This is a genomic window from Rhodoflexus sp., assembly GCF_053489755.1.
Genome location: NZ_JBRCHD010000019.1, coordinates 1 through 50787, shown reverse-complemented (window position 1 = coordinate 50787; position 50787 = coordinate 1). Strand labels below are relative to the sequence as shown.

40 protein-coding genes and 1 pseudogene are annotated in these 50787 nt (G+C 48.5%); 28 read left to right on the top strand and 13 right to left on the bottom strand.

The genetic code is table 11. From position 1 onward, the window contains the following. From ACWIP2_RS05055 to ACWIP2_RS05040, 4 genes are all read right to left on the bottom strand, one after another. Nucleotides 1–860 (bottom strand): hemin-degrading factor (locus tag ACWIP2_RS05055; RefSeq protein WP_448518818.1); only part of this gene is annotated, 860 nt, incomplete at its 3' end. Nucleotides 861–945: 85 nt separating this feature from the next. After that, nucleotides 946–1776: a heme ABC transporter ATP-binding protein gene (locus ACWIP2_RS05050; RefSeq protein WP_448518817.1), complete on the bottom strand. Its 831-nt coding sequence runs from the start codon at nucleotides 1774–1776 to the stop codon at nucleotides 946–948. Further along, the gene (locus ACWIP2_RS05045) at nucleotides 1773–2810 is read right to left on the bottom strand and encodes a FecCD family ABC transporter permease (protein WP_448518816.1); all 1038 of its coding nucleotides are present in this window, start codon (nucleotides 2808–2810) and stop codon (nucleotides 1773–1775) included. Before ACWIP2_RS05045 ends, ACWIP2_RS05050 begins: the two co-directional genes overlap by 4 nt. Nucleotides 2811–2812: 2 nt before the next feature. Continuing rightward, the gene (locus ACWIP2_RS05040) at nucleotides 2813–3649 is read right to left on the bottom strand and encodes a heme/hemin ABC transporter substrate-binding protein (protein ID WP_448518815.1); all 837 of its coding nucleotides are present in this window, start codon (nucleotides 3647–3649) and stop codon (nucleotides 2813–2815) included. Between the two features lie 133 nt (nucleotides 3650–3782). Between ACWIP2_RS05040 and ACWIP2_RS05035 the strand changes: the two genes are divergently transcribed. From ACWIP2_RS05035 to ACWIP2_RS05020, 4 genes are all read left to right on the top strand, one after another. After that, a complete protein-coding gene (locus ACWIP2_RS05035; RefSeq protein ID WP_448518814.1) occupies nucleotides 3783–5867 on the top strand; it encodes a TonB-dependent receptor plug domain-containing protein in 2085 nt (694 codons plus the stop codon). A gap of 17 nt (nucleotides 5868–5884) precedes the next feature. Beyond that, nucleotides 5885–6217 carry a DUF6686 family protein gene (locus ACWIP2_RS05030; RefSeq protein WP_448518813.1) on the top strand — a complete coding sequence of 111 codons (333 nt, stop codon included), beginning with the start codon at nucleotides 5885–5887 and terminating at the stop codon, nucleotides 6215–6217. A 67-nt stretch (nucleotides 6218–6284) separates the two neighbouring features. Continuing rightward, the gene (locus ACWIP2_RS05025) at nucleotides 6285–6911 is read left to right on the top strand and encodes an HmuY family protein (protein WP_448518812.1); all 627 of its coding nucleotides are present in this window, start codon (nucleotides 6285–6287) and stop codon (nucleotides 6909–6911) included. 204 nt (nucleotides 6912–7115) lie between these two features. After that, entirely contained in the window at nucleotides 7116–7382 is a 267-nt protein-coding gene (locus ACWIP2_RS05020) for a hypothetical protein (RefSeq protein ID WP_448518811.1), read from the top strand. Nucleotides 7383–7445: 63 nt separating this feature from the next. Here the strand turns inward: ACWIP2_RS05020 and ACWIP2_RS05015 are convergent, their stop codons facing one another. Then, a complete protein-coding gene (locus ACWIP2_RS05015) occupies nucleotides 7446–8198 on the bottom strand; it encodes a hypothetical protein (protein WP_448518810.1) in 753 nt (250 codons plus the stop codon). Between the two features lie 43 nt (nucleotides 8199–8241). Further along, on the bottom strand, nucleotides 8242–8628 hold the full coding sequence (gene apaG / locus ACWIP2_RS05010) for a Co2+/Mg2+ efflux protein ApaG (protein WP_448518809.1): 387 nt from the start codon (nucleotides 8626–8628) through the stop codon (nucleotides 8242–8244). Between the two features lie 185 nt (nucleotides 8629–8813). On the opposite strand from apaG, the gene menD reads away from it, so the two are divergent. The 22 genes and pseudogenes from menD (at nucleotide 8814) to ACWIP2_RS04900 (ending at nucleotide 41785) form a co-directional block, all read left to right on the top strand. Then, nucleotides 8814–10616 carry a 2-succinyl-5-enolpyruvyl-6-hydroxy-3-cyclohexene-1-carboxylic-acid synthase gene (menD, locus tag ACWIP2_RS05005; protein ID WP_448518808.1) on the top strand — a complete coding sequence of 601 codons (1803 nt, stop codon included), beginning with the start codon at nucleotides 8814–8816 and terminating at the stop codon, nucleotides 10614–10616. 96 nt (nucleotides 10617–10712) lie between these two features. Continuing rightward, a complete protein-coding gene (locus ACWIP2_RS05000; RefSeq protein ID WP_448518807.1) occupies nucleotides 10713–15353 on the top strand; it encodes a translocation/assembly module TamB domain-containing protein in 4641 nt (1546 codons plus the stop codon). A gap of 5 nt (nucleotides 15354–15358) precedes the next feature. Further along, nucleotides 15359–15888, top strand: a pseudogene (locus tag ACWIP2_RS04995) (lipocalin family protein). Between the two features lie 84 nt (nucleotides 15889–15972). Continuing rightward, the gene (locus ACWIP2_RS04990; RefSeq protein ID WP_448518806.1) at nucleotides 15973–16347 is read left to right on the top strand and encodes a J domain-containing protein; all 375 of its coding nucleotides are present in this window, start codon (nucleotides 15973–15975) and stop codon (nucleotides 16345–16347) included. Further along, on the top strand, nucleotides 16344–17156 hold the full coding sequence (locus ACWIP2_RS04985; protein WP_448518805.1) for a PspA/IM30 family protein: 813 nt from the start codon (nucleotides 16344–16346) through the stop codon (nucleotides 17154–17156). Before ACWIP2_RS04990 ends, ACWIP2_RS04985 begins: the two co-directional genes overlap by 4 nt. Continuing rightward, nucleotides 17153–18382 (top strand): HD domain-containing protein, encoded by a 1230-nt coding sequence (locus tag ACWIP2_RS04980; RefSeq protein WP_448518804.1) that lies wholly within the window; start codon nucleotides 17153–17155, stop codon nucleotides 18380–18382. Before ACWIP2_RS04985 ends, ACWIP2_RS04980 begins: the two co-directional genes overlap by 4 nt. A 55-nt stretch (nucleotides 18383–18437) precedes the next feature. Next, nucleotides 18438–19484, top strand: a complete 1047-nt coding sequence (gene lpxD / locus ACWIP2_RS04975; protein WP_448518803.1) for a UDP-3-O-(3-hydroxymyristoyl)glucosamine N-acyltransferase — start codon at nucleotides 18438–18440, stop codon at nucleotides 19482–19484. Nucleotides 19485–19489: 5 nt separating this feature from the next. Beyond that, nucleotides 19490–20893, top strand: coding sequence for a bifunctional UDP-3-O-[3-hydroxymyristoyl] N-acetylglucosamine deacetylase/3-hydroxyacyl-ACP dehydratase (locus tag ACWIP2_RS04970; protein WP_448518802.1), 1404 nt, complete (start codon nucleotides 19490–19492; stop codon nucleotides 20891–20893). Nucleotides 20894–20925: 32 nt separating this feature from the next. Then, nucleotides 20926–21729 (top strand): acyl-ACP--UDP-N-acetylglucosamine O-acyltransferase, encoded by an 804-nt coding sequence (lpxA, locus tag ACWIP2_RS04965; RefSeq protein WP_448518801.1) that lies wholly within the window; start codon nucleotides 20926–20928, stop codon nucleotides 21727–21729. A 3-nt stretch (nucleotides 21730–21732) separates the two neighbouring features. After that, nucleotides 21733–22329 carry an ABC transporter ATP-binding protein gene (locus ACWIP2_RS04960; RefSeq protein WP_448518800.1) on the top strand — a complete coding sequence of 199 codons (597 nt, stop codon included), beginning with the start codon at nucleotides 21733–21735 and terminating at the stop codon, nucleotides 22327–22329. Between the two features lie 36 nt (nucleotides 22330–22365). Next, complete coding sequence (locus ACWIP2_RS04955) at nucleotides 22366–22827, top strand: lipocalin family protein (RefSeq protein WP_448518799.1); 462 nt, start codon at nucleotides 22366–22368, stop codon at nucleotides 22825–22827. Between the two features lie 168 nt (nucleotides 22828–22995). After that, nucleotides 22996–25434: a TonB-dependent receptor plug domain-containing protein gene (locus ACWIP2_RS04950; protein WP_448518798.1), complete on the top strand. Its 2439-nt coding sequence runs from the start codon at nucleotides 22996–22998 to the stop codon at nucleotides 25432–25434. 108 nt (nucleotides 25435–25542) lie between these two features. Beyond that, on the top strand, nucleotides 25543–26676 hold the full coding sequence (locus ACWIP2_RS04945; RefSeq protein WP_448518797.1) for an MFS transporter: 1134 nt from the start codon (nucleotides 25543–25545) through the stop codon (nucleotides 26674–26676). Nucleotides 26677–26881: 205 nt separating this feature from the next. Beyond that, the gene (locus ACWIP2_RS04940) at nucleotides 26882–28813 is read left to right on the top strand and encodes a RecQ family ATP-dependent DNA helicase (RefSeq protein WP_448518796.1); all 1932 of its coding nucleotides are present in this window, start codon (nucleotides 26882–26884) and stop codon (nucleotides 28811–28813) included. Nucleotides 28814–28894: 81 nt separating this feature from the next. Further along, nucleotides 28895–30139: a beta-ketoacyl-ACP synthase II gene (gene fabF / locus ACWIP2_RS04935; protein ID WP_448518795.1), complete on the top strand. Its 1245-nt coding sequence runs from the start codon at nucleotides 28895–28897 to the stop codon at nucleotides 30137–30139. A 71-nt stretch (nucleotides 30140–30210) separates the two neighbouring features. Next, nucleotides 30211–30600 (top strand): BlaI/MecI/CopY family transcriptional regulator, encoded by a 390-nt coding sequence (locus ACWIP2_RS04930; protein WP_448518794.1) that lies wholly within the window; start codon nucleotides 30211–30213, stop codon nucleotides 30598–30600. Nucleotides 30601–30606: 6 nt separating this feature from the next. Next, the gene (locus ACWIP2_RS04925; protein WP_448518793.1) at nucleotides 30607–32580 is read left to right on the top strand and encodes a TonB family protein; all 1974 of its coding nucleotides are present in this window, start codon (nucleotides 30607–30609) and stop codon (nucleotides 32578–32580) included. 155 nt (nucleotides 32581–32735) lie between these two features. Beyond that, the gene (locus ACWIP2_RS04920) at nucleotides 32736–33725 is read left to right on the top strand and encodes a 2-hydroxyacid dehydrogenase (protein WP_448518792.1); all 990 of its coding nucleotides are present in this window, start codon (nucleotides 32736–32738) and stop codon (nucleotides 33723–33725) included. A gap of 12 nt (nucleotides 33726–33737) precedes the next feature. Continuing rightward, nucleotides 33738–34853, top strand: a complete 1116-nt coding sequence (locus ACWIP2_RS04915) for a site-2 protease family protein (protein ID WP_448518791.1) — start codon at nucleotides 33738–33740, stop codon at nucleotides 34851–34853. A gap of 132 nt (nucleotides 34854–34985) precedes the next feature. Further along, nucleotides 34986–38552, top strand: coding sequence for a T9SS type B sorting domain-containing protein (locus ACWIP2_RS04910; protein ID WP_448518790.1), 3567 nt, complete (start codon nucleotides 34986–34988; stop codon nucleotides 38550–38552). A gap of 6 nt (nucleotides 38553–38558) precedes the next feature. Beyond that, nucleotides 38559–39626, top strand: coding sequence for a PorP/SprF family type IX secretion system membrane protein (locus ACWIP2_RS04905; protein ID WP_448518789.1), 1068 nt, complete (start codon nucleotides 38559–38561; stop codon nucleotides 39624–39626). 8 nt (nucleotides 39627–39634) lie between these two features. Further along, complete coding sequence (locus ACWIP2_RS04900; protein WP_448518788.1) at nucleotides 39635–41785, top strand: carboxypeptidase regulatory-like domain-containing protein; 2151 nt, start codon at nucleotides 39635–39637, stop codon at nucleotides 41783–41785. Here ACWIP2_RS04900 and ACWIP2_RS04895 read toward each other — a convergent pair. From ACWIP2_RS04895 to rho, 7 genes are all read right to left on the bottom strand, one after another. Then, the gene (locus tag ACWIP2_RS04895) at nucleotides 41769–42986 is read right to left on the bottom strand and encodes a chorismate-binding protein (RefSeq protein WP_448518787.1); all 1218 of its coding nucleotides are present in this window, start codon (nucleotides 42984–42986) and stop codon (nucleotides 41769–41771) included. The genes ACWIP2_RS04900 and ACWIP2_RS04895 overlap by 17 nt on opposite strands. A gap of 66 nt (nucleotides 42987–43052) precedes the next feature. Continuing rightward, nucleotides 43053–44129, bottom strand: a complete 1077-nt coding sequence (locus ACWIP2_RS04890; RefSeq protein ID WP_448518819.1) for an Ldh family oxidoreductase — start codon at nucleotides 44127–44129, stop codon at nucleotides 43053–43055. A 70-nt stretch (nucleotides 44130–44199) separates the two neighbouring features. After that, nucleotides 44200–44643 (bottom strand): 50S ribosomal protein L9, encoded by a 444-nt coding sequence (gene rplI, locus ACWIP2_RS04885; protein WP_448518786.1) that lies wholly within the window; start codon nucleotides 44641–44643, stop codon nucleotides 44200–44202. 36 nt (nucleotides 44644–44679) lie between these two features. Next, the gene (rpsR, locus tag ACWIP2_RS04880) at nucleotides 44680–44934 is read right to left on the bottom strand and encodes a 30S ribosomal protein S18 (protein ID WP_250630637.1); all 255 of its coding nucleotides are present in this window, start codon (nucleotides 44932–44934) and stop codon (nucleotides 44680–44682) included. Between the two features lie 5 nt (nucleotides 44935–44939). After that, nucleotides 44940–45314 carry a 30S ribosomal protein S6 gene (gene rpsF / locus ACWIP2_RS04875; protein ID WP_448518785.1) on the bottom strand — a complete coding sequence of 125 codons (375 nt, stop codon included), beginning with the start codon at nucleotides 45312–45314 and terminating at the stop codon, nucleotides 44940–44942. A gap of 86 nt (nucleotides 45315–45400) precedes the next feature. After that, on the bottom strand, nucleotides 45401–46348 hold the full coding sequence (locus tag ACWIP2_RS04870; RefSeq protein WP_448518784.1) for an acetyl-CoA carboxylase carboxyltransferase subunit alpha: 948 nt from the start codon (nucleotides 46346–46348) through the stop codon (nucleotides 45401–45403). Between the two features lie 34 nt (nucleotides 46349–46382). Then, nucleotides 46383–48134 (bottom strand): transcription termination factor Rho, encoded by a 1752-nt coding sequence (gene rho, locus ACWIP2_RS04865; protein WP_448518783.1) that lies wholly within the window; start codon nucleotides 48132–48134, stop codon nucleotides 46383–46385. 221 nt (nucleotides 48135–48355) lie between these two features. Here rho and ACWIP2_RS04860 point away from each other — a divergent pair, with 221 nt between their 5' ends. Continuing rightward, on the top strand, nucleotides 48356–50179 hold the full coding sequence (locus tag ACWIP2_RS04860; RefSeq protein ID WP_448518782.1) for an ABC transporter ATP-binding protein: 1824 nt from the start codon (nucleotides 48356–48358) through the stop codon (nucleotides 50177–50179). A 273-nt stretch (nucleotides 50180–50452) separates the two neighbouring features. Continuing rightward, complete coding sequence (locus ACWIP2_RS04855; RefSeq protein WP_448518781.1) at nucleotides 50453–50698, top strand: hypothetical protein; 246 nt, start codon at nucleotides 50453–50455, stop codon at nucleotides 50696–50698. The last annotated feature ends 89 nt before the right edge of the window (nucleotides 50699–50787 follow it).

The following is a 50787-nucleotide window of genomic DNA, read 5'->3' as shown; positions in this document are numbered from 1 at the left end:
ATGGCTTCGTCTTTCAGGTGCATATTGAACTCAGGGTCAAGCACGTTGAACCATCCGCCGGTTTGTACAATATTGCGCGCAAACCCGGTGTGAATTTGGATGCAGCCCCTGTTGCCGGCAAAAATCATAATCGGACACTGCCGCTTGGATACGCTGTGAAATACTCGCTTCACCTGTTCTACTGAAATTTCCCATGCGTATCCTTCGGGGGCTAATCGCAGCCCTTGTGTGCGGCTTACCTTGTATTTTCTCAACATGCCGAAAAATTCGTGCGTGTCTTTCATATTGAGCCATGCCTGTTGGAAACCGGCAATGTCAATGTTTTCATCGGGTTGCGGCGCTTCGGGCGCGGCATAGGCGCTTGTTTTCATCGGCGCGTAGGGGTCGGCGGCGCGGTATTTTTCTACCAACGCCTCAAAAGCCTCACGGTTGCTTTTTTCGTTCAGGTAAATTTTATGGACTGCCTCACCGCTTTTGTCAAAAAATTGCAGGCTGAGGCGTTCGTTTTCATTCACGGCAAAGCCAAAAGCCCAGTGCATCATGAACAGGCGCAAGTCAATATCTTCGCCCAGTACCAGCCCGACGTGGTTATCAAAAGATACGTTTTCATAAATGCCTTTGCGCTCATGCACCACATGGTCGTTGCGGGTAAGCGCCATTACGTAGCCCAATGAGGGTACGTCTTTCAGCATTTCGCGAAAATCGCCTTCTAGGCGGATGGCAGTTTCGCCCATGCCGCAGGCGACTAATTCTGCTTCGCTGACTCCTAATTGCTTTGCCGCTTCGCGAATGCGGGCTTTCGGATTTTCCGCCTTGAAGGCTTCGTAACGTTCTTTGAGGGTTTTGAGAAAGGTTTGCATAAAATTTGGTGTTATGAATGTAAAATTTTAAAAATCAGATGCTTAAACCTGACGGGTTTCTAAAACCCGTCAGGTTTATTTTGTACTAAAGTTGACAGACCGCTTTTCGGTTGCGCACATTCACGATGAACGGGCAGCCCAGTTCAGGGTGCTGCATCAAATTGACCTCTACGCCAAATACGCGGCGGATATTTTCACAAGTCATGACCTCCTGCGGACTGCCCGCTGCGACAACGCTACCTTTTTTGAGCATAATCAAGTGGTCGGCGTATTGAGCTGCCAAATTTAAATCGTGCAAGACCGCTACTACGCAATAGCCTTTCTGCGCCAGTTGCCGCGCAAGGTCTAAGGTGTGGTATTGGTGCGGCAGGTCTAAACCTGTAATCGGTTCATCCAGAAATAAGTATTTGGGCGTAGCAATGGGCATTTGCGGGGCTTGCATTTCGCTGCGGTCGGTGATTTGTGCCAACACACGCGCCAGTTGTACGCGCTGTTGCTCTCCGCCAGAAAGCGTCTGGTAAATCCTGCCTTTCAGGTGCGCCACGCTTGCCTGTTGCATGGCAAAAGCGACAATTTCATGGTCTGTTCTGGTCGGATACCCGTTGAAATGTGGGTAGCGCCCCATCAAGACTAATTCTTCACACATAAAAGGCAGGGAAAGTTGCTGTTGCTGCGAAAGTACCGCCCTGATTTGTGCCATTTCTGCGCTGGAAAAGGCTTGCAGCGGTTTGCCGTGAAAATACACGCGCCCTTCCTGCAAGGGGTAATCGCGGCAGAGAATTTTGAGCAGCGTGGACTTCCCCGCGCCATTTGCGCCTATAATAGCGGTAAATGCGCCTGCCTTTGCTTCCAATGAAATATCGGACAGCAATTCTTTCTGCCCGATGCGATAGCTGAGATGTGAAACCTGAATCATACGGTCATGCGGCGTTTTTCTTTCATCAGAATCCAAAGGAAAAAGGGCGTACCCAGCATGGCGGTGATGATGCCGATGGGCAATTCCGAAGGCGCAACCGCCGTTCGCGAAATGAGGTCGGACGTGGTAAGGACGGCGGCGCCCAGCAGCGCCGAAGCGGGCAGAATCAGTTTATGGTCGGCTCCGGCAAACAGGCGCAGCAGGTGCGGAATCACCAACCCGATGAAGCCGATGGTTCCTGCAACGGCAACCGATGAACCCACCGCCATCGTTGTCCAAAAGATGACCTGCCGTTTCAGCGATTTGACGTTTACGCCCAAGTAGCCAGCTTCGCTTTCGCCCAGCGCCAGCGCATTGAGCGCTTTGGAAAGACGCGGCAGCGCTATCAGTGGCAATAATGCAAAGGGGGCAAGCGCAGCGACGCTTTCCCAACTTGCGCCGCCCAGGCTGCCCAATCCCCAGAAAACGATGCTGCGCAGTTGAGCGTCGGTGGCCGTGTAGGTCAGCAGTCCCGTGAGCGCCCCTGCCAGCGCGTTGATGGCAATGCCTGCCAGCAGCATGGTGGCTATAATAGCTTTGCCGCCTGTTTTGGAAAGTCGGTAAACGATGAGCGTCGTCAGCGCCGCGCCGCCAAAAGCAAATACTGAAAGCGCATAAAAGCCCAAAATCCCCGAAAGCGCAGTAAAAAATTTGACTTCCAGCACAATCATGACGACGGCAAAAAGCGAAGCTCCGGCAGAAACGCCAATCAGTCCGGGGTCGGCTAATGGGTTGCGGAACAGTCCCTGCATGGAAGCCCCTGCCACCGCCAGAGAAGCCCCTACCAGTACGCCCAACAGCACACGCGGCAGGCGGATAATCCAGAAAACTGCCTCTTGTTGCGGCTCAAAGCCAACGGCTTCTCCGCCCAGTTGGTAGCTGATGATAGCCAGCAGTTCGCGCCCGCTGATAGTTACTGCCCCGATACAAACGGAACAGATAACGGCTGCCAGAAGTAAGGCGATGAGCAGGGAAATGATAGTGGCTTGTTTCATCGTTAGCGGATTTTATCGGCTAATTCCTGTAAGGCTTTGCCTAATCGGGGGCTGAATCCGGTCAGCAGCTGCCCGTCCATTTCTATCACTTTGCGGTTTTTACCTGCGTTGGTTTGGGCAATGCCCTGTACCTGCAAAAGCCCGTTGACGCCGCCCAGACTCTGCAAACCGCTGGTAAAGAGCAAAATGACATCAGGATTGGCAAGCAGCAGCGACTCTGCGGTCAGCGGCTTGAAGTCCGTGAAATCGTTGGCGGCGTTTTGTGCGCCCGCCAGTTCTATGGCTTGCGCTACGCTGGTATTGTTGCCCGCTACCATCAGCGAACCCGCGCCGCGTGCATAGATGAACAGCACTTTTTTGCGTGTGGCAGGTTTTTTAAGTGCGCCTACTTCTTTGCCTACGCGCTCAGCAATGGCGTTGCCCTGCGCCGCCAAACCGAAATCTGTCGCTACCTGTCGGATGAGCTTTTGCGTGCCTTGCAGAGAATATTCCTGTTCATAAAGCAACACTTTTACGTTGGCTATTTTGAGTTGCTGCTCTAATCCGGGCGGCAACTGGCTGCGGATACCGACAAATACTGTTGGGCGCAACGCCAAAATGCCTTCTGCTGAAATATTGCGGTTATGCCCGATTTTAGGCACTTTATCCAGACTTTCAGGATAGGTGCTGGTTACGTCCACGCCCACCAGATTTTTTTCCAGCCCCAGTTCGCACAGAATTTCGCTGAGCGTACCGCTTGCCGATACGATTCTTTCGGCTTTTGGCTGCGCTTGTACAGCCGTAGCAAAACAGCACAGACAGCTAATCAGCCATGATAGAGGGATTAATTGACGCTTCATTCTTCGTGTAATGGATAGTGTTTTTGGATGTGCAAAGATTATGTTTATTTAGACTAATTACAAATTATTGCTGAAATTATTTGGAATCATTCTAAACAAGTCATAGGTTTGCTGCGTCAAACAAGCATCCGCTATGAAATCCACATTTACCATATGCCTATTCAAATTATTGATAGTCAGCCAAATGCAGTCATTTGCGCAAAATGACAGCCTGAAAATGCGCGAGTTGGACGAATTAGTCATCACGGCTACCCGCACCGAAAAAATGGTATCGGCGCTGCCCATGCCTGTTACGGTTATCTCACAAAAACAAATACGGCAGATGGGCAGTCTGCGGCTCAATGAGGTATTGCAAGAGCAAACCGGACTTGCTATTGTTACCAACCACGGGCAGGGTTTGCAGGTACAGGGCTTCAATCCTGAATATACCCTGATTCTGATTGATGGCGAACCGCTCATTGGGCGCACGGCAGGCACGCTGGAACTTTCGCGTATCGCCGTAGGCAATATCAAACAAATTGAAATTGTCAAAGGTCCCAGTTCCAGCCTGTACGGCTCAGAGGCGCTGGCAGGCGTGGTGAATATCATTACGGAAAACCCGACAGCCAACCGCGCAGGTTTTGCTACGCGCTACGGAACCAACCAAACGCTGGACTTTACTTCCAATCTGCAATGGAAAAAAGAACGGACATCTGCCTCGCTGTTCGCGAACCGTTATAGCACCGCGGGCTATGATTTTACGCCGCAAACCTTCGGGCAAACCGTAGAACCTTTTCACAACTACACCGTGCAGGCAAAAGCAGAGCATCGTTTTTCGGATGCGCTGCGACTGAGCCTTTCGGGGCGCTATTTCACTGAAAAGCAGCAAAGTAATTTTGATATGGGCAGCGCGCAGATTCCTAATCCGGTCAGCGGTGAAGGCAGCATCAAAGACCTGAATTTGAACCCCTTACTGAATTTCAAAGCGTCAGGCAATTTCACTGGACGCGTTGGTTTGTACTACTCTAAGTACCGCGCCGATGCCGCCAGCTACTACCTAAGCGACGGCAACCTGTTTGAAACCAGCTTTTTCAATCAGACTTTTTTGCGCCCCGAAACGCAGCTTATTTGGCTTTTTTCATCCAAACACAACACTACGTTTGGTTCGGGAATGGTGCAGGAAAGCGTAGAGGCAACGCGCTACACCCAGCGGCAACAGTTACACACCATTTACGCTTTTGCGCAGCATGAATGGCTGCCTAATGACAAGTGGCACATCATTGCCGGCGGTCGTTTTGACTGCCACAGCGTGTATGGTTCGCAGTTCAGCCCCAAACTTTCGGCGCAGTATCAACTCACACCCAAACTTGCCCTTCGCGCTTCGGGCGGCGTAGGCTTCAAAGCGCCGGACTTCCGCCAGTTGTACCTCAATTTCATCAATAACTCGGCGGGTTATTCGGTGTTTGGCACAGAAGAAGTCAGCCGTTTGATTCAGGAATTGCAGGCGCAGGGACAAATCGGGGAACTGTTCTTCAATCCAGAAGTAGCGGGCAGCCTACGGGCAGAGCGTTCGCTTGCATGGAACTTCGGCGGCAAATGGAACGCTGCCGAACAGACCGTCTTCAACATCAATTTTTTCAGAAACGATGTTCAGGATTTGATTGAATCACAGGTATTTGCGCGACGCGCCAACGGGCAGAATATTTTCAGCTACCGCAACCTGAGCCGTGTATTTACGCAAGGGATTGAAATTGACGGCACGCGCCAGCTTTCCGATAAAATCAGCCTTGCGGCAGGTTATCAGCTGTTGCTCACGGGCGATAAATCGGTAATTGACAAGATTAATAACGGCGAAATTTTCCGCCGCGACCCTGTTACGCTCATCACCAGTCGCCTGAACAGAAGCGATTATGGCGGGCTGTTCGGGCGCAGTCGCCACATGGCAAACGCCAAAATATTCTACGAAAACAAAGCCAAAGGCTGGACTGCCAACCTACGGGCTATCTATCGCGGCAGCTATGGGCTGGGCGACCGCAACGGCAACTTAGTCTTAGACGACCCATCGGAATATGTAAACGGCTTTGTAACCTTCAATGCAGCCCTCAGTAAAACCTTCCTGAGCGAAAAATTGAAACTGCAAGTCGGCGCGGACAATCTACTCAACTTTACTAACATGCAAGCCATCCCTAACATGCCGGGGCGATTGCTCTGGACAAGCCTTCATTTTCAAATCAATTAATCTGACAACGAATAAGCATGATGTGTAACGGCGCTGTTTTATTTCACCATCGGCATGGATTTGCCACCTATTGCAGCCAATGCGGTTGTGTAAGATTTGCATTCGGCACGACGGCGATTCACTTTACCGCTCCGCAGTTCAGTCAGTTTTGTGAATACCTCCTTGACTTTTATCCAAATTATGATGCCAATAGCCTAATTAAAAATGTGTGGATTCCTTTGGGCGAACAAAATACTTACCTGATTATCAGCGGACAAGAACTGCACCTGCTCAAGAAATCGCTTCGCGCTGCGCTAAGCAAACTCTACATGCGCCAGTTGATTACAACAGCATGTAAACAACTTAACTAACTCACCAACAACCTCTAAATAACAACTAACCACTTACTCATTCACTCATTTATTCGCTATTTATCCTATGAAAAACCTTTCTGTTTTAGTGAGCGGCGCGCTGCTTATACTGGCGCTTGCATCTTGCAAAGAAAACAATGTAAACCCTGTTCAACCCGTTGTAACGGAAACCGTCCGCGATTTGGCTGCCGACCCAGTACGCATAGACCCCGCCACTGGGCGACCGCTTGGCGGGACTAACCGCTTTACGCTGTACAGTCTCCGCGAAAATCGCATCATTGCCAATTCAGACAGCGCGACTAATAAATGGGACATCGGTTTCAGGGGAACTACGCTGATTGTCAATGGGGGCGCTATCCGCAGCGGGCAGGGCGGCGCCTTCATCTTCACAGGTCTTTTTGACGAACTGAAAGAAATCCCCGCAACGGCAGAGTTCCGCACCGACCAAAGCCCGACAAACCTTGCCATTCCAAGCGCCTCTGGGCAGGGCTGGTACAACTACAACTCACAAACTCATTTGATTACCCCTATTCCGGGACGTGTGATTGCGCTGCGTACAGGCGATGGCAGATTTGCCAAAATAGAAATTCTGAGCTATTACAAAGGCGCGCCCGCTACTCCTACGCAAACCTCTGAGTCGCGGCATTACACCTTCCGTTTCAGCTTCCAGCCCGACGGCAGCCGCAAATTCTAAGTATCCGATGATTGCTTATTAAACTAATTGCTGAGACATCGTTATAGTCTTGTGTAACATTGAAATATCTCTCCGTCGCTGACTGAGAGATATTTATTTTTGGCAGGTGTCTGTTATGGCGATAAAAAACGAAAAGTTTCAATGAGCGCTGTTGCTATATTTGAAGCCAACCTCAATTGATCTATGAAACCGTACTTATAACTCATGCGTCCACCCAACCTGCCTACTACTATGTCGGATATAGCGGCAGTTGCGGCGATCGCTGCCTTCTTTGCAAAAGAGCAATTGCCCGACCGGGCGCTATCGGAGACGCTTCCTTTCAATCATTTGGCTGCTGGCGCTGATTCACCTCTTACCAAAGCACGCAAAGAACCTACACCTGAGAACATCAAAAAGGCAATTAAATCCCGTGTGATTGCACCGATTGCGCTTAATGCTGCTTGGGGTGCAGCTTTTGGCGGCTGGCAATGAGGCTTCTCAGTACTCATGCCCATTTCGCGCCTGTTGGCGAAAACATTTGCCGTTAACTGGTAGCTACCAACGCAAAACAAAATCCTGCTTGGGCTGTTTTTCATCTATAAAAACCAAGCCTATCTCCCAAAGATCTATACTGAAACGTACGCGCTGGTCTGCCTTGATCTTTTGCCACAAATGCTCTATAGCCTGATTGCGGTAGCGCAAGTGAAAAACAACTACACTTTGGCTGTGCAGTGCGGGTAAACAGGCTTGCCAAGCGCTGTACATACTGTCTGCATGGCGCGTATTGAGCCACAGAAAATCTAATTGTGGAAAAACCTTAACAACGGCTTCAGCGCCCTGTTGCCAACCGGTGTGGATAATTCGCAATTGCGGAAGTCCCTTTGCCGTTCGGTCGGACAGTTGTGCCAGCTCTTTGCAAGGCTCTATGCTGATCAGACGGCTTTTGTGCCATCCTTTAGCAAGGTAACGCGTCGCCAAACCGACATTACTCCCAAAAATGGCAATAGTTTGGGGATGAAAAAAATCAACTAACTTGTAGAGAAGGTGCGCTACGCGCTGCGAAGGCTCAAAATTTTGAATAATCTGCGCTACAGTAGGGCGAAAAAAAAACTTAGACGCGTGAACCGCGCCTAAGTCGCTTACCATAGCTTTATCTGTTATTAGTGGGTGAAAAAATCTTTCAATTTCTTCGAAGTCGTAGTAGTACTTGCTTGCAAGGATTACCTCATTATGTAGTTTAAAAACAAAGGGTGAATGAATATCATGTAGCGTTTTGGCTGAGATCAGGTATTGTAAGTAGCTTAACATAGCGACAAAAAATTGAACGCAAATGAAGCGACTTATACCCGATTTAGTTGCACAGATAAGGTGCTATCAGCGAAAATTCAGGAATTGCTACAGGAAACTCTTGGCTATCTATTATGCGCTGCATAGTGTAGTAGCCGAGCATTTTACCAATGCCACTTTTCAAATGACAGCCCGATGCATACTCATGTACCTCGCCGGGTGCCAACACGGGCTGCTCTCCAATCACCCCATCCCCGTCCACTTCTGCTACTGTTCCGTTGCCATCGTAAATTTCCCAATGACGGCGCATCAGTTGGACTGTATAATCACTGTTATTCTCAATCGTAATGTGATACGTGAATACATGATGGTTTTGCATAGGGCGCGAATACTCTGCTTTGTATTCGGTTTTTACAGATACTTTAACGCCTTGGGTGACTTCTGTTATCATAATTAAACGTAGTTTTGATGAGAAAAAAGCTTGCAATACTTTCCAAAAAATGCTTTTGGGTTACTTTAAACAAATAACTGATAAAGACAGCAAATATTTTACGAAAGTCGCGCAGCGATCTTACATATGTGATTTAATGCGCTAAATAGCCTTAAAATAAATCTTAAAACTGCACAGAAAATTAGATGCAATACACCCACTACCCCATTATCAACAGCGCCGCCATTTGCGCCCGCTTGGGTGTGCGTCAGGCTGTCATATCTCCGGGTTCGCGCAATGCCCCGCTGACCATAGCCTTTGCCCGCCATCCTGATATTGCGTGCTACAGCGTAAGCGATGAACGCGCTGCGGCTTTCATCGCAATGGGTATGGCGCAGCAATCGGGCAGCCCTGTAGTACTCGTTTGCACTTCAGGCTCGGCAGGACTCAATTATGCCCCTGCGGTAGCCGAGGCGTACTTCAGTCAGATCCCTTTGCTGTTGCTAACGGCTGATCGCCCGCCCGAATGGGTTGATCAGGCAGACGGCCAAACCATCCGCCAGCGCGATATGTATGGCAGGCATTGTAAAGCAGCCTATGAGATTCCGGCAGACTACACGCACCCCGATTCGGTGTGGGCGGTCTATCGCACCATCAGCGAAGCTATCCATACGGCAACTGCTTTCCCCCCCGGTCCGGTGCATGTCAACATGCCCTTCCGCGAGCCATTTTACCCGAAACCCGAACACGAAATTTCTTTTGACGATACCGCAAAATTTTTCTCGGAAGAACGCGGAATCGTGCAACTATCACCCGAATCATGGCAGTATATTATCAAAAAAGTACTAAAAACAGATAAAACATTACTTGTGGCAGGTCAAAGTCGTTGGGAAAAACCTTTGATTGAAGCACTTGCTTTGCTCCCTTTCCCGCTGTTCGGGGATATTTTTTCTAATATTCACACAGCGCCCAATGCCATTTTTCGCTATGAAGCAGGTTTGCAACTGACCGAAAATAATTTGTCGGAATGGCAGGCGCCTGATTTACTGATTACTTTCGGACAGTCTGTACTGTCTAAGGCACTGAAAAGCCGCCTGCGCAAGTTTCCGCCACAGGAACACTGGCACATACAGCAGGCAGGCAGCGTTCCCGATGTATTCCAGTCGCTGACACGGGTCATCAGGATATTGCCGCTGCTGTTTTTCCAAACGCTGGCAGAAAAGTTGGTGGAAACAGGCAGCTCCTACTCGCCGCCCCCGCAAACAACTGAGGATGGCTCAACGGTAGTTCGTGAGGACACGAACTACGGCGGTGAAAAGGACACGAACTACGGCGGAGTAAGACATAATACCGCAGCATGGCAACCTTTCCCACAAGTTGATACCTCCAAAGGCGATCTTCGCTTTGAAATACTTTGGGAAAGTGCTAACCTAAACGAGCCTGCTGCTGTTTACAAACTCTTGCAGGCATTGCCGCAGGGCGCAACGCTACACCTCGCCAACTCGATGCCGGTGCGCTATGCGCAATCCGTTGGTTTGCGGCATTCGCAGGAGATAGAAGTTTTTTGCAATCGCGGTACAAGTGGTATAGACGGTTGCGTGAGCACTGCTGTTGGTCATGCTTTGGCTTCCCCCGAAAAATTACATGTGCTGCTAATTGGGGATGTCGCCTTTATGTATGATCGGAATGCGCTGTGGCACAACTACGCACTGCCCAACCTGCGCATAATGGTGCTCAATAACGGCGGCGGCGGAATTTTCCGTATGATAGACGGGCCACAGGGGCTTTCCGAAACCGATGAGTTTCTGGTAACACAGCAGCGACTTTCTGCACGTTCCGCAGCCGAAGACGCAGGTTTTACGTATCTTTACATAAACAATAAGGAGCAATTTGCTGAATTGTTGCCACAGTTGCTGGCAGATAGCGCCGCACCTGTTCTAATGGAAGTTGTAACCCGGCAGGCGGATAATGAAAAGGCTTGGCAATTTATTCAGCCACGCAACTGGTAGGCAGTTGCACAAATTAACATGTATCGTACCCTTTAGGGTGCGTTTCACATCGCTTGTACTTTACATACCATTCAGCGTATGCTACATTTTTAAAGAATGGAAGTCAATAACGATATAGCGCCCGAATCGGCAAAACTCGAAGCCCCCAGAAAAAGTCTGTTGCGCCGCGCAATTGGTGCAGCAGTGAATGCCTTTTTTACGGTTGTTAGCCTAATCTTGCTATTACTGCTGGGTTTGCAGTTTCCCTCCGTTCAAACACGGCTGGGCAGCATTGCTACGCGCTACCTGAGCGACATGACCGGCTTCGAGATGCGCATCGAACGCATCGCCATCCGCTGGTTAGACAATGCCATACTGCGAGGTGTAACAGTCAAAGACCGCGCAGGAGAAGTAATGATTGCTGCCTCCGAACTCGGCGTAGACTACGACCTAATGGCGCTTTTGAAAGGCAAAGATATTGTGCTGAACCGCGCCCGATTAGACAACCTTGTCTTTAACCTAATAGCCGATGGAGAAGGCGGCGAATTGAACATCAACGAACTGATCCGCGCTTTCGGCAGCAGTACGCCTGATACTACGCCCTCTACCTCCAAATTCATTATCGAGAGAGCCATTTTGAATAATTGTACCTTTGGCTATAACCGCCCGCAGCGCGATTCTATCAAAGGCAAAGGTGAGTTTGATTACTATCATTTTACATTAGACCGCATCAGAGGCGAAGTCCATAATTTTGTCAGCGTACAAGACTCTATCCTGCTGCAAGTCAAAAACCTTTCGGGGCATGAGGTCGCGTCAGACTGGCCAATCCACCAACTTAACACCTCTTTTCTCTATTGCGATACAGGTATTTTTTTCGATGATTTGGACATGCGCATAGGGAAAAGCTATCTGCGCCGCCGTATTTCACTCATCTACGACACCCCTGATGCGATGGACGATTTCAACAATCGGGTGCGCATACAGGCGCAACTAGATTCTGTTACGCTCCACACGGACGACATCGCCCATTTTGCCCCCTCGCTCGCAAACTGGGAAGCAAGCGCCAATATCAGCGGAATAATTGATGGTCGCGTTAGCCGCCTGAATGTGCGCAACATGCGCCTCTACTTTGGGCAAAGCACCAATATCAACGGCAACCTCTCCTTCGACGGGCTGCCCGAAATTGATCAAACACTCGTACAGTTGCAGTTCCGCCCTTCGCAGCTGGCAACCGGAGATCTGAAAGCCTTTCTGTCCGAAGAAAATTTTGCTGCTGTACAAAAATTTGGTAATGTGCGCTTCAATGGGCAATTTATTGGCTATTTAAATGATTTTGTCGCACGCGGGCAATTTGAAACAGCGCTGGGAACGATTCGCCCCGACATTAACCTCAAGTTGGATCAGAAAACCTACCGCGGACAGATTGCAACGGAAAACTTCCGCTTAGGTACTATCGCAGAAGTTTCGCTGCTGGGGCTGTTAGATGCAGATGTAAGTATTAACGGCAAAGGGTTTTCTGTTGACGAAATGGAAACCGAAGTCAAAGGGCGCATCGGCAGGCTCGGGCTGCGCGGCTACAACTATAAAAATATCCAAACCGACATCTTCCTCAAAAAAGGCATTGCTCAGGGATACCTAAAGGTCAGCGATCCTAATTTCATGTTTGACGGATCCGGCACAGTAAATTTGAAAGACAGCGTCATCCGCCTGAACGCCACGCTGGATAGGGCAGACCTTGAAAAGCTCAATTTTACCGACAAGTCTACAATTACCCGCGCCGGTATTGACTGTAATTTTCGCGGGCTTACCTTAGACAATCTTACAGGCGATATCCGCCTTGATAGTTTCTACTTTGCTTACGACAAAAAAGATATCCTTTTCGACACGCTCATTTTTCACTCGGAGCTAAATGGCCAAATGCGCACCTTCTATGTACGCTCCGACTTAATAGACCTCGAGTCGGTAGGGAATTTCAGACCATCGGTTACCATTGACGACCTCACCCGTCTGATAGACGAATACATGCTCTACATCCGCAATGACTACGAGGAAATAGAAACCTACTACAGCCGAAAACTAACCCAAAAACTCAAAGCCCGCAAACCGCTCGTAGAAAGACCTTACACGGTAGACTACCTGATTCGCGTCAAAAACCTGAGTCCGTTTATCCAGATTTTTGTGCCGGAGGCCTATGTTGCCCGTAACACCGAACTAAAAGGACAATTCCGCAGCGGCGAAACTAAGGATTTCGACGTATGGCTTTCCACCGATACCCTGCGCTACGGTAACTTTTTTGTCAAACAGGTAGCAGCCGCCTACGAAACAGTGAAAGTGAGCAATGCTAACCAAGTAAGTGCAAAACTCAACGTGCAGGCAGCACATTTGAATCAGACAGACGAGCGCAACAGCGTAGACACCATTCTGCAAAATCTGCGAATAGAAGGCGAATGGATGCGGAATAAAATCTCTTATCAACTCTCGGCAGCAGCGGCTAAATCGGATGATCACGGGACTATCCGTGGCGACTTCCGCTTTTTGCCCGACAAGCGCTACATGGCCGCATTTCATCCTTCTTTTGCCATGCTCAGTAACCGCAAATGGGAAAATATTGATACGGCGACCGTTACCATTCAAAAGCGCGAAATAGCCGTAAAAGACTTTTACTTTTCCGATGGGCAGCGCTTTATCAGCATCAAAGGCGGCATTTCGGAAAATCCTGAAACTACGCTGGAAGTAGAGTTTAAACGCATCGGGATAGAACTGCTCAGCAATTTTGTCGGTAAGAAAATAGAAGGAGAAGCCGATGGAAAGATATTTCTGAAAGACTTTTATCAACAAATCCAGGCAAATGGATTTGTGTTTGCAAATAATGTCAAGATGGAAGGCTTTCTGCTGGGCGAAATTCGCAATTTCGTGAAGTGGAATCAAGAAGCGCAATCGCTTGCCATAGAATCGCGGATGCTGCGCGATAGCCGCGAGGTACTGCTGCTCAACGGCACTTATAAGCAGTCGGACAATGCGCTGGATTTAAACATTGACCTGAAACAAACCGAAATCAATGTATTGGAGTCTTTCCTGTCGGAAATTGCCTCCAATATGGGCGGCAGAGCAGAGGGCAAATTGCGCGTGTATGGGCAGGCAGATGCACCGCAGATTTCGGGCGAATTGTTTATTACAGGCGGACGCTTTAAAGTCAACTACTTGAATACGACCTACTTTTTTGATGACCGCATCCTTTTTGAAGAGGATCGCATTGCCGTCCGGCGTTTGCGACTGCGCGACGACGAACAGAACGTAGCCTTTATAGACGGCGGGGTGTACCACTATGGATTCACCAACTTCATAATAGATATTGTAGGTGATTTCCGGCGCTTCAAAGTATTGGATACGCCCCAAGCCGAAGATGCACTCTACTATGGTACGGCAATCGGCACAGGTAAGATGGAAATTTTCGGTCCACCCGATAACCTCAAGATTACTGTAAATGCCACCAGCGAGCGGGGAACGCGCATTTTCATGCCATTAGATGGCTATGCAAGTGCAGAAGAGAAAAATTTCATTCGCTTTGTCTCCCTTAAACCCGATACAGTTGTACAAGATACAGTACTGGCTGAACTGCAGGCGCAGCGCACCTTGGATTTATCCAAATTAGTCATCGTGATGAATCTGGAAATTACGCCCGATGCACAAATGGAAATCATCTTAGATCGCAAGGCAGGCGATATCATTCGCGGCAATGCGCGCGGCAAACTCAAAATGGACTTGGATACCAAAGGTGATTTTACCATGTTCGGCAATGTGGAAATCGTCAGAGGTTCCTATACCTTTACTTTTCAGAACCTGTTCAACAAATCATTTGACATTATGCAGGGCAGCAGCATTACTTGGAACGGCGATCCTTTCAAAGGACGCATGAACATCACTGCCTCATACGATCAGAAGGTATCGCTTGCGCCGATTCTTTCGGGCGCACAGTTAGACAGCGCTACACTCAATCGTCCCGAATTGAAACGACGCTATCCTGTGCGTGTAAATTTATTCCTGACAGGCGAACTGCTCAAACCCGCCATTGGTTATAACATCGAGTTCTTTGACTATCCGCGTACAATTGTCGCTGGTGGCATCCCTATATCATTAGAAACCTACATAGCCGCATTCAACGCACGCTTGGAGAGCGATGAACAGGAACTGCAAAAACAAGTCTTCAGTTTGTTGATGCTGCGCAAATTGCTGCCTGAAAATGCCTTTGAGGGAATCGGACAATCGGCGGGGAGCAGCCTCAGCGAACTGATTACCAATCAGCTCAGTGCGTGGATGTCGCAAATGGATGAAAACTTAGAGGTAGATATAGACCTCAATGGCTTTGACACCAACGCCCTGAATACCATGCAGTTACGACTTTCATACAGTTTTCTCAATGGCAGGATGCGTATTACCCGCGACGGCAGTTTTACCAACGTACAGAATCAGGCAGACATCAGCAGTATCGCCGGCGACTGGACGGTAGAGTACCTGCTCACCAACGACGGCAGGCTGCGCATGAAGATGTATCGCCGCAATATTTCCAATACTTTCAACGCCGCGCTACTGGGTGCTAATGCTACCACAGGCGCAAGCATGATGTACACACGCAGTTTTAACAATGTCTCGGAACTTTTTGGCAAAAAACGACGTAAACCCAAACAAAGAAGCAACTCAGTAATCCCTTACCGCGACAATAAGATATACATCCCGCCGGATGATGATGAGCTACAGTAAACACTATGAAAGCATATGGTCATCTATTGTTTTCCATTGTAGGGCTTATGCTTTGCTTATGCGCTTGCACATCCATACCCGACAACGTATCGGCTGTGAGACCTTTTGATAAAAACCGGTATTTAGGCACCTGGTACGAAATTGCACGTTTTGATTTCAGATTTGAAAAAAATCTCAATAATACAACAGCTAACTACACGCTTAATCCCGACGAAAGCATCCGGGTAATTAACACAGGTTTTGATGTGGTTAAGAATGAGTGGAAACAAGTAACAGGTAAAGCAAAGTTTGTAGGTGAGGATACGGTCGGAATGCTTAAAGTTTCATTCTTTGGCCCCTTCTACGGGGGATATAACGTAATAGCATTAGACCCTGATTACAAGTATTCGCTGGTTTGTGGCGACAGTCGGGATTATTGTGGATATTGTCCAGAGAAAAGTCCATCCCGGAAGCTGTCAAAACGCAGTATGTGGCTTTTGCTAAAAGTTTAGGTTTTGATACAGAAAAACTATTGTGGATCAAGCATGACCAATAGCCGCCTGTACGTGATGAGGGATCAGTAAAAAAACAGTGATGAAACATAATTTGCCGAAAGGAACACTTAAAAAAATTTCAACTCATGTTTGACCGCATTTTTAAAATCATACGCGCCAATATCGGCGATGCCATGTCGCAGGAGCAAAACATAGATCCGCTGGAGCGCGAGTTGTACAGACAGTACCAAGAACAGATGCGGAAGACCGCTGCCGAGCCTGTTTACGAGCAAGCCGCCCCGCCACCTATCTATTCGGCTGAAGAAATATCCTACTATCAGGCACTGGAACTGAAGCCGGGTGCTACTTTTGAGCAAATCAAGGCATCATACAAAACAATGATAAAAAAATATCACCCCGATCGCTTTCCTAATGCACCTGACAAACAAAAAACAGCCATAGAAATTACACAACGCATTAACGCTGCATACAGCTATTTTGAGAAAAAATTTGGCAAATGAATGAGCTCCTAGCCCGCATTATCCGCGTGATGAAATCCATCATAGGAAAAAAAGTTGAACAGGCAGAAGACCCTATCCTGCTTGTCGAGCAAAACATACGCGACTTGAAAAATGACCTAAGTGAAAGCCTCAAAAGTTTGGCAGAAGTCAAAGCCGCTTACATACGCACCAAGCACGAAAACGACGCGCAAAAACGTGTAGCCGACGAATACGAGCGCAAAGCGATACTATTGCTGGAAAAAGCCCGCAACGGTCAGTTGGCAGAAGAAGAAGCAGACCGACTGGCATCGCAGGCACTGATTAAGAAAGACGAAATTATGCGCCGCCTTCAGTCTGGAGAAAAAGGCTTGCAAACCTACGAGCAGATGGTCAGGCAATTGGAAAAGCAAACCATGCAGCTCAAAATGCAGATAGACCAGTGGGAGGGCGAGATAAAAACACTCAAAGCCCGCGCACAGATCAGTCAGGCAACGCGGTCGCTGCAAGAGCGCCTTTCCCGCACCGATGCGCAGGGGACTCTCGCCCTTTTGGATAATCTCAAAGAAAAGGTAACCGAACAGGAGGCAATCGCAGAGGCATATAACCAACTTTCGGAAGGGCGCACCTCATTAGATGCCGAAATTGACCGCATTTTGGGGACAGACAGCAAAGGCAGCGTCAGCAACGACCTGCAAAGGCTCAAATCGCAGGTGAACACCGCGCCCGAACGCCCGCTCAATCCGCAGGCAGGCACCGATGTAAACACCCCTTTCGCCGATGAACTGGCAAAACTCAAAGCCCGACTGAAAGACGACAAAGACGGTCAATGACAGCACAACTACGCCGCAAAACCATCATTAATGACCCTGTGCACGGGTTTATCACCATACCCAACAGGCTGGTGTTTGACCTGATTAATCATCCGTGGTTTCAAAGGCTGCGCCGCATCAAGCAGTTAGGGCTAACCGAGCAGGTATATCCCGGTGCTATTCATACGCGCTTTCACCATGCGCTGGGAGCAATGTATCTCATGACACTTGCATTGGACAACCTGCGCGCCAAAGGACACTACATCTGGGAAGCAGAATATGAGGCGGCGCTTGTGGCTATCTTACTGCACGACATCGGGCACGGGCCTTTTTCACACGCGCTAGAAACTGCACTCTTAGACAAGGTACACCACGAAGACATTTCCCTGCTCATGATTGAGCGGTTGAACGAAGAAATGAATGGCGCGCTTTCACTGGCCATTCAGATTTTCAAGGGAACCTATCACCGTAAATTCTTCCACCAGTTGGTGTCCAGTCAGTTAGATATGGACAGGCTGGACTATTTGCAGCGCGACAGTTTCTTTACAGGCGTACAAGAAGGTGCAATCAATCCCGAACGCATTATCAAGATGCTAGACGTAATAGACGATAGGCTCGTAGTTGCCGAGAAAGGAATTTACAGCATCGAAAATTTTTTAGTGGCACGGAGGCTGATGTATTGGCAGGTATATTTGCACAAAACCACCGTCAGCACCGAGCAAATGCTCATACAAGCCATTCGCCGCGCCCGCCAACTGTTTGCGCAGGGTAAGTCTGTATTTGCAAGCCCTGTTTTGCGGCTGTTCTTCGAAACAACTGTCAGTTGGGAAGTCTTCAAAAGCGATGAAAAATACGTACAAGCATTCGCGATGCTGGACGACCACGACATTTGGGCTTGCATCAAAATGTGGCAATATGAGCCGGATACTGTGCTTTCGCGCTTGAGCGGCATGCTACTCAACCGCAAATTGTACAAAGTCCGCATAGGGGATAAAAAAATACCGGAAACCGAGATAAAAGCCGAGCGCAAAAAGTGGGCGCAGGCATTAGCAATCAGCCTTAGCGACGCAGAATATTTTGTTACCTATGGCAAACTAACCAATGCAGCTTATCAGCCCAAAGACAAAGGCATTCTGATTGCTACGCGGCGCGGCGAACTTAAAGACGTAGCCGAAGCCTCTGATTTGCCCAACATCAAAGCGCTCTCGAAAATTGTTAAGAAGTACTTTTTATGCCATCCTAAATAAAAGTTTATCTTTGTAAAAATTTTTGGAAGCACACATCCTAAGTGTCTGAATATAAATGGAATTCACGGTACAGCAAGTCGCCGGATTATTGAACGGAGAAATTGAAGGAGATAGTCTGCGCATTATCAAAGGATTAGCCAAAATACAGGAGGCCACCGCAACCGACATCGCATTCTTGGCTAACATGCTCTACGAACCTTATGCCTATACCACCGAAGCTGCAGCCATCATTGTCAATAAAGATTTTGTTCCTAAGAAGGAAATAAGCGCGACACTTATTCGCGTGGAAGATGCTTACGTGGCTTTTAGCCGCCTGCTAAGCGAGTATCAGAAACTGATGCAGGCAGCAGGAGTAAAAATTGGCATTGAGCAGCCCAGCTATATTGCGCCTTCTGCACAGACAGGCAGCGATATCTACGTTGGTGCATTTGCTTACATTGGTCAGGGGGTCAAGATTGGCAGAAATGTCAAGATATACCCGCAGGTACACATTGGCGATAACACCGTCATTGGCGACAATACGACCATCTATGCAGGTGTAAAAATTTATCACAACTGCGTTATTGGCAACAACTGTACCATCCATTCGGGCGCAGTAATCGGCAGCGACGGCTTTGGTTTTGCACCACAGGCAGATGGCACTTATGTAGCTGTCCCACAAGTAGGAAGCGTAGTCATTGAAGACAATGTAGATATTGGTGCTAATACGGTTATAGACCGCGCTACTATGGGCGAAACCATTATCCATAGCGGCGTCAAACTCGACAACCTAATTCAGGTAGCTCACAATGTTAGGATAGGTAAAAATACCGTCATAGCTTCATTAACAGGCATTTCAGGCTCTACCGAAATCGGGGAAAACTGTATGATTGCCGGACAAGTAGGTTTTGCAGGGCACATCAAAGTTGCCAACCGTACCAATATCGGCGCTCAGGCAGGCGTGATGAAGAGTATCAAAGAAGAAAATCAGGTATTGGTAGGCTCACCGGTAATAGATGTTAAAGACTACATGAAGTCTTTTGCCGTGTTTAAAAAATTACCCGAAATAGTTAAAAGACTGGATACCTTAGAAAAAATAATTACCAACAAGTCTCAGGGATAAATCAAATGGAAACTAGACAACATACCATTAAGAAGCCCGTAACCGTTTCGGGCGTTGGTCTGCATACAGGCGTGGTATCTAACATGACCTTTGTGCCTGCCAGACCTGGGCATGGTATCAAGTTTCAGCGCACCGACCTGCCCGGAATGCCAACCATAGACGCAGACGCAGACCTTGTGGTAGATGTATCGCGGGGGACAACCATCGAGCAAAGTGGCGCCCGCATCAATACCGTCGAGCATACGCTGGCAGCACTCGTTGGCTTGCAGATAGACAATGTGCTCATCCAGATTGACGGTCCGGAGCCTCCGATCATGGACGGCAGTTCTATTCAATTTATTGAACAACTCCGCGAGGCAGGTCTGGAAGAGCAAAACGTCATGCGCGACTTCTTCGACGTACCCAGTGGTATTTTTTATTCAGAACCGGACAGAAATGTAGAACTGGGCGCACTCCCGCTCCACGACTACCGCCTGACAGTTATGGTAGACTACAACTCACCTGTACTGGGCAGCCAACACGCCTACCTCAACGACATCAGCCAATTTGCAGACGAAATCGCCTCTTGCCGCACCTTTTGCTTCCTGCACGAACTGGAGATGCTTTATAAGAATAACCTCATCAAAGGCGGCGACCTGAATAATGCCATTGTAATTGTGGACAGGGTTGTAAAAGATGAAGAATTAGAGCATTTGGCTAAGCTTTTCAACAAGGAAAAGGTAGAAATCAAGCAGGAAGGAATTCTGAATAACATCGAACTGCGCTACAAAAACGAACCTGCCCGCCACAAATTGCTGGATCTGGTAGGCGACCTCGCACTGGTAGGCAAACCACTACGCGCACAAATTCTAGCAGCACGACCCGGACATGCGGCCAACGTGGCCTTTGCCCGTAAGATTAAGCGTGCGATGAAAAAAGTACAGGCAGATCAAGCCCCTACATATGACCCCGCGACTACACCTATCCTGAATATCAATCAGATTATCCAAAAATTGCCACATCGCTACCCCATGTTGCTGATTGATAAGATCATCTACTTAGACGACAAGTCGGTTATTGGTGTAAAAAATATCACCATAAACGAATCCTTCTTTCAAGGACACTTCCCGGGTAATCCTGTGATGCCGGGAGTACTGCAAATTGAGGCGATGGCACAAACAGGCGGGATTTTTGCACTGAGCACCGTAGAGAATCCCAATGATTATTGGACATACTTTCTGGGCATTGATGAATGCCGTTTCAAAAAAATGGTACTGCCCGGCGATACGCTGGTTATTCGCTGCGAACTAACTGCACCTATCAGGCGGGGTATTTTCAAAATGAAAGGACAGGCCTTTGTTGCAGGAAATCTTGTTTGCGAGGCGGTACTGACAGCCAGCCTGTTTAAAAAAGACCCGCGCGAGGTATAAAACATACTACTTTTTACATTCTCTTGTATTTTATGAATCCACCTCTGGCATATATTCATCCGGATGCTAAAATAGCTGCCAATGTTACTATAGATCCCTTCGCTATCGTTCACGAAAATACAGAAATTGGCGAGGGCACTTGGATCGGTTCTCACGCGGTCATCTTTCCCGGGGCGAGAATTGGTAAAAACTGTCGGATTTTTCCGGGAGCAGTTATATCAGGCATTCCGCAAGACCTCAAATTTGAAGGCGAGGAAACTACAACCATTATCGGCGACAACACAACCATCCGCGAATACGTAACCATCAGTCGCGGAACAAAAGATAAGTTTACCACCAGAGTAGGTAGCAACTGCTTGCTGATGGCATACGTACACGTTGCACACGACTGCATCGTAGGCGACTACTGTATCATTGCCAACTCTGTTCAACTGGCAGGTCATGTTGAAATCGGCAGTCACGCCGTTATCGGCGGCACAAGCGCTGTACATCAGTTTGTCAAAATAGGTAAACACGCCATGATATCCGGCGGCTCGTTGGTGCGCAAAGACGTTCCCCCTTACACTAAGGCGGGGCGCGAGCCGTTGAGTTATATCGGCATCAATTCCATTGGTTTGCGCCGGCGTGGATTCACATCCGAACAAATCAGCGAAATTCAGCATATATACCGCCTGTTGTACATGAGCGGGCTGAACAATTCGCGTGCTGTTGCCGCTATCGAAGAGCAGATAGCCCCCTCTACCCAACGCGATGAAGTGCTTAGTTTTGTCAAAAACGCTACGCGCGGACTGATGAAAGGGGGTTCCAGAAACGGCACAGTAGATTTAGAAGACTAACACATGCAGATAGCAGTAGAAAACTTAGGCAAGCGCTTTGGCTTTGAATGGATTTTTCGCCGCCTAACAACCACCTTCCAATCAGGGCAAACGCACGCAATTGTCGGGTCTAACGGAAGCGGAAAATCCACTTTTATGAAAATTCTGGCAGGCATCATTCCTGCCTCCGAAGGAAGCATCCGCTACGAAGCAACCTCACCGGAAGACTTGTTTAAAAACATCGCATTTGCAGCACCGTATATGGAGCTGATCGAAGAGTTATCGGTTAGGGAAACCATTCGTTTCCACCATCGGTTGAAACCCTTGCGCACGCAGGCAGAAGAGTTATTAGCCATTATTGATCTTGAAAAAGCCCGCAACCGCGAGGTGCGCTTTCTTTCATCGGGCATGAAGCAAAAACTCAAACTGGCACTGGCACTGTTCAGCAAAACACCTGTGCTGCTCCTCGATGAGCCAACAACAAATTTCGATGCGGCCAACACCAGATGGTTTCAGGATCAAATTCGCGCGCAGCAGCACCGCACGATTATAATTGCATCTAATCTGCCATCGGAAATCGAGCTTTGCACGAGTTCTCTTGCAATTGTAGATTTCAAGTAAGATTTATATATTTGTATAAACGACCTTTGTCCAACTATGATGAAAAAACATGCTTCTTTTCTGATGCTCCTGCTTGTAATGGCCGGTATGACGCTTACGCTGACCAACTGCAAAAGCGGCGGGGCAGCAGCAAAAACACCTTTTGAACTAATCTCGGGTTCATGGCGCGTATCGAGGGTGCTACTGAATGGCAACCCTGATAACAGCGGTAACTATTCTGCATTTCGCATTACTTTTCAGGGCGCTTCAGGCAACCCAACGACTTACAGTGTAACCCCCGGTAATGCACCTGCCCGTCCTAACCTGAACCCTTCTAATACAGGAACATGGGCATTGCAAAACAATAACACACAGATTGTTTTGGACAGAGGTACACCCAACGAGATTGTACTTACCATACTAGAGTCTACAGAGAACAGTTTGCGCATCCGATTCAGGTTGCCACGCAATATTGACAAAACTGAGCCGGAATATACATTTGAGTTAGTCAGAGTCTAAACCTGACAATTCCACTTACAAAAAACTGCCGCCACCAAGAAAATCAACAACAGACTTGCTTGCGATCTTATTTGGTGACGGTTTTTTTATTTAATAACACCTCGCTCGGCTACAAATTGAGCAAAATCATGCTACATTTGTGTAAACAATCTCATATTCATCAAACACATGCGTAATCTCGCACTGTTCATACTTGTTTGTGCCGCATTTTTGATTGCGTGGCGCAATGATTCGCCTTTGGAAACGCTAGTAAAAGCGCTGAGAAGCTACACCGACACCCGTGTAGAGGAAAAAGTCTGGTTGCATACCGACAAGCCCTATTACGCACCGGGCGAGGCTGTCTGGCTTTCTGCCTATGTAAACGAAGCCAACACATGGGCCTCTTCACCTCTGAGCCGCATTTTGTATGTAGAATTAATCAGCCCCGAAGCGCAAGTTTTGCAGCGGCTGACGCTCAAAGTGGACAACGGACGCAGCAAGGGCGACTTGTTGCTGCCTGATACCATTCAAACGGGAAACTATCGCATACGCGCCTACACCAACTGGCAGCGCAACTTCGGCGATTATTCATTCTACGACCGCCAACTGACAATCATCAGCGGCAGCTCGGCCGAAACACCCGTCAGCCAAAAACCGGCGCTTAAAGTCGGCTTTTTTCCCGAAGGCGGTCAGCTGGTAAGTGGCTTTCGCAATCGGGTTGCCTTCAAAATTACAGATGCCTATGGCGAGCCTATCAATCTGAACGGAATTATTCTTAACCAGGACAACAAACTGGCTGCGCGCATGAACACCATCCACGATGGTCTGGGAAGTTTCCGCATAGTACCACAGTCAGGCGACAGCTACACGGCACGCGTCTATTTTCCTGACAGTACCTATCAGGAATTTCCACTACCCGAAATGCAGGACAATGGCATTATGATGAATGTATTGCACAATCCGACGGATACAGCTTATCGCGTACAGGTATATGCAAGCGATGCTTACGTTGCTACCAAAACGGGCATTCTGCTTGCCGTACAAGGGCGAGGCGAAATAGTTTTTGCTGTGCAAGGCAAGATTGACAATGTGCTGACCAATATACGCATCCCCAAGCGGAATCTCCCCGAGGGCATCCTCCAGATCACGCTTTTCACTGAAAATCTGGAACCGATTGCCGAACGCTTAGTATTTAACCGCACCTCGCAGCGCGATTTGCAAATTAAAATTACCCCTTCTGCAAGCAGCATTGGCAAGCGCCGCCCTTTGTCTTTAGACATCGAGACAAGTATCAACGGTGCGCCTGTAGCAGCCTCACTCTCACTTGCAGTGCTAGATGCCGACCGACTGCCCGAAAATCAAGCCTTTCCCGAAGATCTGATGAGTTATATGATGCTGACCTCCGAACTTCCGGGTATGATACGCAATCCTGCGTTCTACCTCCAAAATACTGATCAGTCGTATGAAGCATTAGACTTGCTGATGATGACGCACGGCTGGCGCAGGTTCGTATGGAAGGAAATACTACAAGCCAAGCCTATCAATTACGAATACAAGATCGAGCAGACTTTTACTATTAGCGGACAGGTGCGCGACCGCAAAGGCGCAGGTGCCCCCGATGCAAAAATGACGGTCATGCTCCAAAAACCGGTCAACAGAACCATCCAACTTACAACCGATGAACAAGGTAAGTTCACACTAACAGATTTGGACTTTACCGATTCACTTCAACTTACTATTCAGGCAAGCACTGCCAAAGGAAACAAAGATGTTCAGCTAGCATTAGAACAGCGCAGCTATCCCGCAGTTGCAATGCCTGCTTATATTACGCAGGCTACCACGTCGCTACTTGCTTACATCGAAAACTGGCAGAAGCAAGTACAGGCAAACCGATCCTACGATGGTCTTGCCGATCGTTATTTACAAGAAATTACAATCAAGGACACCCGGATAAAGCCCGAAGAAGAGCTTACGCAAGGTCGCATGCTGGTAACACCAGATGCCATTCTGACTTACAAGGATATTGACTTCACACAAGCAGCCCCGTCTGGTAATGTGTTGCAGGCATTGCAAGGGCGCGTAGCAGGTGTTACGATAGGTGTAGATCAGTATGGCAACGCAACTGCACAAATTCGCGGAGTCGGCTCTATTACGGGTGGTGTAGCTCCGCTGTTGCTCATAGATGGTATGCCAATGAGCGATCTTTCTGCGGCCCGCACAATTCCACCAAGTGATGTAGCCGCTATAGAAGTACTTAAAGGCGCAGGAGCAGCAGCTTACGGCGCCAGCGGCGGCAACGGCGTGATCAATATCGTTACCAAGCGCGGCAATAATATCATAGATTCCGGCAATCAGGTACAGGGTATGTTTTATCTCAAAGAAGCAGCCTTCTACAAAGCCCGCGAGTTTTTTGTGCCCGACTACGCCAAAGAACCTAACTCGCCCAAACCCGACCTACGTACTACTTTGTTTTGGCAACCACTCATACAGACCGATAGTATCACAGGCAAAGCAAAAGTTACATTCTACACGGGAGATAACACAGCCCGTTACCGCTATGTGGTGCAAGGCACAAACGGTTTGGGTACATTCGGCATTAACAAAGGACATCTGACCGAAGTACAGTAGATCAGTTGAATTAACAAAATTTATTACAACTTTAGGGCATAACTTACGTAGATATGTTTGCACCGCCCCTAACGTCTTTTGTTTGTTAATCTGATTTCAGTAATCCTTATGGCATCCCTTACAAATGAAGCAACCCTTACTGCTGCCGTGCCTGTAGTTAAACCTACCGGCTCTCCGGTGATCCGCTGGTCTCAGTTAATTTCTCTTGCCTTGCTGAGTTCATCTATTGCCATTAGTTGGGTGGCTTACCATAACTTTCAGGCACCCCTGTTAGAGCAGTTCGGCTTTCAGTACCTTGGTAAGTTTGTACTGATTGCGCAAGCTATTATCCTGTTTATTGTGCCGCCACTGGCAGGCGCATTAGGGGATCGCTATCGGCAGAAGGGCGGTAGCAGTTTACCTGTAATTATGGCAGGTATTGGTATTGTCGCTATGATTTTCATGAGCGTAGCCACAACTATTGCCATTTCACCTGACGGCATCTTTCGCTGGCTTTTTCCGGTATTAGTAACGCTTTGGCTGATTGCTATGAACATCTTCCACGCACCGGCGCTGGCAGGTCTTGAAGAAATGGTATCCATCAAGAATATGCCCATAGCGGCAGGTTTACTCGTATTCGCCACAGATATTGCCTATTCGCTCGAGCCTGTACTTGTACCAATTGCACAATCGCTCGGCGCACCTGTAACCTTCGCCGCAGGCGGAATCCTCATTCTGATCAGCGGTATCATTTATCGCAACCAAGTAGGCGTACAAGCAAATAAAGCTATTCATCAGGAATCGCAGCAGGCAAAAAAATCAAACTTTGTTGCAGTGTTTTTTAACGGGCTGCTGCTTGGTATCTGTATCACTTTTATTCAGGAAATTTTGCCTACGCTGGCTATCGCCCAAAAATCGCTTATCGGTGGCAATCAACTGGCAGCAGCAGTACTGGCTATGGCAGCTACTTTCGCGCTTTTTGCAGGAAGAATTGTTGTGCGCCTCAACTGGCAGCAATATTTCATCCCGATTGTTGCGCTTGCACTGCTGCTGATGTTTACATTCTTTTTAGAAATGCCCTCATGGCTTTCTGCAATCATCTTAGGGTTATTTATCACCTTACTCGCCTTTGCAAGCGTAACGGCGCTTCCTTCCAGTTTTACCAGATTACGGGCCGAACACAAAGCACTGGGCATCGGTATGTTTCTGGCAGGTTCTGAACTCATGTCGAGCCTGATTCGCGCCGAGTTGTTGCAGTTTTAGCGCAGCACAGGCTTCAGAAAACCAAGGCGAAGCGGCTGTCTCAAAAGGCTGAATGTAGCACAGACTTCAGGCTGTAGATTTTTGATTATCAGTTATTTAGGAAATCACAGACTAAAGTCCGTGTTACTTTTTGAACAGCCACGATTTACCCACGATGCAATTCATCATGGTATTACATCCAATCGCAGTAATTTTGTTTGTGAACATGCGAGCAGATATTCATACCATACTGAAGCAGTACTGGGGCTATGACAGTTTCCGCCCTTTGCAGGAGGATATTATCCGCCATGTACTGACAGGCAACGATGCGCTGGCGCTGCTACCTACGGGCGGCGGGAAATCGGTATGCTTTCAGGTTCCTACACTGGCGATGGGCGGGCTTTGTATCGTCGTTTCGCCGCTGATTGCCCTGATGAAAGACCAGGTTGAGCAGCTCAACCAACGCGGCATTCATGCTGTAGCGGTTTACAGCGGCATGTCGCCCCGCGAAATAGATATTGCTTTAGATAATTGCATCTATGCGCAAACAAATCCTGTGCGTTTCCTGTACGTTTCGCCCGAGCGGCTGCAAACCGATCTGATGAAAGCACGTGCAAAGCAAATGAATATCTGCCTGCTGGCGATTGACGAGGCGCACTGTATCTCGCAATGGGGCTACGATTTCCGCCCGCCCTATTTAGAAATTGCTGCCTTTCGCGAGCTTATCGGTATGAATGTGCCCTGTCTGGCGCTAACAGCCACAGCTACGCCCCAAGTACAGCAAGACATTCAGGAAAAGCTGCACTTTGGCAAAGGCAGCCGTGTTTTTCAGAAAAGTTTCCTTCGCGACAATCTCTCCTATTCGGTTTTTGAAACCGAAGATATTTACAATCGCCTTTTAAGGATTTTGCAAGGTGTAGCAGGTACTTCGGTCGTGTATGCCAACACCCGCCGCGAGACTGAGCAAATTGCCCGATGGCTGCAAAAAAACGGCGTCTCAGCCGATTGCTACCACGCCGGATTGCCTAACAAAGAACGCGCCGCACGGCAGGAGGCATGGATTAAGGACAAAACCCGCGTGATTGTGGCTACGAATGCCTTCGGTATGGGCATTGACAAGCCCGATGTGCGCTCGGTGGTGCATTTAGCGCCGCCTGCTTCTCCCGAAGCCTACTATCAGGAAGCAGGGCGCGGCGGCAGAGACGGCAAACGCGCCTACGCTGTCTTGCTCTATCGCCCTGAAGAACTGGAAAATATGACCCAACGAATAGAAAAAAGCTATCCGCCGGAAGAGACACTCGCCACTATTTACCATCGGCTAATGAATTATCTGCAAATTCCGGCAGGTAGCTTGCCACCGCCACAAGACTTCGATTTTGAACACTTCTTGCAAACTTTTAAAGATGCTCAATTAGATATTCCCGCAGCTATTGCCTTTCAGTCTATTCGCCGCTTGGAGGAGCTTGGGTTGCTGCAACTCAACAACGACGAAGAAACACAGGACAAATTCATGTTTCATGCGGGCTATGAAGAGGTCTATCGCTTTCAGGTAGCGCACGCTGCCTTTGAGCCTGTGCTTAAGTATTTGATACGCAGTTTTGGAGGGCAGGCTTTCTCTGCATTTGTGCCTTTTTCGGTCGGCCGCGTGGCACAATCGCTGAAAAAAGAGAATGCCGACATCAGCAAGCAGCTATTCGCGCTTGAAAAGCAGGGTATCATTTACTATGTTCCTGCACAAACGCTGCCGCAGTTGCAACTGCTTATGCCACGCATGACGGCTGCCAACTTTCAAATCAACCGCAACTATTACAAACAGCGCAAACAGCAAGCGATGGACAAAGCAATGGCTGTCATTGGCTACCTGCAAACCAAGGGCTGCCGCCAGCAGGCACTCCTTGCCTACTTTGGTGAAATCCGCGACATACCTTGCGGCATTTGCGATAACTGCTTAGCTGCAAAAAAGCAGCGGAATACTAACGAAGCAGCATCATACAGAAAAGAAATCCTGCAAGCGTTAGCTGGGCAGCCTCTCTATCCGGAAGCATTACTGCACAGCCTTTTACCACAAGACGAAAATCTGTTTGCTATTGTGCTGCGCGAGCTTGTCGCGGCAGGCACAGTACGCTATCTGGAGGATGGTCAAATGATACTTAGCTGAATCTACGCCAAAAATCTGCCTGTGTCGGCTTACTTTTGGGGCTTGCAAAAATCAATTTTGACAATCCATCACCAAAAAACAATGAGACGAGTAGTAGTAACAGGTATGGGGGCGCTGACTCCCCTTGGCAATAATGTATCCGACTTTTGGAACGCGCTGATCAACGGCAAAAGCGGAGCAGCGCCTATCACTAAATTTGATACGAGCAAGTTCAAAACGCGCTTTGCCTGCGAGTTGAAAAACTTCAATCCACTGGATTTTATTGAAAAATCGGAAGCCAAGCGCTACGATATATTCACGCAATATGCGCTGATTGCTGCCGAAGAGGCGGTTAAAAATGCGGCGATTGATTTTGAACAACTGAACCGCAATCGCATCGGTGTAATTTGGGGTTCGGGCAACGGCGGCATCCAGACTTTTCAGGAGCAGGTTACCGAATTTGTCAAAGGCGACGGCACTCCGCGTTTCAGCCCCTTTTTCATCCCCAAGATGATTGTGGACATTGCTTCGGGCATTATTTCCATCAAATACGGCTTGCGTGGCGTGAACTTTACGACCGTTTCGGCCTGCGCAACTTCTACCAGCGCCATTATTGAGGCATTTAACTATATCAAATGGAACAAGGCGGATATGGTCATTACGGGCGGTTCGGAAGCGCCGATTACCGAAAGCGCCATCGGTGGATTCAATGCAGCCAAAGCGCTTTCTACCAACAATGACAACGCAGCTACTGCCTCGCGTCCTTTTGACGTTACGCGCGACGGCTTTGTGATGGGCGAAGGTGCGGGCGCACTCATACTGGAAGAACTGGAACACGCTAAACGCCGCAACGCACCCATCATCGCCGAAGTAGTAGGCTGCGGCGCGGCTGCCGATGCTTACCACCTCACAGGCTCGCACCCCGAAGGCGAAGGCGCATACTTAGGCATGATGGCAGCGCTGGAAGAAGCAGGAATTACCCCGCAGCAGGTGGACTACCTCAACGCCCACGCTACCTCAACGCCGCTGGGCGACATCAGCGAATTGAAAGCTGCCCTGCGCGTGTTCGGCGCAACGCAAAACCTGAGCATCAGCGCTACTAAGTCTATGACAGGGCACTTACTCGGCGCAGCAGGTGCGGTAGAAGCCATTGCATCCATCCTTAGCACCGTCCACGATCTGATTCCGCCAACGATCAACACTACCGAAATAGAACCTGAATACAAAGACCTGTTTCATTTCCCGATAGGTAAAGCTGTTGCTAAAGAAGTGAACTACGCTATGAGCAATACCTTCGGCTTCGGCGGGCACATCGCAACGGCACTGTTCGCCAAATATCGCGGCTAAGCATAAAAAACTTGTTGCATAGTTTTGAAACTAAATTTTTAGTTATATATTTGTAAAAATTAGTTCAAGCTATGCAACAACTCACCAAAGCCGAAGAACAGGTCATGCAGGCACTCTGGTCTGTCGGGCGGGGGATGGTCAAAGAGATCATAGAAAAGCTCCCCGAACCGAAGCCTGCCTACAATACGGTTTCTACTATCGTCCGCATTCTGGAACAAAAGGGCTTTGTTGACCACAAAGCCTATGGCAAAACGCATGAGTACTTTCCGCTCATCAGCCGCGATGAGTACAGCGCCAAATTTCTCAACCATTTTCTGGGGAACTATTTCGGCGGCTCTTTTGAGCGCATGGTGTCGTTTTTTGTAAAGAAAAACGATATGAACCTTGCCGAGTTTGAGGAGATGATGAAGCTCGTGCAGCAGGATTTGCAACAAGACGACAAGGAAAACCCTAATAGTTAATGCGCTATGCTGTACTACCTGCTCATTACCTCGCTCAGCCTCTTACTGTTTTGGTTTACCTACAAGGGACTCTTGCAAAGCGATACCCTCTTCTCCCGAAACAGGCTGTATTTGCTGGCCACCTCATTCATTGCGCTGGCGCTGCCCTTTGTAGATCTTAGCGGACTTATCAACCGCTTTTTTATACCACAAGAAACGCTGCCACAAACCCTCCCGCTGCCCTACTACACCACAACTATTAGCGTAGAAGCACAGCACAAAGCAGCAGCCTGGGAAGTTGACGAAATCTTGCTCTTTGTCTGGCTTGCAGGCGCAGGGCTGCTGATGCTCCAAAGCGCTTTTCAGGTTGGGCGACTGTATCAGTTTGTACAAGCCCAAAGCAGGCATCAAAACCTCGCAACACCCATTCCTGCGCTGTCTGCTGCTATACAGGACATTACCCTCATTCCGACACAGGGCAAACTGCCGACTTCCTCCTTTGGGAAATGGCTCTTCTGGGATAATACGCAGCCGCTTGCCGCCCACGAACTGGAAAGCATCTTGCTGCACGAATATGCGCACATCAGGCAGGGCCATACCTGGGATGTGCTGTACATGGAACTGTTCCGCGCTCTGCTCTGGTTTCATCCCGTTGCGTGGCTGTACGTCCGCGAACTACGCGCGCAGCACGAATACCTCGCCGATGCAGCGGCTACGCGCAATACCGCACCGCAGGCATACATCCGCCTGATGGCAATGGCGACCCTTCAAAGCAATCATCTTCAGCCCATTCATACTTTCTTTTCTGTTTCATCTGTCAAAAAACGTATCGTCATGTTAACTAAACCCAAAACATCGCTTTTACGCGGTCATTTGAAGACCGTAGCCGCCCTTAGCATTGTAGCTGCTGTAGGCATTACTGCCGCCTGTACCAATTCGTTAGACCGCCTCATGCGCGACCAGCAGGTAGCCGAAGCCAACAAGTACGAAAAAATTGCGCCTGCCTCAACCGACAGCGGCGCTGATGAAATTTTTACTGTCGTAGAGAAACCCGCTGAGTACGAAGGCGGAATAGCCGAGTTACTGAAAGTCATTAGTAAAAATCTGCGTTATCCCGCCGAAGCCCGTCGGGAAGGTGTGCAAGGCAAAGTATTTGTCCAGTTTGTCATTGACGAGCAAGGCAATCTCATCAGCCCTGAGGTAGTCAAAGGCGTTAGCCCCGAATTAGATGCTGAAGCCCTGCGCGTGATCCAACTAAGCGGCAAATGGACTCCCGGCGAGCAGCGCGGCAGAAAAGTAAAACAACGCATCGTATTGCCTATCAGTTTTGTGTTGGGCACGGGCAACCCTACAACTATTTCCGTAGGCGAAAATCAACCATCATTTGGTGCTGTAATGTCCCAAATGCCCCATCCCATTCCTGCTGATTTCAACGGTTTGATTCTCATTGACGGCAAGGAATCCTCTATGGAAGAATTAAAGGCGCTTCCGGTAGGTAGTGTCAAACGTATACAAGTTACAAAATCAACAGAACAATTAGCCGGATATGGCGCAAAAGGTAAAAACGATGTATTAGAGATTACTACAGGCAGCACACCGATTGTACGTAATCAGGTCGCCCAAATCAAAGTTGACCCTAACGACATCATGTATGAGGCATCCGGCAATGGACTCACTGTTCCGGGAAAAAGATTTGACAAACTTGCCGAACCACAGGGAGGTATGCAAAACTTCATGACCTACATTGGTAAAAACCTGAAATACCCCGCCGAAGCTCGCCGCGCAGGAGTAGAAGGAACAGTATATGTTGCGTTTGTCGTAGATGAACAAGGCAATCTGACAAACCCGAAAGTAAGAAAAGGTTTAAGCCCGGAGTTGGATGCTGAAGCGCTGCGCCTGATTCAAAACAGCGAGCGATGGAATCCTGCCGAGAGCGAAGGCAAAAAAGTGAAGCAAAGCATCATTTTACCTATCAGCTTTAAGTTAGGCGCGGCAGAATAGCGCATTCGAGGAGCAGACACAAAGAAAGAAATACGTTAAACAAGTACAAAATCCCGACAGACGCGCAGGTATCTGTCGGGATTTGCATTATCTTTCACACACAAACATTATCTTTCACACACAAAATTATCAATAAACTTCATCTACTGCTTTCTATGAAGGTTTTATGCTATTCTCTCAAGCCCTTCGAACGTCCGGGAATGATCCAAGCCAATCACCGCAAACATGAGCTGGTATTTAGCGAACAAAGCCTGTCGCTTGCCACAGTCGGACTTGCCGAAGGCTGCGAAGCGGTATCTGTTTTTACAAATGACGATGCTTCCGGCGAGGTACTCAAAGCCTTGAACCGATTGGGGGTAAGCTACGTAGCCACCCGCTCGGCAGGCTACAACCACATAGACCTGACTACTGCCCGTCGGCTGAACATGCGTGTAGCCAATGTACCCGCCTACTCGCCCAATGCTGTAGCCGAACAAGGCGTGGCGCTGCTCATGGCGCTCAACAGGCGCATCGTAGAAAGCCAGATGCTGATGAGTTTGCAGGATTTCCGATTAGATGCCCTCACAGGATTCAACATCCACAACAAAACCGTCGGCATCATCGGTACGGGACAGATCGGGATTGCTTTTGCCCGCATCATGCAGGGATTTGGTACGCACCTGCTCGGCTTCGATCCACAGCCCAACCCCGAAGCGGAGGGCATCGGCTTGCGCTATGTGCCGCTGGATGAGCTGCTGCGCCAAAGCGACATTATATCTATCCACTGCCCGCTCAACGAACATACAAAATACATGCTCGATGAGCCACAATTTGCCCTGATGAAAGAAGGTGTGTATCTTGTCAATACTGCTCGCGGCGGTATCGTGCGTACATCAGCATTAATTAAATATCTGAGTTCAGGTAAAGTCGGAGGGGCTTGCTTAGATGTATATGAGCGCGAACAAGGCTTATTCTTCGCCGATCACAGATTTAGCATTTTACAGGATGAAGAATTTACCCGCCTACGCAGTTTCAGAAATGTGCTGATGACAGGTCATCAAGGATTTCTAACGGTTGAAGCGCTGCAAAATATCGCTGAAACAACAATCAAGAACCTCGACCAATGGGAGAGAGACGGATGCTCCCCCAATGATTTACAAGACTAAAACCAATGAAATATGAAATATTCTCTTTCGCTCGGTAAGATTCTGGGCATTCACGTACAAATTCACTGGACGTTCCTCATCCTAATTGGTTGGATCGTATTCAGCAACTTGAGCGCGGGCAACTCGACAGAACAAACTCTTTGGGCTGTTCTTTTCGTGCTCACCATTTTTGCCTGTGTAACGCTGCACGAGTTTGGTCATGCACTGGCAGCTCGTCGCTATGGCATTGCCACGCAAGACATCACCCTGCTGCCGATCGGTGGTTTGGCGCGGCTGGTCTCAATGCCCGAAAAACCTTCGGAAGAACTCGTAGTGGCGCTGGCAGGGCCTGCTGTAAATATTGTCATTGCTATCCTGCTGTATCCGTTTCTGCACATCACGGAAAGTACCGTTGCAACAATGAGTTTGCGAGCCGTTGACAGCGATAGTTTCTTAGTTAGCCTGATGGCTGTCAATTTATGGCTGGCGGTGTTCAATATGATTCCTGCCTTCCCAATGGATGGGGGGCGCGTTTTGCGGGCTGTTTTGTCTTATCGCATGGAACGCGCAGTTGCTACGCGCATCGCCGCAGGCATAGGGCAGTTTCTTGCTATTGGTTTTGTTATTATGGGCTTCTTTGGCAATCCTTTCCTGATTTTTATCGGCTTTTTTATCTTCCTCGGCGCACAGGGCGAGGCAGAATTGGTACAGACTAAGTCTGCTTTGCAAGGCTACCGCGTTGGCGATGTACTCATGCGCGACTTCAACATCTTGCCAACTACCGCACCAATACATGCCGCAGTAGAGTTGCTCCTCAATGGTCAGTCGCGCAACTTCCTGATTGTAAACGGCGAGCAGCCCGTTGGTACGCTTAGCCGCGATGAAATTGTACGGGCGCTTTCGCAGCACGGTGCATCTGTTCCCGTAGGGCATGTAATGAATACGGACATACAGTTTCTGCAAGCAGAAATGCCGTTAGAGGCAGCTTGGCAGGCCATGCAACAAAACAGGATAGAGTTTGCGCCTGTGATGCAGGGTCAACAACTGGCGGGCGTGATAGATGTAGAAAATATTGCCGAATTTATGATGGTTCAAAGCGTGTTGAACGCATCGCAACTGCGCGGCAGCCTTGAAGCAAAGCCCGCATAGACATCCCTGTATGTAATTTTTCAACTTTCGGTGAATCTGTCGTACTTTTAGGTACAATTTTTATGGTATTTATGTTTGTGCTGTCGCTCCCAACTTGCATAAATACCTAAAAAAGTTTGTACTTGAAACGCCATGATTTACCGACTTGCTCGATATATATCGCTATCTGTCAGTTTGTTTTTTTTAACCTATGCTTTACAAGCCCAGCTGCCCAATTATAGACAAGAAGAACTCAACGTGCTGAAAGCTATTTTTGACCAAATGGGCGGCGCAAATTGGACAGGCGCAGGTATGCCTTGGCCTGTGAATGCCGCCAACGCCGCTTCTACTTTCCATACATGGGCAGGCATTACTTGCGTGCCTAATGATAGCACGGGGAGAATCGTTAAAATCGCTCTGCCGGGACGAAAACTTACAGGCAAATTGCCTGCCGACATCAACAAATTGATAGAATTGACCGAATTAGACCTCTCGGATAACAGCATAACAGGCGAAATACCCGCTTCGTTGGCTTCTTTGACCAAAATCAAATCTATCAATCTTAGCAAAAATAAAATCACCAAAATTCCCAGTTTTGCCGCCAACTCTTCGCTGCAAACGCTCAACGTGGCTAACAACAATTTAGAGTTTGACAGTTTTGAACCCAATATTGGCAGAGGATTCACGCTAATCCCACAAGACAGTATCGGCAGGGATACGGTCATCGTATTGAATGAAAAGGATGTTTTCCGCTTCGACGGGCAGATCGGCGGCTCGGCTAATGTGTACCAATGGTTCAAAGACGGGCAACCTTTTGGCACAGCAAGCCCTAACGCAGGTATCCTTGAGTTTCCCGACGTTACGCGCAATCTACACGACGGACGATTTGTGCTTCGCATTACCAATCGCTTAGTTACAGGCGTTGCGTTGTTTCGCCGCAACATCCGCATTATCGTTACTCCTTGTTTTATCACCGGCTCGCGTATAGCCCCTGAACGGACGATTTACTGTGAAGGAGCGCCTGTGCCAACTTTTACAGGCGATCCGGCATCAGGCGCTGTGGGCACGCTTCGCTACCAGTGGCAGCGCTCCACCGACAGCCTCTCGTGGACAGATGTAGGCCCCAACAGCAGCAACTACCAGCCAACAGTTATCGGACAGAGTATCTTCCTGCGTCGCCTCGCATTAGATGACCGCTGCGTAACCGATACAAGCAACGTTATCCGTATTCTCTTTGTGCCACGCATTCGCAACAACGAAGTAGGAGCATCTTATATCTATTGTCCCGGCGACAGCATCCGTACTTTTACAGGGCTGCGCCCGGTAACAGGCGGCGACGGCAACTACCGTTTCCAATGGCAAAGTTCTAAAAATAAAATAGACTGGTTCGACGAAGATGCTACGCCCAACTTCCGTCCGCAGGCGTTAGAAGACACGACCTATTTCCGCCGCATCGTTTCCGATCGCTCTTGCTCTGTTGATACGAGTAATGTACTTCGGGTGGTCGTATCGCCTGAATTCGGTCCTAATGTAGTTGGCTTTGACCAGATTCTCTGTCCCGGGCAGCGTCCACTGGCTTTGCGCGATACCATACGCTTGGATTCTACTGCCGCCGCACGCGATACTGTTAACTTTCGATTCCAATGGCAACGTTCTACCGATCGCCAAGTATGGGTACGCGCCGACTCCATGACACGCGCCGACACATTTTCCATCTTCCAGCCCCGCGTACTGACCACTACCACCTATTTCCGCCGGCTGGTTATTAGCCCTTGCGTTACCGATACGAGCAATATAGTAACCATTGCCATAGCGCCGCCTATCGAAGGCAACTTCATTGAAGCTGACCGCGAAACACTTTGCGATAACGATACGCTACCCGTCAAACTTCGCGGCATCATTCCCGAACCCAAAGGCGGAGGGGGCGAATACAGGTATGTCTGGCAAAGCTCGCTTAATGGGCGGGATTGGAACGACCGCGCTAGTTCCGATACACTCGATTTGTTCATTCGCGACGTTTCGGATACGACACTCGTGCGACGCATTGTGCGCAGCCGCTGCTACTCCGATACCAGCAATGTTATTCAGATCAATCGCGCCTTCGACTTTGGCGAAAATACAGTAACAAGCAGCAACCAAACCATCTGTGTAACTGATACCCCGCCGCGGATTGAAGCCAGCCGTCCTTCAGAACGCGGCAGGTTCGACATCCAGTGGCAGATCTCACCTGACTCTATCAACTGGGCAAATGTAGATTCAACACTTAGCCAATTGGACTTAGGGCGCGGCGTGGACTACCGACCCGATACGCTGCGGCTCCCGCTGCAATACTTCCGAAGATTGATCAATAATGGCTGTCGGACAGATACCAGTAATTTTATGGCGCTGCGCGTAGTGCCGCGTTTGGCGGGCAATCGCATCGGGCCTGTTACACAAGAAGTTTGTGAAGACAGCCCTATTGAGGCATTGCGCGGTCAGCAACAACTGACAGGAGGCGGTGGTAACTATCGTTATCGCTGGGAAGTGTCTAACGACAGTGTGCGATGGGCGCTTGCCGATACTGCTGCTGTTTTCCAACCGCAAGGGTTGGTTCGCACAACGCTTGTTCGGCGAATTGTGCAAGCGGCTAATTGCGCCCCCGATACAAGCAATATGGTGCAAATTCGCATTATCAACCGTTTGGAAAACAACCGCATCCGCGACAATCAGGAAGTTTGCTTCGGGGTAGTTCCCGATACGCTGCGCGGCAGCGTTCCTACAGGCGGCAATGGCCAGTATAGCTATATCTGGCAACGCGAAGTCAGCCCTAATGTGTGGGTCACTGTTGGCGCAGAGCGCGACCACTTCCCCGATGTGATTCAGTCGACGCGTTTCCGCCGCATCGTCTCTACGCAATGTTTTACAGATACCAGTCAGGCGGTTAACGTATTTGTTACGCGTCCGATTCGCAATAATATCATCCTGACGACTAACCTGACCGTTTGTCGCGGAGCGCAACCGGATACGATTAAGGCTTCTATTCCACAGGACGGCACTGGTGTATTCGAATATCAGTGGCAGATCTCTACCAACCGAACTACTTGGCGCGATATTCCGCGCGAGGTAGCCCCGTTCCTGCTGCCGCCCACACCTGATACAACGAGTTTCTATCGGCGTATTGTCCGCAACAAGTGCTTCAGCGATACGAGCCTGTCCGTTCCGGTGCGTGTATTGCCTTTGCCTCGCGTAAATGCCGGCCCTGACACAACTGTGATCTTTGGCAGAAGCGTCCGACTGCGGGCTACAGGCGCAACTCGCTACATCTGGACACCACGAGACGGGTTGGATAACGACTCAATCGCCACTCCGCTGGCAAGCCCTCGTGTCAATACGCGCTACATCGTTCGCGGCATTGATGCGGCAGGCTGCGTTGGTGTAGATACGATTGAGGTGCGCGTAGCTACCGATCCGAACTTATTAGTTGATATTGTGGACGTTATTACGCCAAACGGCGACGGACTCAATGACTTTTTACACATCCGAAACATCGAGTTGTACCCGCAAAATACGCTGATTATTTTCAACAGATGGGGGCAGGAAATCCTCCAACGCCGCAACTATGCCAACGATTGGGACGGAACGATAGACGGTAAAACACTGCCCACGGGCGTATATTTCTACATTTTCCGGATAGAAGGCAGTCCGCTACCGAAAACGGGATCATTCACGTTACTCAATTAAAGCACTATGAAGAAGGTTCTACTGATATGTGCGTGTTTTTTCGGGTGGATTGCATTCGCTCATGCGCAACAAGTGCCGCTATATAGCCAGTACTTTCACAATCCGTTTATCTACAATCCCGCATGGGCAGGTTTGGAGAAGTTTGCCTCTGCTAACCTGACTTTTCGCCGCCAATGGGAAGGGCTGGAAGGCGCACCGCAAACCATACTTGCTACACTCGATTTGCCCTTTTATGAAAACCGCGCCGGTTTTGGTATTAATGTTTTTCAGGACAGAATAGGCCTGTTTCAGCAAAATAAAGTACAATTCAGCTATGCCTATCACCTGTTCGAGTTATACGAAAACAGTTCAGTATTCTCTTTCGGATTAACGGGAGGCTTGATTACTAACCGGATTGACTTCAATAATGCCTTCATTCTCAATCCCAATGATCCACAGATATTGAATAATACGGGTAATTATCAGGGGCTGGAGTTTACCTTTGGAATGAACTATATTTTTCAGGATAAGTTCCAGATTGGATTTACTATGCCGCAATTCCTGACCACAGGTATCCGCACGATTGATAACAGCACCAACGATATTCAGTTGCAGCCGCATTTTCTGCTTGCAGCCCGCTGTACGCTGAAGACTTATGATGAGATTCACAGGATAGAGCCGATGCTGATGCTGCGCAAAGTAGGGAATGTGCCGCTTCAATTTGATATTGGTGCGCAATATATTTGGAATAATACGCTTTGGTTCAATGCAGCCTTTCGCACAAGCTATAGCGCTGTAGCAGCTGTTGGGTTCAACGTGAAGAGTTTTCGCATCGGACTTGCCCGCGATTTTGCTGTTTCCGAATTGCAGGGTGCTGTAGGCAGCACCAACGAAATTATGATGGGCTACAAATTCAACCATCTGAAAACTAAAACTTACGGCGCACAAAAAGGGCGCGCTAATACCAATCTTCGCCGCAAAGTGGAGCATCCTTCCAGACCCGGTCCCGTTTATCGCCCCAATAACTTACACTTGAAAAAGAATTCGAAAAAGAAACCCAACGTGAATCTGCGCTCACGTCGCCGAAGTAATTGATTTTGTGTATGCGGATATTTTTGCTGATCTGTCTGCTGTGGGCTGTCTATATACCAACATACGGGCAAGCAAATGATGAACGTTTTCAAGTGCAACTACTGCGTTTGAATATGCAGCGGGATGAAGCATTTCCTGTATTTTACGGCAATCAGTTATATTATCTGTCGGCAAATAAAATGAAGTCGCCCATAGATATAAACAGCAGCGCGGCTTATTATCTTTTGCCGCATCCCGACAGTAGTTATACCTTCCGCAGGCGTGTTTTTTTGGCACAGAAAAGAGAAGAACAGGGAAGTATTGCGGGTGCTTCCTATCTGGCGCAAGACAACATGGTTTTTTACAGCCGTTACTTAGCTAAAGCATCTAAAAAGCCGCAAGTTGCCCGCCTCTATACTGCCCTTGCTTCGGATAATGTTTGGTACAGCGTACTGTCTTTGCTCGACAATCTGCCCGATACGGTTACTGTCTGCCATCCTTCCATATCGGAGGACGGTAGTGCGCTTTATTTTGCTGCTAATCTGCCCGATAACTTTGGCGGCCTCGATATTTACGTCATTCGAAAAGACAGCCTCGGCAAGTGGTCTGCGCCTGTTAATCTGGGTGCAAACATCAACTCTTCTGCCGATGAAATTACGCCTTTTATACACCCCGAAGGCAATTTGTATTTTGCTTCCAATCGCATGAACGGTTACGGCGGCTTTGATATTTACGAAGTGCCTACAGCAGTAGGTAAAGCGCAGGAATGCAGAATTATGCCGCCACCTTTCAACTCAACAGGAGATGACTTTGCGCTGATTATGAATGAGGCGCAGCGAATCGGTTACTTTAGCTCCAATCGAAGAGGCAACTACGACATCTACTCTGTACAGGTTTTAGCACTTCACCGCACACGCAACCTGACCGAAGATGGCGAGAGTTTGTACGGTCAGTTTGAAATGAAGGTAACAGGCACCGTAATAGATACTGCCAATCGTCAGCCGGTGCGTGGTGCATTGGTCAAGTTGCGCGATGTTTATACAGACGACATCCGCGTTGCTTTCACTAACAATACAGGCAACTACCAGTTCACCATTAAGAACGACTGCAAATACCAGATCGGTGTATCTAAGGTTGGCTATCATAGCAATGCGGACATAGAGTTTTCCACAATCGGCATTACCGAGCCTGTAACGCTCAACATAAACCTGCTGATGAGTCCGCCGCTGTACCGGCAATCGCTTAAAGTAAAGGTATGGGAAACGGGCATTGTGCAACAGGCAAGCAAAAATCCGATTAACGATGCTACATTAGTGCTAGAAGATATCAACAGCGGCGAGAAATACGAAAAACGAAGCCAACCTGACGGCTCTTGTCTGTTTATATTAGAACAGGGACGCACCTACAAACTCGTTGCCGAGGCAAGTGGCTATCAGAGAAGTTTACCCTACAGGGTTACGACCAATCCTAAGTACGTAGGACAATTCATCGAAATGGATGTAGAACTGCCGCGCGAGGAAGTTACTAATAACCCTAACAACCGCTATATAAGGACAATTGTTGTTAATCAGGATACGAACCTGCCGATAGGCAATGCCACTGTTTACCTAACCAATTCAAAAACAGGTGAAACGCGCTTTCTCTACACTGACAGTGAAGGAATGGCTACTTTCAGAGCCGATTCAGGGGTCGTTTACAAGCTGGAAGCTCAAATGATGGGCTATCAAATGGAAGACTACATGATTACCGAAGGGCAGGACGTAGAATCAGGCAAAATACAAGACGTACTACTGCCGCTAAAGCCGGTAAACTACAACCCTATCCCCTTGGATATTACCATCCCTACTATATACTACAGTGCGGAACGAGAGACGCTGAGCGATGAAGTCAAAGCAGAACTTAACCGCATTCTACAGCTGTTGGCAGAGTATCCGGGAGTGAAAATTGCCATAGAAGCACATGCAGATTTAAATGAATCGGCGAAGAATGTTTACGAAATCGCCCTCAAACGCGCCAATGCTGCTGCTGCTTATTTGTTTAAGAACGGACTTTTGAGAGAGCGGGTAGTGGCTATCCGCAGTTTCGGAGCAGAACGCCAGCGCCACAATTGTCAGCGCAAAGACTGCACTCCCGAACAGCGCAGGGAGAACCGCCGCATCGAATTTATCATTGTGTATCGGTAGTCCGGATCAGGCTTAGCATCGTATTACACTTCAGTTCTGTTTCGTGCCATTCTTTTTCAGGGTCAGAATCTTCCGTGATACCCGCCCCTGCATACATGATCAGGCTGCGCTCTTGTAACTGCATACAGCGCAGATTGACAAACAGATGGCTTTCATTATCCATATTGACACTGCCTATGTAGCCGCTGTACATAGAGCGGTCATAATTTTCATGGCGATAAATAAAGTTAGTGGCAGGTTCTTTAGGCATTCCGCAGACTGCAGAAGTCGGATGCAGCAGCGAAAGCATTACCGTACCTAACTGCGGGAAATTTGTAGCCTGCATATCTACCTCAAAATCTGTCCGCAGGTGAATCAGATGCCCCGCAGCTACTGTACGCGGACCGTTTTCCTCAAACTCGCGCAAGCGGATTTTCTTAAAACAGTTGATAATATAGCGGCTGACCATTGCCTGCTCGGCAATTTCTTTTTGTGTCCATGAAGCCTGTTGTAAATTATCGAATGCTCCCTTTGCCTGTGTGCCTGCCAGTGCCATAGTGCGGAAGATCTGATGACTGTCTACACTGACCAGTATTTCAGGGGTTGCACCCATCCAAACCCCTGCCTGTGGAATGGCAAAGAAAGAAATATAAGCCGTCGGATAGCGTCGGCACAATTCCATGAAGACATTAACAGGGTTGAAATCCTTAGGCATCATCGCTTCCTTTTGCCGAGAAAGTACTACTTTCTGGAACTCCTGTCTTCTGATGGCTTCAATAGCTGAACGGACAGCTGAACGGAAGCTATCGGCTGAGTTGCCTGTTACCTGCGTTGGAGCAATGTAGCTATGCAGTTGTCGCATAGATACTTTCGCTGTAGAAGTTTCGTTTACAGGGACAATAACAGTGCCTCTTGAGCGCTGTATTTGATCGCTTTTGCTATCGGCTTCCCAAGTCCAATGCTGGTCGGCGGGAATGAAGAAGATACCTTTTGATGTGTCGAAAGGAGCAGCTGCAAAGCCCGGGGGCAGTGTTTCCAAATCTACCTGCTCGTAGCGCTGTGCCTCTGTTGCAAAACCTGCAATCAAGTCAATCCGATTGCGTTCGGGCATTTTCCAAAGCGCAAAAGGACGGCTTTCGCTGCTGATATAAGTCAGTAGGTAATTGATTTCGGCGGATAGATCAACAGAGGCAGCAATCTCAATGTGTGGCTCAGGCAGCATAATATAAAACCTATTTGTGGTTGTAACGTCAAAATGCGGTTTATTGTTGTAACAACTATTGTTGTTTTACAATCCTTTCAGTCCCATTTTGTCTGCCAACCGGCGCAGATCTTCTACTACGGACATCACTAAAGGGATGCCTGTGGTGCGGCGCACGGCTTCTGCCTCGCGTTCAGGATCGCCGGGAATCAGGACGCGCTCGTATCCTTGGGCAGGGGTAGCTCTGCGAAAGCGCCCGATCCATTTGTCCATGTGCTGCTTAAACTCTTCGGCAGGGCGGAATGCATCTATGCGCATAGCGCCCAGAAAATGCCCTAATCCTTCGCCTACGGGGTCAGTGGGGGGAGGCAGGAAACTAACAAAAGGCGGCGCCCAAGGGCCGTATCCTGCACCGGAAAGCACTGCTGAAAAAATATCTACAATCGAGCCGAGGCAATAACCTTTATGGCTGCCATGTTCGCGGTCAGAGCCGAGCGGTAGCAGTGCGCCACCCTTTTTCAACGCGTTTGCATCCGGCGTAGGTAGCCCCTCGCTATTTTGTACCCAACCTAAGGGCGCATCGGCATTGTTGCGTTGCAGAATTTCGAGTTTGCCATTGGCAGCTGTTGTCGTAGCAAAGTCTGCAACAAAAGGCGGTTGCTCTTGTGCAGGAATTGCTACTGCGATTGGGTTCGTACCCAGCAACCGCTCTACGGAAAATGTAGGCGCAACAAGCGGACTTGCATTGGTCATCGCTACACCGATCATATCGTAGGCGAGCGCCTGCATTGCATGATGCCCAGCAATGCCAAAATGGTTAGAGTTGCGCACACTTACCCAGCCTGTACCTACTTGCTTTGCCTTTTCAATGGCTATCTGCATTGCTTTGGGTGCTACCACTAGCCCCAGCCCCGCACCCCCGTCAAGCGTAGCAGTTGAGGGGGTTTCATGCACCACACGAATATGGGGTGTAGTATTGATGCGCCCGGCTTCCCAAAGGCGCACATACCCCGACAGGCGGGCAACACCATGCGAGTCTATCCCGCGCAGATCGGCTACGAGCAATCCTTCAGCAGCCGTTTGAGCGTCTGTCTCAGAGCAGCCAATTGCGCGAAATACCTGATAAACAAATTGATAAAGCGAGTCGTAGGTAAAGGTTTGCACGAGCAGCAAGAGAAAAGACAAGAAAAATTGCGGGCTTTTAACTTGAACCCGCAATTTGGGTATTCAATGATTAGCCGGCTATAACTTCTATGGCTACTTCTTTCTTTACTTCTTTGTGCAGGTCAAGAATGGCAGTGTAATTGCCCAGCATTTTAATTTCGCTTTTGAAAGCGATTTTCTTGCGATCGATATCAAAGCCTTTTTCTTTTAATGCTTCAGACAGTTGGTTGGTAGTAACTGCGCCAAAAATTTTGCCACTTTCACCGGCTTTTGTTGCGATTTGGATCACCAGATCGCCAATACGGTCGGCCAGTTCTTGTGCTTCGCGCTTGATTTTTTCGGCCTTGTGAGCTGCTTGGCGCATATTTTCGGCAATGACTTTCTTGTTTGACTCAGTAGCAGCTACTGCCAATCCGCGCGGGATAAGATAGTTGCGTCCGTAGCCGGGCTTAACAGTAACGATGTCGTTCTTATAGCCCAAACCTACGATATCTTCTTTGAGAATAATTTCCATGACAGCAATTCGATAATTGATGGTGGTTAACTAAGACTATTTGAGCGAATCGGTTACGTATGGCAACAACGCCAAATGGCGGGCGCGCTTTACAGCCTGCGCTACGCGACGTTGAAATTTCAGGCTTGTACCTGTCAGGCGACGAGGCAAAATTTTACCTTGCTCGTTGACAAACTTCAGAAGGAAATTAGCGTCTTTGTAGTCAATGTACTTGATGCCGCTCTTCTTAAAACGGCAGTACTTTTTCTTGTTTTCGTTGTTTCTAACAACTGATTCGTTTACGAGTGTCATGGCTATTAGGCTTCAGTTTCGGTTTTAGCAGGTTCTGACTTTTTGTTGAAAGCACCTTTGCGGCGTTTTTCGTTGTACTCCAAGGCGTGTTTATCCAGCTTGGTAGTCAAGAAGCGCATGACGCGCTCGTCGCGCCTAAACTCGGTTTCCAGTGTTTTGACAATATCCGGTTGACCTGCGTACTCGAACAATGTGTAAAAACCTGTGCTCTTGTGCTGAATGGGATAGGCGAGCTTTTTCAGCCCCCAGTCTTCGTGGTGATACACATCTGCACCAAGCGAGGTTAGTACTTGTTTGAACTTTTCGACTGCATCCTTCATCTGAGCATCAGACAAAACGGGAGTTAAAATGAATACAGTCTCATAATGGTTTGGCTTCATAAAATTTAGCGGCAAACGTTGAAGATTAATTTTTGAGGGGGCAAAGTTAGCCCAAATTATCTGAAAAACAAGTGCTTTGTAAATACTTATTGCGCATAAACGCCCATAGCAGTGAATTTTTCTATGCGTAGATGGATGCGTTCGCGCGGTGAAAGCGCGTCTAATTCGCGAAACTGCTCCAAGATAACTTTCTTGACCGTTTGCATGATGGCGGCCTTGTCTTTGTGTGCGCCTCCGAGCGGCTCTTCAATAATGCCGTCAATGAGCTTGAAAGCCAGCATATCGGTCGCTGTCAGTTTGAGTGCTTCGGCTGCCTGCTCTTTGTAGTTCCAACTGCGCCACAGAATCGAAGAACAGGATTCGGGAGAGATGACCGAATACCAAGTGTTTTCCAGCATTAGTACGCGGTCGCCAATGGCAATGCCCAGAGCGCCGCCCGAAGCTCCCTCGCCGATGATGATACAGATAACAGGCACTTTGAGCATGAACATTTCGCGCAGGTTGCGGGCAATGGCCTCTGCCTGCCCCCGTTCTTCAGCCTCAATGCCCGGAAACGCACCGGGAGTATCTATAAAAGTAACAATAGGCTTGTTGAATTTTTCGGCTAATTTCATCAGGCGCAGCGCTTTGCGATAGCCCTCAGGGTTAGCCATGCCGAAGTTGCGAAACTGGCGCTCTTTGGTGTTGCGTCCTTTTTGCTGACCGATCAGCATAAAAGTCTGTCCTTCAATCCTACCGAAGCCGCCTACCATTGCCTTGTCGTCGGCAATATTGCGGTCGCCAAAAAGTTCGATAAAATCTGAAGTTATGTTATAGATATAGTCCAGCGTGTAGGGGCGATCTACATGTCTGGAAAGTTGCACGCGTTGCCAACGGGTCAGATTGCGGTAGGTCTCTACTTTCAGATCGTTGATACGGCGCTCCAGTACACGCACGGGTTCACTTACATCTACGCCGTTTTCGGTCGCTAGGCGCTTCATTTCTGCCAGCTTGCCTTCCAGTTCGGCGATGGGTTTTTCAAAATCAAGCAACATCTTTGGGGTTGTGTGTTACAATGAATTGGAAGAATTAGTTGTTCATGCTGAGCAGGAAATCCTCGTTATCTTTAGTTCCTTTCATATTGTTGAGCAGAAACTCCATAGCCTCGCTGGAATTCATGTCGGACATGTACTTGCGCAAAATCCACACGCGTTGCAGGGTATCTTTGTCCAGCAGCAGGTCTTCGCGGCGTGTACCTGAAGCAGGTACGTCTATAGCAGGGAATACACGCTTGTTGGCCAACTTGCGGTCTAACTGCAACTCCATGTTGCCCGTGCCTTTAAATTCTTCAAAGATCACTTCGTCCATTTTGGAGCCGGTATCAATCAGCGCCGTAGCAATGATCGTCAGCGAGCCGCCGTTTTCCACATTGCGGGCAGCGCCAAAGAAACGTTTAGGCTTGTGTAGCGCATTTGCATCCACACCGCCGGAAAGGATTTTGCCTGATGAAGGCACAACTGTATTATAGGCACGCGCTAGGCGGGTAATAGAGTCAAGCAGGATAACAACATCATGCCCGCATTCCACCATGCGTTTGGCTTTTTCCAGTACAATGCTCGATACTTTGACGTGGCGCTCGGCCTGCTCGTCGAAAGTAGAGGCGATTACTTCTGCATTAACACTTCGCGCCATGTCGGTAACCTCTTCGGGGCGCTCGTCTATCAGCAGTACGATAAGGTACACTTCGGGGTGATTTTTAGCAATTGCGTTAGCTATTTCTTTGAGCAATACAGTTTTACCTGTTTTAGGCTGCGCAACAATCATCCCGCGCTGACCTTTACCTATCGGGGCAAAAAGGTCTAACAAACGAGTAGAGTATTCATTGGGTTTGTGGCTGAGTTTCAGGCGCTCATTTGGAAACAGCGGAGTAAGGTATTCGAAAGGAACTCGGTCGCGCACCTGCTCGGTCGTTTTACCGTTGACAGTAATTACGCGCAGTAGAGCAAAGTATTTTTCACCTTCTTTGGGCGGGCGGATCGTACCGCGAACAGTATCGCCTGTTTTAAGCCCAAAGAGTTTAATTTGTGAAGGAGAAACGTAGATGTCGTCGGGGCTTGCCAAATAGTTATAATCCGATGAGCGCAGGAAACCATAGCCATCTTGCATGATTTCGAGTACTCCTTCGTTTTCGATGACACCGTCGAAATCGCGGACAGTAAACTTTGGCTGTTGCTGCTGGCGCTGCTGATTGCCTCGTTGTTGTTGCTGGTTATTGTTATTGGGGTTTACACCTTGTCGCTCGTTTTCGAGGCGGCGCTGTGGGCGTTGTTGCTCAACAACCGGAGGCTCCGGCTCAAGTGGTTCAGCTACTACCGGCATTTCCTCTGTTTTTTCTTCAGCCACTACAGGCGGCAGTAAGGCGGTATCTATGATGAAATCCGTAGTAAAATCTTCTTCTACAGGTGGCAAAGCAATCTCTTCGTCGGACAATACCATTTCCACTGCCTCGGCCAGCATTTCTTTTTTGCCTATGCGTGTCCGTTTTTTTTCTGGCAACATCTCCTCTTGTGGCAAGATGCTTTCAGTAGCAGGTGTTTCTTTGCGTGAAGTAACATTCTGGCGTTCACGACGCAATTTTAATGTAGGTGAGCTACTTGTTTCGACTTTCTTTTCAGTTGTTGCAACTTCAGAAGCTAAAGACGGGTTGCCAGCCTGATGCTCCATAATTTTGTTGATCAGGTCTTTTTTGGTGGGTTTACCTACTATTTTAACACCCAATTCTTCAGCCAGTTGCCTGACTTCTGACAAGAGTTTGAGGTTCAACTCTTCAATGCTATACATATGAATCCGGAAAATAAGTTATTGCTGCCTCGCAATGATGCAGCAGGAAGGACAAGAGGTTATAAAAACTGAATCAGAAATGGAATTCAATAAAAACTTTTGCTCGGAACGGCAACAAGGAATAAGTCTGCAATTATATTAGTTCCGCGCGGAATAACCAAATATTGCGCTTATTTTTTGCTATTATTTTTATTTTAATGCCTTTAAACTAACATTGCACAATGAAAGTTTTTTGGCGTATTCTGTCGTTTTCTTCCGCTTGGGTGCGCTTGTTACCTATCTATCTATTATTGCTGCTGCTATCGGTTGTCTTTGGGGCGCTCAACTTTTCGCTGCTGATTCCCTTGTTCGACGTGCTTTTTCAACAGGTACCTGTAGAGACTGCCACTCTGCAAGAGCCTGCATGGGCAGGCAATCTGATGACATATGCTGCCGATTACTTCAACTATCGCCTGCGACTTTCAGTAGCCGAATACGGACAAATGCGCTCTCTTCAGTTGGTGTGTATGGTGCTGGTCAGTTCGGTTGTACTTTCCAACCTGTTTGTCTATCTGGCACAATACATTATGAATCAACTTTGTTATACGCTGATTCGCAATATTCGTTTGGCAATTTTTGAGAAATTTACCTCGCTGCATCTGGCCTATTTCAAAGGAGAGCGCAAAGGCGATCTGCTCTCGCGTCTGACCAACGACGTACAAGAGATTGAGGTAACAGTGGTTACGGTACTAAAGTCGCTTATCAAGGAACCTGTTACAATTGTCATCTTTTTTGGCGCTTTGCTGTACCTCTCGGTAGAATTAACCATTTTTACTTTGCTTTTTCTGCCCATTAGTGGTGCTATTATCGCCGAGGTCAGCAAGCGTTTGCGCCGCGTCGGGCGCGAGCGGCAAGATATGCTGGGCAGCATTGTCAATATCGCAGAAGAAGCACTCGGTGGCATTAAGGTCATCAAGGCTTTTAATGCCGTACCTTATATCAACCAAAAGTTTGCCGAGCGCAATGAAACCTACAGGCGACTGACGCTGAACATAGAAAACAAACGCGACCTTGCCTCGCCGCTTTCGCAGGTACTGGGCGCAATCGTTGTGGGAGGCATTCTCCTATATGGCGGTCGGATGGTCTTCGGAGGCGAACTGGCTGCCTCCTCTTTTATGGCTTACATCGCTTTTTTTACCCAAATACTAACACCTGCCAAGTCAATTTCGACGGCTCTAAGCACCTTGCAGCGCGGAGTGGCTTCTATGGAGCGCGTGTTGCAAGTCATTGATGTGAAGGTTGCTATTAGTTCTGCACCTGATGCCCAACCAATTGCCGGCCTGCAACGTGTGATCGAGTGGCACAACGTATCGTTTTCCTATGGTGAACGACAAGTGCTGCAAAACATCAACCTGCGACTCGAAAAGGGCAAGTCGCTGGCATTAGTCGGACCTTCGGGTGGTGGTAAATCTACTCTGGCAGACCTCCTGCCGCGCTTTTACGACCCGCAGCAGGGCTACATCAGTATTGACGGGATAGATATCCGAAAGATTGAACTGTCTTCTCTGCGCAGTCTTTTTGGCATTGTTACCCAAGAGCCGATAATTTTTAACGATACAGTATTTAATAACATAGCCTTCGGAATGCCGCAGGCAAGCCTTGCGGCAGTAGAAGCAGCAGCCCGCGTTGCCAATGCACACGAATTTATCATGCAGTTGGAAAATGGCTACGACACAGTGTTAGGCGATCGCGGCGGCAGACTTTCAGGCGGGCAGCGGCAGCGCATCAGCATTGCCCGCGCCGTAATGAAAAACCCTCCCGTGCTGATTCTGGACGAAGCCACCTCAGCCTTAGATTCCGAGTCGGAAAAGGCAGTGCAGGATGCCCTCGAAAAGGTGATGCAGGGACGCGCCACGCTCATTATTGCACACCGCCTCAGCACAGTACAAAACGCCGACGAAATTGCCGTCATCCAAGACGGGCACGTCCTCGAACAAGGCTCCCACCGCGAACTGATCGCCAGAGAAGGCTTGTACAGCAAACTGACACAGTTGCAGACGTTTTAGAGGACAATCAAGCCGGTTGAAGACCTAAAGACCACCCTACAAATGTATCACAGAATTATTAGTTTTCAACAAATAAGCGTTCCCGCTTTTTACCGCCCCACCCTTGCCCTCTCCACTGGGGAGGGTTGGATGGGGCAAAACTCAAGAACGGTTTATTCTTGAAAGTCAATAATAGACCGATGGGAAGAGTTAAAAACAAAAAAGCAAGCCCTTGAGAACCAATTAGGCAACCTTACGTTCTATTCACAAATACACCCCTTAGTAGCAGAACAGTTGCAACAGGATTTATTGCTCATAGACCAACAAATAACAGCTATCTGTGAGCGTATAGAAAAAGAACTGCCCCCTGCCTATGAGCAGCTTGTCAGCCTGGCGAGCAGTGTGAAAGGTATCGGCAAAAAAACGGCTACCCACCTGACCTTGCTGACCAAAGGCTTACAGCAATTTACTTCTCACCGACAATTGGCTCCTGACTTCCGCAGAAAAAACGACGCTAATTTACAACTATTTGATAATTAGACATTTGCAATTTTTCAATTTGTATTTTGGGTGTCCCAGAGGTTGGATTCATACCTTTGAGGCATGTTTGTATGCAAAAAGCCCAACAA

Bases quoted from the DNA above. Each gene is read 5' to 3' on its own strand.
- ACWIP2_RS04895 (WP_448518787.1), bottom strand. From the start codon at position 42,986: ATGCTGCCTGAGCCACACATTGAGATTGCTGCCTCTGTTGATCTATCC.
- ACWIP2_RS05035 (WP_448518814.1), top strand. From the start codon at position 3,783: ATGAAATCCACATTTACCATATGCCTATTCAAATTATTGATAGTCAGC.
- ACWIP2_RS04945 (WP_448518797.1), top strand. From the start codon at position 25,543: ATGGCATCCCTTACAAATGAAGCAACCCTTACTGCTGCCGTGCCTGTA.
- ACWIP2_RS05000 (WP_448518807.1), top strand. From the start codon at position 10,713: ATGGAAGTCAATAACGATATAGCGCCCGAATCGGCAAAACTCGAAGCC.
- rpsR (WP_250630637.1), bottom strand. From the start codon at position 44,934: ATGACACTCGTAAACGAATCAGTTGTTAGAAACAACGAAAACAAGAAA.
- ACWIP2_RS05025 (WP_448518812.1), top strand. From the start codon at position 6,285: ATGAAAAACCTTTCTGTTTTAGTGAGCGGCGCGCTGCTTATACTGGCG.
- ACWIP2_RS04870 (WP_448518784.1), bottom strand. From the start codon at position 46,348: ATGTTGCTTGATTTTGAAAAACCCATCGCCGAACTGGAAGGCAAGCTG.
- ACWIP2_RS04910 (WP_448518790.1), top strand. From the start codon at position 34,986: ATGATTTACCGACTTGCTCGATATATATCGCTATCTGTCAGTTTGTTT.
- ACWIP2_RS05040 (WP_448518815.1), bottom strand. From the start codon at position 3,649: ATGAAGCGTCAATTAATCCCTCTATCATGGCTGATTAGCTGTCTGTGC.
- rpsF (WP_448518785.1), bottom strand. From the start codon at position 45,314: ATGAAGCCAAACCATTATGAGACTGTATTCATTTTAACTCCCGTTTTG.
- ACWIP2_RS04940 (WP_448518796.1), top strand. From the start codon at position 26,882: ATGCGAGCAGATATTCATACCATACTGAAGCAGTACTGGGGCTATGAC.
- ACWIP2_RS04920 (WP_448518792.1), top strand. From the start codon at position 32,736: ATGAAGGTTTTATGCTATTCTCTCAAGCCCTTCGAACGTCCGGGAATG.
- ACWIP2_RS04900 (WP_448518788.1), top strand. From the start codon at position 39,635: ATGCGGATATTTTTGCTGATCTGTCTGCTGTGGGCTGTCTATATACCA.
- ACWIP2_RS05045 (WP_448518816.1), bottom strand. From the start codon at position 2,810: ATGAAACAAGCCACTATCATTTCCCTGCTCATCGCCTTACTTCTGGCA.
- ACWIP2_RS04925 (WP_448518793.1), top strand. From the start codon at position 30,607: ATGCTGTACTACCTGCTCATTACCTCGCTCAGCCTCTTACTGTTTTGG.
- ACWIP2_RS05015 (WP_448518810.1), bottom strand. From the start codon at position 8,198: ATGTTAAGCTACTTACAATACCTGATCTCAGCCAAAACGCTACATGAT.
- rplI (WP_448518786.1), bottom strand. From the start codon at position 44,643: ATGGAAATTATTCTCAAAGAAGATATCGTAGGTTTGGGCTATAAGAAC.
- ACWIP2_RS04955 (WP_448518799.1), top strand. From the start codon at position 22,366: ATGATGAAAAAACATGCTTCTTTTCTGATGCTCCTGCTTGTAATGGCC.
- ACWIP2_RS04970 (WP_448518802.1), top strand. From the start codon at position 19,490: ATGGAAACTAGACAACATACCATTAAGAAGCCCGTAACCGTTTCGGGC.
- lpxD (WP_448518803.1), top strand. From the start codon at position 18,438: ATGGAATTCACGGTACAGCAAGTCGCCGGATTATTGAACGGAGAAATT.
- apaG (WP_448518809.1), bottom strand. From the start codon at position 8,628: ATGATAACAGAAGTCACCCAAGGCGTTAAAGTATCTGTAAAAACCGAA.
- fabF (WP_448518795.1), top strand. From the start codon at position 28,895: ATGAGACGAGTAGTAGTAACAGGTATGGGGGCGCTGACTCCCCTTGGC.
- ACWIP2_RS05030 (WP_448518813.1), top strand. From the start codon at position 5,885: ATGATGTGTAACGGCGCTGTTTTATTTCACCATCGGCATGGATTTGCC.
- ACWIP2_RS04985 (WP_448518805.1), top strand. From the start codon at position 16,344: ATGAATGAGCTCCTAGCCCGCATTATCCGCGTGATGAAATCCATCATA.
- ACWIP2_RS04930 (WP_448518794.1), top strand. From the start codon at position 30,211: ATGCAACAACTCACCAAAGCCGAAGAACAGGTCATGCAGGCACTCTGG.
- ACWIP2_RS04905 (WP_448518789.1), top strand. From the start codon at position 38,559: ATGAAGAAGGTTCTACTGATATGTGCGTGTTTTTTCGGGTGGATTGCA.
- ACWIP2_RS05020 (WP_448518811.1), top strand. From the start codon at position 7,116: ATGCGTCCACCCAACCTGCCTACTACTATGTCGGATATAGCGGCAGTT.
- menD (WP_448518808.1), top strand. From the start codon at position 8,814: ATGCAATACACCCACTACCCCATTATCAACAGCGCCGCCATTTGCGCC.
- ACWIP2_RS04960 (WP_448518800.1), top strand. From the start codon at position 21,733: ATGCAGATAGCAGTAGAAAACTTAGGCAAGCGCTTTGGCTTTGAATGG.
- rho (WP_448518783.1), bottom strand. From the start codon at position 48,134: ATGTATAGCATTGAAGAGTTGAACCTCAAACTCTTGTCAGAAGTCAGG.
- ACWIP2_RS04860 (WP_448518782.1), top strand. From the start codon at position 48,356: ATGAAAGTTTTTTGGCGTATTCTGTCGTTTTCTTCCGCTTGGGTGCGC.
- ACWIP2_RS04980 (WP_448518804.1), top strand. From the start codon at position 17,153: ATGACAGCACAACTACGCCGCAAAACCATCATTAATGACCCTGTGCAC.
- ACWIP2_RS04990 (WP_448518806.1), top strand. From the start codon at position 15,973: ATGTTTGACCGCATTTTTAAAATCATACGCGCCAATATCGGCGATGCC.
- ACWIP2_RS04950 (WP_448518798.1), top strand. From the start codon at position 22,996: ATGCGTAATCTCGCACTGTTCATACTTGTTTGTGCCGCATTTTTGATT.
- ACWIP2_RS04915 (WP_448518791.1), top strand. From the start codon at position 33,738: ATGAAATATTCTCTTTCGCTCGGTAAGATTCTGGGCATTCACGTACAA.
- lpxA (WP_448518801.1), top strand. From the start codon at position 20,926: ATGAATCCACCTCTGGCATATATTCATCCGGATGCTAAAATAGCTGCC.
- ACWIP2_RS05050 (WP_448518817.1), bottom strand. From the start codon at position 1,776: ATGATTCAGGTTTCACATCTCAGCTATCGCATCGGGCAGAAAGAATTG.